This is a genomic window from Streptomyces atratus (assembly GCF_040655115.1).
Classification (GTDB): domain Bacteria; phylum Actinomycetota; class Actinomycetes; order Streptomycetales; family Streptomycetaceae; genus Streptomyces; species Streptomyces atratus_D.
The window spans coordinates 1-57,671 of the sequence record NZ_JBFAJH010000025.1 but is presented as its reverse complement, the minus strand read 5'-3'; the positions used below and the strand labels follow the sequence as shown (position 1 = coordinate 57,671).

Annotated in this window: 52 protein-coding genes (1 of these 52 running past the window's edge); 41 read left to right on the top strand and 11 right to left on the bottom strand. The window is 70.7% G+C overall.

Annotated elements, in window-relative coordinates:
* The 3 genes from secF to AB0I23_RS24600 form a co-directional block, all read left to right on the top strand.
* Positions 1-60: the end of a protein translocase subunit SecF gene (gene secF, locus AB0I23_RS24610; protein WP_359112274.1), read on the top strand. Its footprint begins 1,047 nt before the window's first position; 60 of the gene's 1,107 nt are visible here — the last part of the coding sequence; its start codon lies off the left edge, out of view; the stop codon is at positions 58-60.
* Positions 57-608 (top strand): adenine phosphoribosyltransferase, encoded by a 552-nt coding sequence (locus AB0I23_RS24605; protein WP_037695383.1) that lies wholly within the window; start codon positions 57-59, stop codon positions 606-608. The genes secF and AB0I23_RS24605 overlap by 4 nt, the downstream gene beginning before the upstream one ends.
* Before the next feature lie 291 nt (positions 609-899).
* Positions 900-3,440, top strand: coding sequence for a RelA/SpoT family protein (locus tag AB0I23_RS24600; protein ID WP_359112272.1), 2,541 nt, complete (start codon positions 900-902; stop codon positions 3,438-3,440).
* Between the two features lie 221 nt (positions 3,441-3,661).
* Here the strand turns inward: AB0I23_RS24600 and AB0I23_RS24595 are convergent, their stop codons facing one another.
* Positions 3,662-4,891: a DUF349 domain-containing protein gene (locus tag AB0I23_RS24595; RefSeq protein WP_359112271.1), complete on the bottom strand. Its 1,230-nt coding sequence runs from the start codon at positions 4,889-4,891 to the stop codon at positions 3,662-3,664.
* 200 nt (positions 4,892-5,091) lie between these two features.
* Entirely contained in the window at positions 5,092-5,883 is a 792-nt protein-coding gene (locus AB0I23_RS24590) for a peptidylprolyl isomerase (RefSeq protein ID WP_359112269.1), read from the bottom strand.
* A gap of 158 nt (positions 5,884-6,041) precedes the next feature.
* On the opposite strand from AB0I23_RS24590, the gene AB0I23_RS24585 reads away from it, so the two are divergent.
* From AB0I23_RS24585 to AB0I23_RS24570, 4 genes are all read left to right on the top strand, one after another.
* On the top strand, positions 6,042-6,728 hold the full coding sequence (locus AB0I23_RS24585) for an MBL fold metallo-hydrolase (RefSeq protein WP_359112267.1): 687 nt from the start codon (positions 6,042-6,044) through the stop codon (positions 6,726-6,728).
* A gap of 13 nt (positions 6,729-6,741) precedes the next feature.
* A complete protein-coding gene (gene hisS, locus AB0I23_RS24580) occupies positions 6,742-8,004 on the top strand; it encodes a histidine--tRNA ligase (protein ID WP_359112266.1) in 1,263 nt (420 codons plus the stop codon).
* Positions 8,005-8,402: 398 nt separating this feature from the next.
* The gene (locus tag AB0I23_RS24575) at positions 8,403-9,038 is read left to right on the top strand and encodes a vitamin K epoxide reductase family protein (protein WP_359112264.1); all 636 of its coding nucleotides are present in this window, start codon (positions 8,403-8,405) and stop codon (positions 9,036-9,038) included.
* 66 nt (positions 9,039-9,104) lie between these two features.
* Positions 9,105-10,478: a replication-associated recombination protein A gene (locus AB0I23_RS24570; RefSeq protein WP_359112262.1), complete on the top strand. Its 1,374-nt coding sequence runs from the start codon at positions 9,105-9,107 to the stop codon at positions 10,476-10,478.
* A gap of 9 nt (positions 10,479-10,487) precedes the next feature.
* On the opposite strand, the gene AB0I23_RS24565 is transcribed toward AB0I23_RS24570, so the two are convergent.
* Positions 10,488-11,189, bottom strand: coding sequence for a DUF2470 domain-containing protein (locus tag AB0I23_RS24565; RefSeq protein WP_359112260.1), 702 nt, complete (start codon positions 11,187-11,189; stop codon positions 10,488-10,490).
* A gap of 188 nt (positions 11,190-11,377) precedes the next feature.
* Between AB0I23_RS24565 and rpsD the strand changes: the two genes are divergently transcribed.
* Entirely contained in the window at positions 11,378-11,992 is a 615-nt protein-coding gene (rpsD, locus tag AB0I23_RS24560) for a 30S ribosomal protein S4 (protein ID WP_359112258.1), read from the top strand.
* Between the two features lie 17 nt (positions 11,993-12,009).
* Here rpsD and AB0I23_RS24555 read toward each other — a convergent pair whose 3' ends face one another.
* Complete coding sequence (locus AB0I23_RS24555; protein WP_359112256.1) at positions 12,010-14,217, bottom strand: ATP-binding protein; 2,208 nt, start codon at positions 14,215-14,217, stop codon at positions 12,010-12,012.
* 164 nt (positions 14,218-14,381) lie between these two features.
* On the opposite strand from AB0I23_RS24555, the gene AB0I23_RS24550 reads away from it, so the two are divergent.
* From AB0I23_RS24550 to nusB, 13 genes are all read left to right on the top strand, one after another.
* Positions 14,382-14,831 (top strand): DUF948 domain-containing protein, encoded by a 450-nt coding sequence (locus tag AB0I23_RS24550; protein ID WP_037695363.1) that lies wholly within the window; start codon positions 14,382-14,384, stop codon positions 14,829-14,831.
* A gap of 7 nt (positions 14,832-14,838) precedes the next feature.
* The gene (locus AB0I23_RS24545) at positions 14,839-15,192 is read left to right on the top strand and encodes a DUF6167 family protein (RefSeq protein ID WP_359112254.1); all 354 of its coding nucleotides are present in this window, start codon (positions 14,839-14,841) and stop codon (positions 15,190-15,192) included.
* Positions 15,192-17,861: an alanine--tRNA ligase gene (gene alaS / locus AB0I23_RS24540; protein ID WP_359112253.1), complete on the top strand. Its 2,670-nt coding sequence runs from the start codon at positions 15,192-15,194 to the stop codon at positions 17,859-17,861. Before AB0I23_RS24545 ends, alaS begins: the two co-directional genes overlap by 1 nt.
* A complete protein-coding gene (ruvX, locus tag AB0I23_RS24535; protein WP_064744960.1) occupies positions 17,858-18,343 on the top strand; it encodes a Holliday junction resolvase RuvX in 486 nt (161 codons plus the stop codon). The genes alaS and ruvX overlap by 4 nt, the downstream gene beginning before the upstream one ends.
* Positions 18,344-18,438: 95 nt before the next feature.
* On the top strand, positions 18,439-20,214 hold the full coding sequence (gene mltG, locus AB0I23_RS24530; protein WP_359112251.1) for an endolytic transglycosylase MltG: 1,776 nt from the start codon (positions 18,439-18,441) through the stop codon (positions 20,212-20,214).
* Positions 20,201-21,037: a shikimate dehydrogenase gene (locus AB0I23_RS24525; protein WP_359112249.1), complete on the top strand. Its 837-nt coding sequence runs from the start codon at positions 20,201-20,203 to the stop codon at positions 21,035-21,037. Before mltG ends, AB0I23_RS24525 begins: the two co-directional genes overlap by 14 nt.
* A gap of 147 nt (positions 21,038-21,184) precedes the next feature.
* Positions 21,185-22,369, top strand: a complete 1,185-nt coding sequence (aroC, locus tag AB0I23_RS24520) for a chorismate synthase (protein ID WP_359112248.1) — start codon at positions 21,185-21,187, stop codon at positions 22,367-22,369.
* Positions 22,366-24,012 (top strand): 3-dehydroquinate synthase, encoded by a 1,647-nt coding sequence (aroB, locus tag AB0I23_RS24515; RefSeq protein ID WP_359112247.1) that lies wholly within the window; start codon positions 22,366-22,368, stop codon positions 24,010-24,012. The genes aroC and aroB overlap by 4 nt, the downstream gene beginning before the upstream one ends.
* The gene (gene aroQ / locus AB0I23_RS24510) at positions 24,009-24,449 is read left to right on the top strand and encodes a type II 3-dehydroquinate dehydratase (RefSeq protein WP_037695342.1); all 441 of its coding nucleotides are present in this window, start codon (positions 24,009-24,011) and stop codon (positions 24,447-24,449) included. Before aroB ends, aroQ begins: the two co-directional genes overlap by 4 nt.
* Before the next feature lie 276 nt (positions 24,450-24,725).
* On the top strand, positions 24,726-25,553 hold the full coding sequence (locus tag AB0I23_RS24505) for a Pro-rich N-terminal domain-containing protein (RefSeq protein WP_359112245.1): 828 nt from the start codon (positions 24,726-24,728) through the stop codon (positions 25,551-25,553).
* 107 nt (positions 25,554-25,660) lie between these two features.
* Complete coding sequence (locus AB0I23_RS24500; RefSeq protein WP_359112243.1) at positions 25,661-26,770, top strand: aminopeptidase P family protein; 1,110 nt, start codon at positions 25,661-25,663, stop codon at positions 26,768-26,770.
* Positions 26,771-26,819: 49 nt separating this feature from the next.
* Positions 26,820-27,386, top strand: a complete 567-nt coding sequence (gene efp, locus AB0I23_RS24495) for an elongation factor P (protein ID WP_030918902.1) — start codon at positions 26,820-26,822, stop codon at positions 27,384-27,386.
* Between the two features lie 2 nt (positions 27,387-27,388).
* The gene (nusB, locus tag AB0I23_RS24490) at positions 27,389-27,820 is read left to right on the top strand and encodes a transcription antitermination factor NusB (RefSeq protein ID WP_359112241.1); all 432 of its coding nucleotides are present in this window, start codon (positions 27,389-27,391) and stop codon (positions 27,818-27,820) included.
* A gap of 842 nt (positions 27,821-28,662) precedes the next feature.
* Here the strand turns inward: nusB and bldD are convergent.
* Complete coding sequence (gene bldD / locus AB0I23_RS24485) at positions 28,663-29,163, bottom strand: transcriptional regulator BldD (protein WP_014044812.1); 501 nt, start codon at positions 29,161-29,163, stop codon at positions 28,663-28,665.
* Between the two features lie 196 nt (positions 29,164-29,359).
* Here bldD and pyrR point away from each other — a divergent pair, with 196 nt between their 5' ends.
* The 14 genes from pyrR to AB0I23_RS24415 all read left to right on the top strand — a co-directional run bounded on the left by pyrR (position 29,360) and on the right by AB0I23_RS24415 (position 46,059).
* Positions 29,360-29,944, top strand: a complete 585-nt coding sequence (gene pyrR / locus AB0I23_RS24480) for a bifunctional pyr operon transcriptional regulator/uracil phosphoribosyltransferase PyrR (protein WP_359112240.1) — start codon at positions 29,360-29,362, stop codon at positions 29,942-29,944.
* 81 nt (positions 29,945-30,025) lie between these two features.
* Positions 30,026-31,027, top strand: a complete 1,002-nt coding sequence (locus AB0I23_RS24475) for an aspartate carbamoyltransferase catalytic subunit (protein WP_359112238.1) — start codon at positions 30,026-30,028, stop codon at positions 31,025-31,027.
* Between the two features lie 2 nt (positions 31,028-31,029).
* Positions 31,030-32,343, top strand: coding sequence for a dihydroorotase (locus AB0I23_RS24470; protein WP_359112236.1), 1,314 nt, complete (start codon positions 31,030-31,032; stop codon positions 32,341-32,343).
* Complete coding sequence (locus tag AB0I23_RS24465) at positions 32,340-32,918, top strand: PH-like domain-containing protein (RefSeq protein WP_359112234.1); 579 nt, start codon at positions 32,340-32,342, stop codon at positions 32,916-32,918. Before AB0I23_RS24470 ends, AB0I23_RS24465 begins: the two co-directional genes overlap by 4 nt.
* Positions 32,915-34,057, top strand: a complete 1,143-nt coding sequence (carA, locus tag AB0I23_RS24460; RefSeq protein ID WP_359112232.1) for a glutamine-hydrolyzing carbamoyl-phosphate synthase small subunit — start codon at positions 32,915-32,917, stop codon at positions 34,055-34,057. Before AB0I23_RS24465 ends, carA begins: the two co-directional genes overlap by 4 nt.
* The gene (gene carB, locus AB0I23_RS24455; protein WP_359112230.1) at positions 34,050-37,358 is read left to right on the top strand and encodes a carbamoyl-phosphate synthase large subunit; all 3,309 of its coding nucleotides are present in this window, start codon (positions 34,050-34,052) and stop codon (positions 37,356-37,358) included. The genes carA and carB overlap by 8 nt, the downstream gene beginning before the upstream one ends.
* Before the next feature lie 94 nt (positions 37,359-37,452).
* Positions 37,453-38,562 carry a quinone-dependent dihydroorotate dehydrogenase gene (locus tag AB0I23_RS24450; protein WP_359112229.1) on the top strand — a complete coding sequence of 370 codons (1,110 nt, stop codon included), beginning with the start codon at positions 37,453-37,455 and terminating at the stop codon, positions 38,560-38,562.
* Positions 38,559-39,398 carry an orotidine-5'-phosphate decarboxylase gene (gene pyrF, locus AB0I23_RS24445; protein WP_359112227.1) on the top strand — a complete coding sequence of 280 codons (840 nt, stop codon included), beginning with the start codon at positions 38,559-38,561 and terminating at the stop codon, positions 39,396-39,398. Before AB0I23_RS24450 ends, pyrF begins: the two co-directional genes overlap by 4 nt.
* Before the next feature lie 244 nt (positions 39,399-39,642).
* The gene (locus AB0I23_RS24440) at positions 39,643-39,966 is read left to right on the top strand and encodes an integration host factor (RefSeq protein ID WP_014157387.1); all 324 of its coding nucleotides are present in this window, start codon (positions 39,643-39,645) and stop codon (positions 39,964-39,966) included.
* Between the two features lie 38 nt (positions 39,967-40,004).
* Entirely contained in the window at positions 40,005-40,622 is a 618-nt protein-coding gene (gene gmk, locus AB0I23_RS24435; RefSeq protein WP_359112226.1) for a guanylate kinase, read from the top strand.
* A gap of 83 nt (positions 40,623-40,705) precedes the next feature.
* Positions 40,706-40,978, top strand: a complete 273-nt coding sequence (gene rpoZ / locus AB0I23_RS24430; protein ID WP_037695306.1) for a DNA-directed RNA polymerase subunit omega — start codon at positions 40,706-40,708, stop codon at positions 40,976-40,978.
* 146 nt (positions 40,979-41,124) lie between these two features.
* Entirely contained in the window at positions 41,125-42,336 is a 1,212-nt protein-coding gene (gene coaBC, locus AB0I23_RS24425) for a bifunctional phosphopantothenoylcysteine decarboxylase/phosphopantothenate--cysteine ligase CoaBC (protein ID WP_359112224.1), read from the top strand.
* Positions 42,337-42,567: 231 nt separating this feature from the next.
* Positions 42,568-43,791: a methionine adenosyltransferase gene (gene metK, locus AB0I23_RS24420; RefSeq protein WP_359112222.1), complete on the top strand. Its 1,224-nt coding sequence runs from the start codon at positions 42,568-42,570 to the stop codon at positions 43,789-43,791.
* A gap of 123 nt (positions 43,792-43,914) precedes the next feature.
* A complete protein-coding gene (locus AB0I23_RS24415) occupies positions 43,915-46,059 on the top strand; it encodes a primosomal protein N' (protein ID WP_359112221.1) in 2,145 nt (714 codons plus the stop codon).
* A 92-nt stretch (positions 46,060-46,151) separates the two neighbouring features.
* Here the strand turns inward: AB0I23_RS24415 and AB0I23_RS24410 are convergent, their stop codons facing one another.
* Positions 46,152-46,700: a hypothetical protein gene (locus tag AB0I23_RS24410; RefSeq protein WP_359112219.1), complete on the bottom strand. Its 549-nt coding sequence runs from the start codon at positions 46,698-46,700 to the stop codon at positions 46,152-46,154.
* Positions 46,701-47,040: 340 nt separating this feature from the next.
* On the opposite strand from AB0I23_RS24410, the gene fmt reads away from it, so the two are divergent.
* Complete coding sequence (gene fmt / locus AB0I23_RS24405) at positions 47,041-47,973, top strand: methionyl-tRNA formyltransferase (RefSeq protein WP_359112217.1); 933 nt, start codon at positions 47,041-47,043, stop codon at positions 47,971-47,973.
* Positions 47,974-48,089: 116 nt separating this feature from the next.
* On the opposite strand, the gene AB0I23_RS24400 is transcribed toward fmt, so the two are convergent.
* Positions 48,090-48,515, bottom strand: coding sequence for a hypothetical protein (locus AB0I23_RS24400; protein WP_359112215.1), 426 nt, complete (start codon positions 48,513-48,515; stop codon positions 48,090-48,092).
* A 73-nt stretch (positions 48,516-48,588) separates the two neighbouring features.
* Between AB0I23_RS24400 and AB0I23_RS24395 the strand changes: the two genes are divergently transcribed.
* The 3 genes from AB0I23_RS24395 (at position 48,589) to AB0I23_RS24385 (ending at position 52,021) form a co-directional block, all read left to right on the top strand.
* A complete protein-coding gene (locus AB0I23_RS24395) occupies positions 48,589-50,022 on the top strand; it encodes an RsmB/NOP family class I SAM-dependent RNA methyltransferase (protein ID WP_359112213.1) in 1,434 nt (477 codons plus the stop codon).
* A 123-nt stretch (positions 50,023-50,145) separates the two neighbouring features.
* Positions 50,146-50,829, top strand: a complete 684-nt coding sequence (gene rpe, locus AB0I23_RS24390) for a ribulose-phosphate 3-epimerase (RefSeq protein WP_359112211.1) — start codon at positions 50,146-50,148, stop codon at positions 50,827-50,829.
* A 175-nt stretch (positions 50,830-51,004) separates the two neighbouring features.
* The gene (locus tag AB0I23_RS24385) at positions 51,005-52,021 is read left to right on the top strand and encodes a sugar-binding transcriptional regulator (RefSeq protein ID WP_037695464.1); all 1,017 of its coding nucleotides are present in this window, start codon (positions 51,005-51,007) and stop codon (positions 52,019-52,021) included.
* 118 nt (positions 52,022-52,139) lie between these two features.
* Here the strand turns inward: AB0I23_RS24385 and AB0I23_RS24380 are convergent, their stop codons facing one another.
* The gene (locus AB0I23_RS24380) at positions 52,140-53,195 is read right to left on the bottom strand and encodes a terpene synthase family protein (RefSeq protein WP_359112209.1); all 1,056 of its coding nucleotides are present in this window, start codon (positions 53,193-53,195) and stop codon (positions 52,140-52,142) included.
* Between the two features lie 306 nt (positions 53,196-53,501).
* Between AB0I23_RS24380 and AB0I23_RS24375 the strand changes: the two genes are divergently transcribed.
* Entirely contained in the window at positions 53,502-54,968 is a 1,467-nt protein-coding gene (locus tag AB0I23_RS24375; protein WP_359112208.1) for a GuaB1 family IMP dehydrogenase-related protein, read from the top strand.
* 37 nt (positions 54,969-55,005) lie between these two features.
* On the opposite strand, the gene AB0I23_RS24370 is transcribed toward AB0I23_RS24375, so the two are convergent.
* Positions 55,006-56,034, bottom strand: a complete 1,029-nt coding sequence (locus AB0I23_RS24370) for a GDSL-type esterase/lipase family protein (RefSeq protein WP_359112206.1) — start codon at positions 56,032-56,034, stop codon at positions 55,006-55,008.
* A gap of 155 nt (positions 56,035-56,189) precedes the next feature.
* Here AB0I23_RS24370 and AB0I23_RS24365 point away from each other — a divergent pair, with 155 nt between their 5' ends.
* Positions 56,190-56,645: an Lrp/AsnC family transcriptional regulator gene (locus tag AB0I23_RS24365; protein ID WP_266987999.1), complete on the top strand. Its 456-nt coding sequence runs from the start codon at positions 56,190-56,192 to the stop codon at positions 56,643-56,645.
* 15 nt (positions 56,646-56,660) lie between these two features.
* Here AB0I23_RS24365 and AB0I23_RS24360 read toward each other — a convergent pair whose 3' ends face one another.
* A complete protein-coding gene (locus tag AB0I23_RS24360) occupies positions 56,661-56,834 on the bottom strand; it encodes a hypothetical protein (protein WP_359112204.1) in 174 nt (57 codons plus the stop codon).
* Positions 56,835-56,915: 81 nt separating this feature from the next.
* Complete coding sequence (locus tag AB0I23_RS24355) at positions 56,916-57,431, bottom strand: Repetin (RefSeq protein WP_359112202.1); 516 nt, start codon at positions 57,429-57,431, stop codon at positions 56,916-56,918.
* Between the last annotated feature and the right edge of the window lie 240 nt (positions 57,432-57,671).

Sequence of the window (57,671 nt, the reverse complement as noted above, 5' to 3'; positions counted from 1 at the left end):
GTCGGCCAGCGCCAGCAGCCCCCCAGTGGCCACGGCCGGACCCCGGGGAAGCGTCGATGACCAGCACCACCGAGAGCACCAGGGAACTGCTGCTCAGCCGTATCCGTGACGTGGCGGACTATCCGAAGCCGGGCGTGATGTTCAAGGACATCACCCCGTTGCTCGCGGACCCGGTCGCGTTCATGGCCCTCACCGACGCCCTCGCGGAGCTGTGTGTACGGCACGGCGCCACGAAGGTCGTCGGTCTGGAGGCGCGCGGCTTCATCCTGGCCGCGCCGGTCGCTGTCCGGGCCGGGCTCGGTTTCGTACCCGTCCGCAAGGCGGGGAAGCTGCCCGGTGCCACGCTCAGCCAGGCGTATGAGCTGGAGTACGGCACCGCGGAGATCGAGATACACGCGGAGGACCTCACGGCCGAGGATCAGATCATGGTCATCGACGACGTCCTTGCCACCGGCGGCACCGCCGAGGCATCGCTGCAGCTGATCCGGCGGGCCGGTGCCCGGGTCGCAGGCGTCGCGGTCCTCATGGAGCTCGGCTTCCTCGACGGCCGTGCCCGTCTGGAGCCCGGCCTGGCCGGTGCTCCGCTGGAGGCGCTCATCCGCGTCTGAGACTGTCGCGCAGGAATCGGGTGCCCGGAACAATATCCGGGCACCCGATGGCGTGTCTGCGGTATTCGCACCCTCGTTCGGTGGAAGCGGGCCGGGTCCCGTCTCGTCCATCGCGCCGCTGCTCAGGCCCTGCCGCACGGACACCGGCACAACGGCACGCACAGGACGGGCACCGGGAACACCCCGGTGCCCGTCCCGCGTTGTGCGGGTCCCACAGTCCCCGGGGGAGGTCCGGCCGCAAGGTCGATACGATGGCCTTTCCGGGAGTCCGGATCCGCACGAGGAGCGCTCTTGCCAGACGAGGCCCAGCCAGTAGCCGCCCCGCAGCCCGACAAGCCCGCGGCGGTCCCAGCCACGCCCGGGAAGAAGCAGCCCGCGGAGAGGCCGAAGCCCCCGGCTCCCGAACCGGCGAGCAGTGCCTCGCAGACGCCCCCCAGGGCGAAGGGGGTCGCGGCGGAATCGCCTGCCCAGCCGGTCCCCGTCTCGCCGCCTCCCCCCAAGCCCGTGGCCCCGGCCGGCCCGATGGCCCGCTCCAGCGGCTCATCCAACCGGGTACGGGCCAGGCTCGCCCGGCTCGGCGTGCAGCGCTCCAGCCCGTACAACCCGGTCCTCGAACCGCTGCTGCGGGCTGTCCGCAGCAACGACCCCAAGATCGAGACGTCCACGCTGCGCCAGATCGAGCGCGCCTACCAGGTGGCCGAGCGCTGGCACCGCGGCCAGAAACGCAAGAGCGGCGACCCGTACATCACGCACCCGCTCGCCGTCACGACGATCCTCGCCGAGCTCGGCATGGACCCGGCGACGCTGATGGCCGGTCTGCTGCACGACACGGTCGAGGACACCGAGTACGGCCTGGACACCCTGCGCCGCGACTTCGGTGACCAGGTCGCCCTGCTGGTCGACGGCGTCACCAAGCTCGACAAGGTGAAGTTCGGCGAGGCGGCGCAGGCCGAGACCGTACGCAAGATGGTCGTCGCCATGGCCAAGGACCCCCGGGTCCTCGTCATCAAGCTCGCCGACCGGCTGCACAACATGCGCACCATGCGCTACCTCAAGCGGGAGAAGCAGGAGAAGAAGGCCCGCGAGACGCTTGAGATCTACGCCCCTCTGGCCCACCGCCTGGGCATGAACACCATCAAGTGGGAGTTGGAGGACCTCGCGTTCGCGATCCTCTACCCCAAGATGTACGACGAGATCGTCCGCCTCGTCGCCGAGCGGGCCCCCAAACGCGACGAGTACCTCGCCATAGTGACCGACGAGGTCCAGGCCGACCTGCGCGCCGCCCGGATCAAGGCCACCGTCACCGGACGGCCGAAGCACTACTACAGCGTCTACCAGAAGATGATCGTGCGAGGCCGGGACTTCGCCGAGATCTACGACCTGGTGGGCATTCGCGTCCTCGTCGACACCGTCCGTGACTGCTACGCGGCGCTCGGCACCGTGCACGCGCGATGGAATCCGGTCCCCGGCCGGTTTAAGGATTACATCGCGATGCCCAAGTTCAACATGTACCAGTCACTGCACACCACGGTGATCGGTCCCAGCGGCAAGCCCGTCGAGCTGCAGATCCGTACGTTCGACATGCACCGCCGCGCCGAGTACGGCATCGCCGCGCACTGGAAGTACAAGCAGGAAGCCGTCGCCGGCGCCTCCAAGGTCCGCACCGACGTACCCAAGCACACCGGCCGCGGCCAGGACACCGTCAACGACATGGCGTGGCTGCGCCAGCTCCTCGACTGGCAGAAGGAGACGGAGGACCCCAGCGAGTTCCTGGAGTCCCTGCGCTTCGATCTCTCCCGCAACGAGGTCTTCGTCTTCACGCCCAAGGGCGACGTCATAGCGCTCCCCGCAGGCGCGACCCCGGTCGACTTCGCGTACGCCGTGCATACGGAGGTCGGCCACCGGACCATAGGGGCACGGGTCAACGGGCGGCTCGTACCGCTCGAATCCACCCTCGACAACGGCGACCTCGTGGAGGTCTTCACCTCCAAGGCGGCCGGCGCCGGGCCGTCCCGGGACTGGCTGGGCTTCGTCAAGTCCCCGCGTGCCCGGAACAAGATCCGCGCCTGGTTCTCCAAGGAACGCCGCGACGAGGCGATCGAGCAGGGCAAGGACGCCATCGCGCGCGCCATGCGCAAGCAGAACCTGCCGATCCAGCGGATCCTCACCGGTGACTCGCTCGTCACCCTGGCCCACGAGATGCGCTATCCGGACATCTCGTCCCTGTACGCGGCGATCGGCGAGGGCCATGTCGCGGCCGCGGGTGTCGTGCAGAAGCTGGTCCAGGCGCTCGGCGGCGAGGACGCGGCCAACGAGGACCTGGCGGAGAGCGCGCCGCCCTCGCGCAGCCGCGGCAAGCGCCGCTCCAACGCCGACCCGGGTGTGGTCGTCAAGGGCGTGGAGGACGTCTGGGTCAAACTGGCCCGCTGCTGCACGCCCGTCCCCGGCGACCCGATCATCGGCTTCGTCACCCGTGGCAGCGGCGTCTCCGTGCACCGGGCCGACTGCGTCAACGTGGACTCGCTGTCGCAGCAGCCGGAGCGGATCCTGGAGGTCGAATGGGCACCGACCCAGTCCTCGGTCTTCCTGGTCGCCATCCAGGTCGAGGCCCTCGACCGGTCGCGGCTGCTCTCGGACGTCACCCGTGTCCTGTCCGACCAGCACGTGAACATCCTGTCGGCGGCCGTGCAGACCTCACGGGACCGGGTGGCCACCTCACGGTTCACCTTCGAGATGGGGGACCCGAAGCACCTCGGACACGTGCTGAAGGCCGTACGGGGCGTGGAAGGCGTCTACGACGTCTACCGTGTGACCTCGGCCCGCAGGCCCTGACCGCCCCGGCAGCCCGCGCCGGGGCTGCCGGGCGTCGCGCCCGACCGCACGCTCCCGGCGTCAGGCACGTCCTCGCGTCGGCGGCCGGCTCCCCGGCGACCTGCCTCGGCGGCGCTGCGGACACCGTCGTGCGCGGCCGAGGCCGGCCGGCGGTCCGCCGGGACACCGAAGGGCCCTCCGCCACCGGCGGAGGGCCCTTCGAGCTGTCCGACCGCAGCTGTTCAGCCGCCGAACTCCTCCAGGCCCTTCAGCGCCTGGTCCAGCAGGGCCTGGCGGCCCTCCAGCTCACGGGCCAGCTTGTCGGCGCGGGCGTTGTTGCCCGCGGCGCGCGCCGTGTCGATCTGCGTACGCAGCTTGTCGACGGCCGCCTGCAGCTGACCGGTCAGACCCGCGGCGCGCGCACGCGCCTCCGGGTTCGTCCGGCGCCACTCCGACTCCTCGGCCTCCTGGAGCGCCCGCTCCACCGCCTGCATCCGCCCCTCGACCTTCGGGCGTGCGTCGCGCGGCACATGGCCGATGACCTCCCAGCGCTCGTTGAGGGCACGGAACGCGGCCCTGGCCGCCTTCAGGTCCTTCACCGGCACCAGCTTCTCGGCCTCGACCGCGAGCTCCTCCTTCAGCTTGAGGTTCTCGCCCTGCTCCGCGTCCCGCTCGGCGAAGACCTCGCCGCGGGCGGCGAAGAAGACGTCCTGCGCACCGCGGAAACGGTTCCACAGATCGTCCTCGGCCTCGCGCTGGGCGCGGCCCGCCGCCTTCCACTCCGTCATCAGGTCGCGGTAACGCGCGGCCGTCGTCCCCCAGTCAGTGGAACCGGAGAGCGCCTCGGCCTCGACGACCAGCTTCTCCTTGGCCTTGCGGGCCTCCTCGCGCTGGGCGTCCAGCGAGGCGAAGTGCGCCTTGCGGCGCTTGGAGAACGCCGAGCGCGCGTGCGAGAAGCGGTGCCACAGCTCGTCGTCCGACTTGCGGTCGAGCCGCGGCAGGCCCTTCCACGTGTCGACGAGTGCCCGCAGCCGCTCGCCCGCGGAGCGCCACTGCTCGCTCTGCGCCAGCTCCTCGGCCTCGACGACCAGCGCCTCCTTGGCGTGCTTCGCCTCGTCGGTCTGCCTCGCCTTCTGCGCCTTGCGCTCCTCGCGACGGGAGTCGACCGTCGCGACCAGCGCGTCGAGCCGCTTCCGGAGCGCGTCGAGGTCGCCGACCGCGTGATGCTCGTCGACCTGTTGACGCAGATGCTCGATGGCCGTCGTCGCGTCCTTCGCCGACAGGTCGGTGGTCTTCACCCGCCGTTCGAGGAGGCCGATCTCGACCACGATGCCCTCGTACTTGCGCTCGAAATAGGCCAGAGCCTCCTCGGGAGAACCGGCCTGCCACGATCCGACGACCTGTTCGCCATCGGCTGTACGCACGTACACGGTGCCCGTCTCGTCGACACGGCCCCACGGGTCGCTGCTCACAGCGCCTCCTCCACCTGATGCCTGTGAGAGGGTTTGCCCCCCGGCATCGTCCACAGTTTCCTGGGGCGGGCCGCGCCCGCCCTGCACAACGCCAATCTAGGCGACCGGCCGCCCGGCTGTCCGCACTCAGCGCGGCCGAAATTCTTCGGCCGCGCACCGGGGGCCGGGCCGGTGCAGCCGGTCCGGCCCCCAGGGTCTGATCAGACCTTGTCGACGGCCGCCTTGGAGATGGTGACGGCCTCCTTGGGAGCGCCGTCGGCCGCACCGCCGGTGACACCCGCGGCCCCGACCTTCTGCACGGCCTTCAGTGAGGCGGCGTCCATCGTTCCGAACGGCGTATAGGTCGGTGGCAACTTGCTGTCCTTGTACACCAGGAAGAACTGGCTGCCGCCGGTGTGCGGCTGGCTGGTGTTGGCCATCGCCACCGTGCCCGCCGGGAACGTCACCGTGCCGTCCTTGCCCGCCTTGCCCAGCGCGGTCAGGTTCTCGTCCGGGATCGTGTAGCCGGGGCCGCCCGTGCCGTTGCCCTTCGGGTCGCCGCACTGCAGAACGAAGATGCCCTGCGTGGTCAGACGGTGACACTTCGTACCGTCGAAGTAGCCCTTGTCGGCGAGGGACTTGAACGAGTTCGTCGTGTGCGGGGTCTTCGCCGCGTCCATCGTGAACGCGATGTCGCCCTGGCTCGTCTTGAGCGAGAACGTGTACTTCGCCTTCTTGTCGATCTTCATCGCGGGCTCGGGCACGCTGCTCTCGCTCGCCGAGGGCGACGCGGACGGGCTCGCGCTCGCCGCCGCGTCGGTCTTCTTGTCCTTGGCGTCGTCGTCGCCGACGGAGACGTACGCGGCAGCCCCGACGACCGCCACCACGGCCAGTGCCGATGCGATGACGACAGTGAGCCGCCTCGTCCGCCGACGGGCCTCCTCCCGGCGCTGCTGCTGCCGCTCGAACTTCTCCCTGGCGAGCTGCCGCCGCCGCTGATCGCTGCTGACCACCGGGTGATCTCCTTGTACGTCGTCTGATCGGGCCTGGGTTGCCCCGTACCGTATATGGGTTAGCTGTGGAATGAGGAGCGCCGGTAGGCTCTGAACTGCCGCGACCTCCTCGGTCGCGGTCACCGCAGCCCTCCGTCGGACGACCATTAAGGACGATCGTGCTCATTGCCGGGTTCCCCGCCGGGGCCTGGGGGACCAATTGCTATCTGGTCGCCCCCGCCGCAGGCGAGGAGTGCGTGATCATCGACCCGGGCCACCAGGCCACGCAAGGAGTCGAGGAGACGCTGAAGAAGCATCGGCTGAAGCCTGTCGCCGTCGTGCTCACCCATGGCCACATCGACCATGTCGCCTCCGTCGTCCCGGTGTGCGGCGCGCATGACGTCCCTGCCTGGATCCACCCCGAGGACCGGTACATGATGAGCGACCCGGAGAAGGCCCTCGGCCGCTCCATCGGGATGCCGCTCATGGGTGAGCTGACGGTGGGGGAGCCGGACGACGTCAAGGAGCTGAGCGACGGCGCCCTCCTGAAGCTGGCCGGTCTGGAGTTCGGTGTCGCGCATGCGCCCGGCCATACCAAGGGGTCGGTGACGTTCGGGATGCCCGAGGCCGCGGACGTTCCGCAGGTGCTCTTCTCGGGCGACCTGCTCTTCGCCGGCTCCGTCGGACGCACCGACCTGCCCGGCGGCGACCACGCCGAGCTGCTCGAGTCGCTGGCCCGTGTGTGCCTGCCGCTCGACGACTCGACCGTGGTGCTGTCCGGCCACGGCCCCCAGACGACCATCGGCCGCGAGCGCGCCACGAACCCGTATCTCCACGGTATGGACGCGCCCCGACGAGGAATGTGACGAGAGACAGACTGTGAGCACGTTCAAAGCCCCCAAGGGCACGTACGACCTGACCCCGCCCGACTCCGCGAAGTTCCTCGCGGTGCGCGAGGCGATCTCCGCGCCCCTGAAGAACTCCGGCTACGGCTACATCGAGACACCCGGCTTCGAGGACGTCGCGCTCTTCTCGCGCGGTGTCGGTGAGTCCACCGACATCGTGTCCAAGGAGATGTACACCCTCACCACCAAGGGCGGCTCCGAGCTCGCGCTGCGCCCCGAGGGCACCGCGTCCGTGCTGCGCGCCGCACTGGAGGCCAACCTCCACAAGCTCGGCAACCTGCCGGTCAAGCTCTGGTACTCCGGCTCGTACTACCGCTACGAGCGCCCGCAGAAGGGCCGCTACAGGCACTTTTCGCAGGTCGGCGCCGAGGCGATCGGTGCGGAGGACCCGGCCCTGGACGCCGAACTGATCATCCTGGCCGACCAGGCCTACCGCTCCCTGGGCCTGCGGAACTTCCGGATCCTGCTGAACTCGCTGGGCGACAAGGAGTGCCGCCCCGTCTACCGGGACGCCCTTCAGGGCTTCCTGCGCGAGCTGGACCTGGACGACGAGACCTGCCGGCGCATCGAGCTCAACCCGCTGCGGGTCCTCGACGACAAGCGTCCCGAGGTGCAGAAGCAACTGGCCGGCGCCCCGGTGCTGCGCGATTATCTGTGCGACGCGTGCAAGACGTACCACGAGGAGGTCCGCGACCTGCTGACCGCCGCCGGTGTCGCGTACGAGGACGACGAGAAGCTCGTCCGCGGCCTCGACTACTACACCCGCACCACCTTCGAGTTCGTCCACGACGGACTCGGTTCGCAGTCCGCGGTGGGCGGCGGCGGCCGTTACGACGGTCTGTCCGAGATGATCGGCGGCCCGGCGCTCCCGTCGGTCGGCTGGGCCCTCGGCGTGGACCGTACGGTGCTCGCGCTGGAGGCGGAGGGCATCGAGCTCGAACTGCCCCCTTCCACCAGCGTCTTCGCGGTGCCGCTCGGCGAGGAGGCCCGCCGGGTGCTGTTCGCCAAGGTGACGGAGCTTCGCAAGCTGGGCGTGGCCGCCGACTTCGCGTTCGGCAGCCGCGGTCTCAAGGGGGCGATGAAGAGCGCCAACCGGTCCGGTGCCCGCTTGACCGTCGTCGCCGGCGAGCGCGATCTCGCCGACGGCGTGGTTCAGCTCAAGGACATGGAGTCGGGCGAGCAGCAGCCGGTCGCGCTCGACGCGCTGGTCGCCGAGATCCAGCAGAAGCTGGCCTGATCCACCGTTCCTGCTGTGCCCGCCCGGCCCGCCGGGCGGGCACAGGGCGTGGTGCGGGCCGGCCGGAGTCAGCCGTCGCGCCGGCTCCTCCAGCGGAAGGTCAGCAGGCACAGGACCGGTCCGCCGGCGGACCGGGCGACCGGGCCCGTGCGACCCCCGATCCACCGTGGTGCCGTTCCCGTACCGTCAACTCGGCGGGTTCCGATTCATCCTGCCGGACGACCACGACCCGGGACTGCAGGCGGCGGCCGTCCGCGCCCAGCGCCAGGGGGCGTCTCGTGGAGCCGAGAATTCCGGGCCGCCGTGTGCGCATGTTTATGTCCACCGAACGGCTGACCCGAGCGGCGGTGCGGCACAATGACCATGCCCAGCAGGCCACTGACTGATGGAACGGCGATATGACGACTGCAGCGGTTGACCATCCCTCCTCCGACGAGGACGAGGACAGCGGGAAGAGGACCATCGGCGGCAGTCGCGCGTTCGCACTGCTGCTGGTGATCGCAGGTGCTGCCGGACTCCTCGCCGCCTGGGTCATCACGATCGACAAGTTCAAGCTGCTCGAAGACCCCTCCTTCACCCCGGGCTGCAGCCTCAACCCCGTCGTCTCGTGCGGCAACATCATGAAGAGCGAGCAGGCGTCCGTCTTCGGGTTCCCGAACCCGATGCTCGGACTCGCCGCGTACTCGGTGGTCATCGGGATCGGCATGGCGCTGCTCGCCGGGGCCCGGTTCCGCAGCTGGTACTGGCTCGGACTCAATGCCGGCACCCTGTTCGGAGTCGGCTTCTGCACCTGGCTGCAGTACCAGTCGCTGTACAACATCAACTCGCTCTGCCTGTGGTGCTGCCTGGCATGGGTGGCCACCATCGTCATGTTCTGCTACGTCACCGCGCACAACATCAAGCACCGGATCCTTCCCGCGCCGAACTGGCTGCGCAACGGACTGACGGAGTTCCACTGGGTTCCGCCGGTCCTCTGGGTCGGCATCATCGGCATGCTGATCCTGACCCGCTGGTGGGACTTCTGGACCAGCTGACCCGGCAGGTCCCGGGCGGGGACCGGCCCGGCGGCGCTGTCAGTGCCGTGGCATAGGCTTCACATCGTGGAGCCCGACCTCTTTACCGCAGCCGCCGAAGACCGCCAGGAGAAGGACCCGTCCAGCAGTCCACTCGCTGTCCGGATGCGTCCCCGTACGCTCGACGAGGTCGTCGGCCAGCAGCATCTGCTGAAGCCGGGCTCGCCGCTGCGCCGCCTCGTCGGCGAAGGGAGCGGCGGGCCCGCCGGCCCGTCGTCGGTGATCCTCTGGGGCCCGCCCGGCATCGGCAAGACGACCTTGGCCTACGTGGTCAGCAAGGCCACCAACAAGCGTTTCGTCGAGCTCTCCGCGATCACCGCGGGCGTCAAGGAAGTGCGGGCCGTCATCGAGGGCGCCCGCCGGGCCACCGGTGGGTACGGCAAGGAGACCGTCCTTTTCCTCGACGAGATCCACCGCTTCTCCAAGGCCCAGCAGGACTCGTTGCTGCCGGCCGTGGAGAACCGCTGGGTGACGCTCATCGCCGCGACGACCGAGAACCCGTACTTCTCGATCATTTCGCCGCTGCTGTCGCGCTCGCTGCTTCTCACCCTCGAATCGCTCACCGACGAGGATCTGCGCGCTCTCATGCGCCGCGCCCTGACCGACGAGCGCGGACTCGGTGGTGCGGTCACCCTGCCCGAGGACGCGGAGGCGCATCTGCTGCGCATCGCCGGAGGAGACGCGCGGCGCGCGCTGACGGCGCTGGAGGCAGCGGCCGGTGCGGCGCTCGCCATGCAGGAGAAGGAGATCACTCTCCAGACCGTCGAGGCGACCGTCGACCGGGCAGCGGTGAAGTACGACCGGGACGGAGACCAGCACTACGACGTGGCGAGCGCCCTCATCAAGTCGATCCGCGGCTCCGACGTGGATGCCGCGCTGCACTATCTGGCGCGGATGATCGAGGCGGGGGAGGACCCCCGGTTCATCGCCCGGCGGCTGATGATCTCCGCCAGTGAGGACATCGGCCTCGCCGACCCGACGGCCCTGCCCACGGCGGTCGCTGCCGCCCAGGCCGTGGCCATGATCGGATTTCCGGAGGCGGCGCTCACCCTCAGCCATGCCACGATCGCGCTGGCGCTCGCCCCCAAGTCCAACGCGGCGACGCTCGCGATCTTCGCGGCCCAGGAGGACGTACGGAAGGGGCTGGCCGGTCCGGTCCCGGCCCATCTGCGCGACGGCCACTACAAGGGCGCCGCCGAACTGGGGCACGCACAGGGCTACGTCTATCCGCACGACGTCCCCGGCGGCATCGCCACTCAGCAGTACGCCCCTGATGCCGTCCGCGACAGGCACTACTACCGGCCCACGCGGTACGGCGCGGAGGCGCGGTACGCGGACGTGGTGGACCGGGTCCGCGAGCGGCTCGGCCGCAGCGGCTCCGACGGTGCGGCGGAAGCCTGAGGTCCCCGCTCAGTGGGCCGCCGCCTCGAACAGCGTGCGCATGGCCCGGCGCAGCGCGACCATGTCGCGCACCGGTTCGGCAAAGTCGAAGCGGGCGTCGAAGAACCGCCCGTCCGCCTCACAGACCCGCACCCGAAGCCCCAAGCGGTCGATTGCGACCGGGACGACGGAGGGCTCGTGTGCGGCGCGGCGTTCGTGCGTCCGCTCGCCCAGGAGCCCGCACAGCATGTTCAGCTGTTCGCCGTGCGCCGCGTGCAGATGCTGCAGCAGCTCCGCCTCGTGGGCGACGAGCGGGTCGGCGGCGGAGTCCCGGAACTCCTCCGGCTCGACGCCCTGCGCGCCCCACAGATCGTCGACGTACGCCCCGCCCGTCTCCAGCCGCAGCATCATCCGGCCCGGCCCGGCCATCCCGGGCGCGGGCGTGAGCCGACCGGAGACCCGGCCGCGGCCGCGGATGCGGTGCGGCACCGAGACCGGCGCGACGTCCGTGATCTCCAGCACAGCGGTCAGCTCGTCGTCCTGGGCGTGTGCCGCGGCCCGTACGGCCGGGGAATCGGCAGGGAATTCGAGGAACAGATCCCCCTCGGGGCCCACGCTCCGGTCCAGTGGAATCAGCTGGTCGAAGCCCGCAGTGCTCATCCCGGGGACGAGCAATACCGCCGAACAGGTACTCTGTACGAGAGTTCGTGTGCGCTCGGCTGCTGACGGCATCCGAGTTTTTTCAAGCCCGCTGGGACGCGGCTGACCACGATCTGATCGGTCCTCCGTCGTATCGATGCCCTTGATGGCGTCGACGCTGTCAGTGCTGTCCGTGACGTGTGTGGTGTTCCCAGGGCGAGACATACGATCTCCTTGAGTAAGGTGAGCCTAACCTAACCCACAATGGAGGTCTGGAGAACGTGCCTAACCAGTCGCGTCCCAAGGTCAAGAAGTCCCGTGCGCTCGGCATTGCCCTGACGCCGAAGGCCGTCAAGTACTTCGAGGCCCGCCCCTACCCGCCGGGCGAGCACGGCCGTGGCCGCAAGCAGAACTCGGACTACAAGGTCCGTCTGCTCGAGAAGCAGCGTCTGCGCGCGCAGTACGACATCAGCGAGCGCCAGATGGCGCGCGCGTACGACCGCGCCAAGAAGGCCGAGGGCAAGACGGGCGAGGCGCTCGTCATCGAGCTCGAGCGCCGTCTCGACGCGCTGGTCCTGCGTTCGGGCATCGCCCGCACGATCTACCAGGCCCGCCAGATGGTCGTTCACGGCCACATCGAGGTCGACGGCCGCAAGGTCGACAAGCCGTCGTTCCGCGTCCGTCCCGACAACATCGTGATGGTCCGCGAGCGCAGCCGCGACAAGCACCCCTTCCAGGTGGCCCGCGAGGGTGGTTACGCCCCCGACGGCGAGACCCCGCGCTACCTGCAGGTGAACTTGAAGGCCCTGGCCTTCCGCCTGGACCGGGACCCGAACCGCAAGGAGATCCCGGTGATCTGCGACGAGCAGCTCGTCGTCGAGTACTACGCCCGCTGATCCAGGCGTAGCCGCTCTCACCAGCGCTCAGGCCCGCCCCTCCCCGATGTCGGGGAGGCGGCGGGCTTCCGCGTTCTGCCGCCCGGTGCGGGCACGGGTCCCGGCCGCTGCCCCTCCTGGCCCGGCCGGTCCACGGCCCGGCCCGCCAGCGCCCTGGCCACCGCCGTGTCCGGATCCATTCGGCCGCCCGCCCGGCGCCCCGACTCGTACGGCGCGTCGCCGAGCTCCTGCCGTGCCAGCTTCTCGCACTGGGCCCGGGGGCTCCCGTAGTACGCCGAACCGAACAGCGGCGGCCCCACCGACGGCCAGATCCGCTCGGCGGCCCCCTGCAGCACCGCCGCCTCCGCCGCGTCCCCCTCGACCGCCGTGACCAGGGCAAGCAACTCCAGGGCGAGCACGGAACCCAGCAGGTCATGGAAGGCGTGACCGATCGACAGGGACTTTCTGAGCAGTTCCCGGGCGCGGTCCGGCCGGCCCCGTTGCAGCGCCGCGTAGGCCAGCACATGGAGCGCGTACGAGAGGGCCCATCGCTCACCGCGGTCCTCGCAGACCTCCCTGACCTCCTCGCAGATGGCCGCCGCGGCCTCCAGGTCCCCGCGGAACCCGACCGTCATCGCCAGCTCGACCTGCGCCATCAGCACGTTGCTGTTCAGCTCGCCGAGTTCCCGGTAGCGGCCCAGCGCGTCCTGCAGCAGCTCCTCCGCGCGGGCCATGTCGTCCGTGACGAGGGCCAGACAGCCCGTGCGGTGCACCGCGTACGCCAGAGCCGTCGCGTCACCGGTCCGGTGCGCCTCCTCCCGGCACTCCTGCAGCGCGGAGATCGCACCGACCCGATCACCCTGCAGCACCGCCACGTACCCGAGCACCCACAGCGCCTTGAGCCGCGAGGCGTCGTACGGGGTCTCCTCCTCCAGGACGTGGGCCAGCCAATGCCGCCCCTCCGAGAGGCGCCCGCAGCCGACCCAGAGGAACCAGAGCGTGCCCGCCAGGTACTGCGCGAGATGGACCTCGTCCGGAGTCTCCAGCGAGCACTCCATCGCCCGGCGCAGATTGGGCAGTTCGCTCTCGGCCCGGGCCGCCACCTCGCCCTGACGCGGGCTGAACCAGTCGAGCTCGCACCAGGTGGCCAGTCCCAGGAACCAGTCCCGGTGGCGACGCCGCAACCGGTCCGTGTCGCCGGTCGCGGCCAGCCACTCGGCGCCGTACTCGCGCACCGTGTCCAGTAACCGGTAGCGGGTGCCCGCCGCCGAGTCCTCACGCAGGACGACGGACTGCGCCAGCAGCGCCGTGAGCACGTCGAGCACCGAGTCGGCCGGCAGATCGGGGCCGCTGCAGATGTATTCGACGGCCTCCAGATCGAACTGCCCGGCGAAGACGGACAGCCGCGCCCACAGCAGCCGTTGCTCCGGAGCGCACAGTTCATGACTCCAGCCGATGGCCGTACGGAGCGTCCGGTGGCGCGCCGGCGCGGTGCGGCTGCCGCCGGTCAGCAGCCGGAAGCGGTCGTCCAGCCGTTGCAGCACCTGTTCCACGGACAGGGCGCGCAGCCGTCCGGCGGCCAGTTCCAGCGCGAGAGGGATCCCGTCCAGCCGACGGCACAGCTCGCGCGCCGATCCGCGAGTGTCCTCGGTCAGCCGGAAACCCGGCTGCACCGCGGCCACCCGGTCGGCGAACAACTCCAGCGCGTCCGCGTCGGCCATCGGCGCGAGCGGATAGCCGATCTCCCCGTCCAGATCCAGCGGCAGCCGCCCGGCGGCCAGCACCCGCAGCCGCGGCGCCCGGCGCAGCAACTCCTGTACCAGTTCGGCACAGGTGTCGACGAGATGCTCGAAGCCGTCGAACACCAGGAGGAGTTGGCGTTCGGCGAGATGTTCGAGGAGCGCCGTGCGGGGCGACCGGCCGGTGTGATCGGTGAGTCCCAGTGCGTCGACCACCGCATGTTCCAGCAGCACCGGTTCGCGGACGGCGGACAGCTCCACCAGCCAGACCCCGTCGCAGTACCGTTTCTCCAGGAGGGCGGCAACCCTGGTGGCACAACGCGTCTTGCCCACGCCGCCCACCCCGACCACGGTGACCAGCCTCGACTCCCGCAGCAGCCTGCCGAGATCGGCCAGCTCCGCCTCGCGTCCCACGAATCCGTTCAGTTCGGCCGGGAGATTGCCGCGCGCCGCGGTGCCTCGGCCCGGATCGTCGGGGTCGGGGGAGGGGCGCTGAGAGCGTCGCATGAAACACGCAGAGTACTGGCATGGAAGCTCTCCGTACAATCTCCTTTGTGCAACTACCGTCCCGCCCAGCAGTAATGCGGTAGGGGGCGTGGCCCCCGGCGCGATAGGGTCGGGAGACGACGATTCGACAAGCCAGAGAGCGGTGCACTGTGTCCGGTGGAGAGGTGGCCGGGATCCTGGTGGCCGTCTTCTGGGCGATCCTGGTCTCGTTCCTCGCCGTCGTCCTGGTGAGGCTGGCCCAGACGCTCAGGGCGACCACCAAACTCGTGGCGGACGTGACCGAGCAGGCGGTTCCGCTGCTCGCCGACGCGTCCGCGACCGTGCGTTCCGCGCAGACGCAGCTCGACAAGGTCGACGCGATCGCGACGGACGTCCAGGAGGTCACCTCCAACGCCTCGGCGCTCTCCACGACTGTCGCATCGACCTTCGGCGGACCGCTGGTCAAGGTCGCCGCCTTCGGTTACGGAGTACGGCAGGCCATCGGCCGCCGGACCGCTCCGGAAGCCGAGCCGGCCCGCCGGGCATCCCGACGCACGGTGATCGTCGGCCGCACGGTGCCGTCCGCGCGAGCCAAGAAGCAGGGCGGCAGAAGCTCTCGCGGATCGAAGGACTGACGCAGCGATGTTCCGCCGTACGTTCTGGTTCACCGTCGGCGCAGCCGCCGGCGTCTGGGCCACCACCAAGGTCAACCGGAAGCTCAGGCAGCTGACCCCCGAGAGCCTCGCGGCGCGCGCCGCAGACAAGGCGATCGAGAGCGGTCACAAGCTCAAGGACTTCGCCCTCGACGTCCGCGTCGGCATGGTCCGGCGCGAGGCCGAACTGGGCGAGGCGCTGGGCCTTGAGGCGCCGGTCGACCCCGAACTCCCCGTGCGGCGTCACTTCGCGGTCGAGGCGGCCGAGCCCGCCCCGGCCGTCGAGGCCACCGCCCACCGCAAACCCCCCTACAACTCGTACAACCGGAATGAGGACCACTGATGGAGTCGGCTGAAATTCGTCGCCGCTGGCTGAGCTTCTTCGAGGAGCGCGGACACACCGTCGTGCCTTCGGCGTCGCTCATCGCGGACGACCCGACTCTGCTGCTGGTCCCCGCGGGCATGGTCCCCTTCAAGCCGTACTTCCTCGGCGAGGTCAAGCCGCCCGCTCCGCGCGTCACCAGCGTGCAGAAGTGTGTGCGTACGCCGGACATCGAAGAGGTCGGCAAGACCACCCGGCACGGCACCTTCTTCCAGATGTGCGGCAACTTCTCCTTCGGCGACTACTTCAAGGAAGGCGCCATCAGCTACGCCTGGGAGGCTCTCACCAGCTCCGTGGCGGACGGCGGCTTCGGCCTCGACCCCGAGCGTCTGTGGATCACGGTGTACCTGGACGATGATGACGCCGAGGCCATCTGGCGCGACAAGATCGGCGTCCCGGCCGAGCGCATCCAGCGCCTGGGCAAGAAGGACAACTTCTGGTCCATGGGCGTCCCCGGCCCCTGCGGGCCCTGCTCCGAGATCAACTACGACCGCGGCCCCGAGTTCGGCGTCGAGGGCGGCCCGGCCGTCAACGACGAGCGCTACGTGGAGATCTGGAACCTGGTCTTCATGCAGTACGAGCGGGGCGCCGGAGACGGCAAGGAGGACTTCCCGATCCTCGGTGACCTGCCGTCGAAGAACATCGACACGGGCCTCGGCCTCGAGCGTCTCGCCATGATCCTGCAGGGCGTACAGAACATGTACGAGACCGACACCCTGCGCGTCGTCATGGACAGGGCCACGGAGCTCACCGGCGTGCGCTACGGCGCCGAGCACGGTACGGACGTCTCCCTCCGAGTCGTCGCCGACCACATGCGTACGTCGGTGATGCTCATCGGCGACGGCGTCACCCCGGGCAACGAGGGCCGCGGCTACGTGCTCCGCCGCATCATGCGCCGCGCCATCCGCAACATGAGGCTCATGGGCGCCACCGGTTCCGTGGTCAACGAACTGGTCGACGTCGTGATCAACACGATGGGCCGGCAGTACCCGGAGCTCATCACCGACCGCAAGCGCATCGAGACCGTCGCCCTTGCCGAGGAAGCCGCCTTCCTCAAGGCCCTCAAGGGCGGTACGAACATCCTCGAGACCGCCGTCACCGACACGAAGGCCGCCGGCGGCCACGTCCTGCCCGGCGACAAGGCGTTCCTGCTCCACGACACCTGGGGCTTCCCGATCGACCTCACCCTGGAGATGGCCGCCGAACAGGGGCTCTCGGTCGACGAGGAAGGCTTCCGCCGGCTGATGCAGGAGCAGCGGGACAAGGCCAAGGCCGACGCCCGTGCCAAGAAGACCGGCCACGCCGACCTTTCCGCCTACCGCGAGGTCGCGGACAAGTCCGGCGCCACCGAGTTCACCGGCTACACCTCCACCGAGGGGGAGTCGACCATCGTCGGCCTCCTCGTCGACGGCGTGCCCTCGCCCGCCGCCACGGAGGGCGACGACGTCGAGGTCGTCCTCGACCGCACCCCGTTCTACGCCGAGGGCGGTGGCCAGCTCGCCGACCAGGGCCGGATCCGGCTCGACACCGGCGCCGTCATCCAGGTGCGCGACGTCCAGCAGCCCGTCCCTGGCGTCTCCGTCCACAAGGGCACGGTCCAGGTCGGTGAGGTGACGGTCGGCGCCTCCGCGTACGCCGCCATCGACAACACCCGCCGCCGCGCCATCGCCCGCGCCCACAGCGCCACGCACCTCACGCACCAGGCGCTGCGTGACGCGCTGGGCCCGACGGCCGCCCAGGCGGGTTCGGAGAACTCCCCGGGCCGCTTCCGCTTCGACTTCGGTTCGCCCGCCGCCGTCCCCGGCACGGTCCTCACCGACGTCGAGCAGAAGATCAACGAGGTCCTCTCCCGGGAGCTCGACGTCCAGGCCGAGGTCATGTCCATCGACGAGGCCAAGAAGCAGGGCGCCATCGCCGAGTTCGGCGAGAAGTACGGCGAGCGGGTCCGCGTCGTCACCATCGGCGACTTCTCCAAGGAGCTGTGCGGCGGTACGCACGTCCACAACACCGCCCAGCTGGGTCTGGTGAAGCTGCTCGGCGAATCGTCCATCGGTTCCGGTGTGCGCCGTATCGAGGCCCTCGTGGGCGTCGACGCGTACAACTTCCTCGCCAAGGAGCACACGGTCGTCGCGCAGCTCCAGGAGCTGGTCAAGGGCCGCCCGGAGGAGCTTCCGGAGAAGGTCTCCGCCATGCTCGGCAAGTTGAAGGACGCCGAGAAGGAGATCGAGAAGTTCCGCGCGGAGAAGGTCCTGCAGGCCGCCGCCGGGCTCGTCGAGTCCGCCAAGGACGTACGCGGTGTCGCCCTGATCACCGGCCAGGTGCCGGACGGGACGTCCGCCGACGACCTGCGCAAGCTGGTCCTCGACGTCCGCGGGCGCATCCAGGGCGGCCGCGCTGCCGTCGTGGCCCTCTTCACCACGGCCCATGGCCGCCCGCTGACGGTCATCGCCACCAACGAAGCCGCCCGCGAGCGCGGCCTCAAGGCCGGCGACCTGGTCCGCACGGCCGCCAAGACCCTCGGCGGCGGAGGCGGCGGCAAGCCGGACGTCGCCCAGGGCGGTGGCCAGAGCCCGGCCGCCATCGGCGAGGCCATCGCCGCTGTCGAACGCCTCGTCACCGAGACGGCGTGACGGCGGGAGTGACGCAGATGCGCCGCGGACGTCGTCTCGCGATCGACGTCGGGGACGCCCGGATCGGGGTCGCCTCGTGCGACCCCGACGGGATCCTCGCCACGCCGGTGGAGACCGTGCCGGGACGTGACGTCCCGGCCGCCCACCGGCGGCTGGGGCAGATCGTCGAGGAGTACGAGCCCATCGAGATCATCATCGGCCTGCCGAGGTCTCTGGGCGGCGGCGAAGGGCCTGCGGCAGCCAAGGTCCGGCTCTTCGCCCAGGAGGTCGCCCGCTCGGTCGCACCCATTCCGGTGCGATTGGTGGACGAGAGGATGACCACAGTGACGGCGAGCCAGGGGCTGCGCGCCTCGGGCGTGAAGTCCAAGAAGGGCCGGTCTGTCATCGACCAGGCTGCCGCTGTGGTGATCCTCCAGAACGCTCTGGAGTCCGAACGAGCATCGGGTAAAGCTCCGGGCGAGGGCGTCGAAGTGGTTGTCTGATCGCGATACGGTAACGTTCCGCGCGATGCGGCGGTGTTCGAACAAACACCGCACAGCAAAGAGGCGGAACGTCGTCTCGCGGCTCTAGGGGATCGATGACTGAGTATGGCCGGGGCCCCGGCTCCGAACCGTGGCATCCCGAGGATCCTTTGTACGGGGACCAGGGATGGGGAGGCCAGCAGGCTGCCCACGGCCAGAGCCAGTACGGTGCCCCGCAGGCGCCCTATGCCCAGCAGCCGCCGCAGCAGCAGGCGTACCCGCAGCATCAGCAGTACGGCGCTCCGCAGGATCCGTACGCGCACGACCCGTACGCCCAGCAGCCGCAGCAGCACGACCCGTACGCCCAGCAGCCGCCGCAGCACGACCCGTACGCGCAGCAGCCGCAACAGCCGCAGCAGCACGACCCATACGCCCAGCAGGCCCCCCAGCCGCAGTACAACGGCGGCTGGGACACCGGCCAGCAGGCCGCGATGCCGTACGGCACCACTCCGAACGATCCGTACGGGAACGGGACGAACGGCTACGGCGAATCGCACGACAACTACGGCACGCCCGATGCGTACCCGCCGCCGCAGCCCCCGGGCCGACGTGAGGCCGGGCCCGCCCAGGCCCCACCGCAGAACCCCGACTGGGACCCGGACGTACCCCAGGAGGAGACGCACCCCTTCTTCACGGGTGCCGACGACGACCGCGACGGCCGGGACCCCCGCGACGACGACGAGTACGACGACGGCCCGCGCGACGGTCGCAGGGGCGGCCGAGGCGGCGGCGAACGCCGCGGCAAGGGCAAGAAGAAGAACCGCAGCGGCTGCGCCTGCCTCGTCGTCGCCGTGGTCATCGCCGGCGGTGTCGGCGGGGTGGGGTACGTGGGTTACACGTACTGGCAGGAACAGTTCGGCGCGGCACCGGACTACTCGGGCCGGGGCTCAGGCAGCGTCGAGGTGGAGATCCCGGAGGGCGCCCTCGGCAACGAGATCGGCAGCATCCTGAAGGCGAAGGGCGTCGTCAAGAGCGTCGACGCGTTCATCGCCGCGCAGGCCGAGAACCCCAAGGGGAACTCGATCCAGGCGGGGGTCTATCTCCTGAACAAGGAGATGTCCGCGGCCGAGGCCGTGAAGATGATGCTCGACCCGAAGAGCCAGAACCTGCTGACAGTCCCGGAGGGCCGGCGCAACGCCGCCGTCTACACGCTGATCGACAAGAAGCTCGGTCTCAAGGCAGGCACCACCAGCGATGTCGCCAAGAAACAAGCGGGCAGCCTCGGGCTCCCGCAATGGGCCAAGAACCACCCGGAACTCAAGGACCCACTGGAGGGCTTCCTCTACCCCGCGACCTATCCGGCTGCCAAGGGGATGAAGCCGGAGGCCGTCCTCAAGCAGATGGTCTCCCGCGCCGACGAGGAGTACGGCAAGGCTGACCTCGAAGGGGCAGCCAAGAAGTACAAGCTGGACGGCCCGTGGCAGGTAGTCACGGTCGCCAGTCTGGTCCAAGCGGAGGGCCTTACACATGATGACTTCCGCAAGATGGCTGAAGTCGTTTACAACCGCCTGAAGCCGGACAACACGGTCACCAATCGCAAGCTTGAGTTCGACTCGGCCTTCAATTACCTCAAGAACCAGAGCAAGATCAAGATCGGGTCGAGTGAGATCCGGAGCAATAACGACCCGTACAACACCTATTACCACCCGGGTCTGCCGCCCGGCCCCATCGGCAATCCGGGCGACGAAGCCCTGCGTGCGACGCTCAATCCCACCGGCGACGGGTGGATGTTCTTCATCTCGCTCGACGGCAAGAAGACCCAGTTCACCAAGACGGCCGCCGAACACGAGAAGCTCAACCAGAAGTTCAAGGAACAGCATGGTCTCAACTGACGGGCGCCGCCGGGCAGCCGTCCTCGGCTCGCCCATCGCCCATTCGCTCTCCCCGGTCCTGCACCGGGCCGCATACGCCGAGCTCGGTCTCACCGACTGGACCTACGACCGGTTCGAGGTCGACGAGCAGGCGCTGCCCGGCTTCATCGAGGGCCTGGACTCTTCCTGGGCCGGACTCTCGCTGACCATGCCGCTGAAGCGTGCGATCATCCCGCTGCTGGACTCCATCAGCGAGACGGCCTCCGCGGTCGAGGCCGTGAACACGGTCGTGTTCACCGAGGACGGCCGTCGCGTCGGCGACAACACCGACATCCCCGGCATGATCGCGGCTCTACGCGAGCGAGGCGTGGAAAAGGTGGAATCCGCCGCCGTCCTCGGCGCCGGAGCCACCGCCTCCTCGGCCGTTGCCGCCCTCGCGGTGATCTGCACGGGGCCGGTCACGGCGTACGTACGCAGCCGGGAACGCAGCGACGAGATGCGCGGCTGGGGCGAACGGCTCGGCGTCGACGTCCGGATCGCCGACTGGGCGGATGCGGGGCAGGCGCTGCGCGCACCCCTGGTGATCGCGACCACGCCCGCCGGAACGACGGACGCGCTGGCCGGTGCGGTACCGGACGCCCCCGGCACGCTGTTCGATGTGCTGTACGAGCCCTGGCCGACCGGACTCGCGGCGGGCTGGTCGTCTCGAAGCGGCGCAGTCGTCGGAGGTCTCGACCTTCTGGTGCACCAGGCGGTTCTTCAGGTCGAGCAGATGACGGGCCGCTCGCCCGCCCCGCTCGCAGCCATGCGGAAGGCCGGCGAAGAGGCGCTCGCCGCCCGCTGACCACACCGATCGCGCGTCCCGATCCGTCCGTCTGCTGGACCGGCGGCCGGTTCGGGGGCGCGGGCGTGGGAGGATCGAAGGCGGCGGGCCAGGGCCGCGCACCCGGTCGCGCCGTTGCAGTTCCAGGCGCGAGCATGAGGAGCACCGTTGAGCAGGTTGCGCTGGCTGACCGCGGGGGAGTCGCACGGCCCCGCACTCGTGGCGACGCTGGAGGGTCTTCCCGCCGGCGTCCCGATCACCACGGAGATGGTGGCGGACGCACTCGCCCGGCGGCGGCTCGGCTACGGCCGCGGCGCACGGATGAAGTTCGAGAGGGACGAGGTCACCTTCCTCGGCGGAGTACGCCACGGTCTGACCATGGGGTCCCCGGTCGCCGTGATGGTGGGCAACACCGAATGGCCCAAGTGGGAGCAGGTCATGTCGGCCGACCCGGTCGACCCCGACGAGCTCGCCACCCTGGCCCGTAACGCCCCGCTGACCCGCCCCCGGCCCGGCCACGCCGACCTCGCGGGCATGCAGAAGTACGGCTTCGACGAGGCCCGGCCGATCCTGGAGCGCGCCAGCGCCCGGGAGACCGCGGCCCGGGTGGCGCTCGGCGCCGTCGCGCGGTCGTACCTCAAGGAGACCGCGGGCATCGAGATCGTCAGCCACGTCGTCGAGCTGGCCGCGGCCAAGGCGCCGTACGGCGTCTACCCCACGCCTGCCGACGTCGAGAAGCTCGACGCCGACCCGGTGCGTTGCCTCGACGCCGCCGCGAGCAAGGAAATGGTCGCCGAGATCGACCAGGCCCACAAGGACGGAGACACCCTGGGCGGTGTCGTCGAGGTGCTCGCGTACGGAGTGCCGGTCGGCCTCGGCTCGCATGTGCACTGGGACCGCCGCCTCGACGCCCGCCTCGCCGCCGCCCTGATGGGCATTCAGGCGATCAAGGGTGTCGAGGTCGGCGACGGCTTCGACCTGGCCCGGGTTCCCGGCTCGAAGGCGCACGACGAGATCCTGGTCACCGAGGACGGCATCAAGCGCGCGTCCGGCCGCTCCGGCGGTACCGAGGGCGGTCTGACCACCGGCGAGCTGCTCCGGGTCCGTGCCGCGATGAAGCCCATCGCCACCGTGCCCCGCGCGCTCGCCACCGTCGACGTCGTCACCGGTGAGCCGGCCAAGGCACACCACCAGCGCTCCGATGTCTGCGCGGTGCCGGCCGCCGGCATCGTCGCCGAGGCGATGGTCGCGCTGGTCCTGGCCGACGCCGTGGCGGAGAAGTTCGGCGGGGACAGCGTCCCCGAGACCCACCGCAACGTGCAGTCGTACCTCGACCACCTCCAGATCCGATGAGCGGCCCGCTGATCGTCATCGTCGGTCCGATGGGCGTCGGCAAGTCCACGGTCGGAGAGCTGCTTGCCGACCGGCTCGGCACCACCTATCGGGACACCGACGCGGATGTCGTGGCCACGGCGGGCAAGCCGATCTCGGAGATCTTCTACGACGAGGGCGAGGAGCACTTCCGCGAGCTGGAGCGGCAGGCGGTACGCACCGCCGTCGCCGAGCACACCGGAGTCCTTGCGCTCGGCGGCGGCGCCGTGCTCGACGGGACGACCCGCGCCCTGCTCGCCGGCCACGCCGTCGTCTATCTCTCGATGGACGTGGAGGAGGCCGTCAAGCGGGTCGGGCTGAACACCGCGCGCCCGCTGCTCGCCGTCAACCCGCGTCGGCAGTGGCGCGAGCTGATGGACGCCCGCCGCCACTTCTACGACGAGGTGGCCCGGGCGACCGTCGCCACCGACGAGCGCACACCCGAAGAGGTCGCCCAGGCGGTCCTCGACGCACTGGAACTGCCGGAGCACGCGGGCGACCCCGCGGCGCCCGGCCGGGAGAACACACGCATGACGGACCAGGGACCCACACGCATCCAGATCGCCGGCAGTGCGGGCACCGACCCGTACGAGGTGCTGGTCGGCCGGCAGTTGCTCGGTGAGCTGCCCTCGCTGATCGGCGACCGTGCCCGGCGGGTCGCGGTCCTGCACCCGGAGGCGCTCGCCGAGACCGGAGAGGCGGTCCGTCAGGACCTCGCCGACCAGGGGTACGAGGCCATCGCCATCCAGCTGCCGAACGCCGAGGAGGCCAAGACCGTCGAGGTCGCGGCGTACTGCTGGAAGGCGCTCGGCCAGACCGGATTCACCCGCACCGACGTCATCGTCGGCGTCGGCGGCGGCGCCACCACCGACGTGGCCGGGTTCGTCGCGGCGACATGGCTGCGCGGGGTGCGCTGGATCGCCGTACCGACGACCGTGCTCGCCATGGTCGACGCGGCCGTCGGCGGCAAGACGGGCATCAACACCGCCGAGGGCAAGAATCTCGTCGGCGCCTTCCACCCGCCGGCCGGGGTGCTCTGCGACCTCGCCGCCCTCGACTCGCTGCCGGTGCACGACTACGTCAGCGGCATGGCCGAGATCATCAAGGCCGGTTTCATCGCCGACCCCGCGATCCTCGACTTGATCGAGTCGGACCCGGAGGGCGCCCGTACGCCCGCCGGACCGCACACCGCCGAACTGATCGAGCGCTCCATCCGGGTCAAGGCCGAGGTCGTCTCCAGCGACCTCAAGGAGTCCGGGCTGCGCGAGATCCTCAACTACGGGCACACCCTCGCCCACGCCATCGAGAAGAACGAGCGCTACAAGTGGCGCCACGGCGCGGCCGTCTCCGTCGGCATGGTCTTCGCCGCCGAGCTGGGCCGGCTGGCCGGGCGCCTGGACGACGCCACCGCCGACCGGCACCGCGCCGTCCTGGAGTCCGTCGGACTGCCGCTCACCTACCGTGGCGACCAGTGGCCCAAGCTGCTGGAGAACATGAAGATCGACAAGAAGTCCCGCGGCGACCTGCTGCGCTTCATCGTCCTCGACGGCCTGGGCAAGCCCACCGTCCTGGAAGGACCCGACCCGGCGGTGCTGCTCGCCGCGTACGGGGAGGTGTCGGCGTGACCCGCCGGGTCTTCGTGCTCAACGGGCCGAACCTCGGCCGGCTCGGCTCCCGTGAGCCCGATGTGTACGGCGCGACGTCGTACACCGGACTCGTCGAGACCTGCAGGACGCTCGGCAAGGAGCTCGGCTTCGACGTCGACGTCCGGGAGACCAACGACGAGGGCGAACTGATCCGCTGGCTGCACGAGGCCGCGGACGGGGCAATTCCGGTCGTTCTCAACCCGGGAGCCTTCACCCATTACTCGTACGGAATGCGGGACGCGGCCGCTCAGCGCACCGCCCCGCTCATCGAGGTGCACATTTCGAACCCGTACGCACGGGAGGAATTCCGCCACACCTCGGTCGTCGCGCCGGTCGCCACGGGGACCGTCGCCGGTTTCGGTATCGGCTCCTACCGGCTCGCCCTGCGCGCCCTCGCCGACGAACTGACGGACTGAGTCCGACCGGCACTTGGGGGGCGGCGTCACGGGGCCGGGGCACGCACCTCGCGGCGTTGTCGTCAATCACCAGGGCTCCGCCACGGCTCAATCCTCCGCCGTGCGATGCACGCACCCCCCAAGTGCCGGTCGGTCCGACACGGGGCCCCGCCGGCCGGATCACTGGCCGGCGGGGCACTCCGGACCGTCCCCGACCGTTCCCTCTGCGGCGGCCGGGGACGGTACGGTTGCCGTTCCACCAGCGCCAGTTGCCTGTACGAGACGGAGTGGCACCGGATGCAGCACGCAGTGGGGGCCCCGCTGCCGCCGCCCCAAGGACCCGGAAACGGACCTGCCGGCTGGACGCACCAGGCTCAGCACCCCGGCCACCCCGGTCCGCCGGGGCCGCCGCCCCCGATCCCTCCCGCGCCCCAGGGCCCCGGTTGGACGGGGCCCGCCCCGCACCACGCCCCGACGCCCGTCTCCCGGGAGACCACCGGGCACATTCAACTGCCGCCCGGCGGCCCCGTCCCGCTGCCCGCACCACCCGCCGAGCCCGGCACGGGCACGGCGACCCTCGCCGTCCTCCTGATCGGCCCCGCGGGCGCGGGCAAGACGACCGTGGCCAAATTGTGGGCCGGCCGCCGCCGCGTCCCCACTGCCCATGTCAGCCTCGACGACGTCCGCGAATGGGTCCGCTCCGGCTTCGCCGACCCGCAGAGCGGGTGGAACGACCACTCTGAGGCCCAGTACCGCCTGGCCCGCCGCACCTGCGGTTTCGCCGCCCGTAATTTCCTGGCCAACGGGATCTCCTGCATCCTCGACGACGCGGTCTTCCCGGACCGCCCCGTCGTGGGCCTGGGCGGCTGGAAGCGTCATGTGGGCCCGGGGCTTCTGCCCGTGGTGCTCCTGCCCGGTCTGGAGATCGTGCTGGAGCGCAACGCCGCCCGCAGCGGCAACCGGCGCCTGTCGGACGAGGAGGTCGCCCGGATCCACGGCCGGATGGCGGGGTGGTACGGCTCGGGGCTGCCGATCATCGACAACTCGACGTACGACGTGGAGACCACGGCCCGCGTCCTCGACGACGTACTCGCCCGCTCGATAGCCAGTCCGCCGGCCTGGTGACGGCCGGCCGACCCCCGGCCGCCACGGGACCGGGGGTCGGCCGGCGTCGGCCCCCGGTCGGATGCGCTGACCGGGCGGTCCGGCGCCCCCGCTCGTAGGCTCGTGGCATGTCAGAGGTGTACGCCGTCCGCCGCGGGCTGCTCCGCGACCGGTGCGCCGCCGTCGGATCCGCGGCCGCCCTGGTCTCCCGCCCCGCCAACGTCCGCTATCTCGCGGGCGGAGCGCCCCCGGGCGCCGTGCTGCTGCTCGGCCCCGACGAGGACGTTCTGCTCTGCCCCCGCGCGCCGACCGGCGAACCCGACAACGGTCGCACCGACGACCAGCTGCGGCTGGCCCTGTTGCCCTCCTCAGGCGGCGACGACCCGGCGGTCACCGCAGCCGGCCTGGTCACCGCCTCCGGTGCGGAATCGCTTGCCGTCGAGGAACACGATCTGACAGTCTCCCGCCACCGGGCCATGGGCTCGGTGGCCCCGCGGCTCCGGCTGACCGATCTCGGTGCCACGGTCGAGCAGCTGCGCCTCGTCAAGGACGAGGAGGAGATCGCCTGCCTGCGGATCGCCGCCGAGATCACCGACCAGGCGCTCGGCGAACTTCTCGAATCGATTCTGGTCGGCCGCACCGAACGGCATCTCGCCCTCGAACTGGAACGGCGGCTGGTGGACCACGGCGCCGACGGCCCCGCCTTCGCCACCTCGGTCGCCACCGGGCCCAACTCGGGTCAGGGCCGCCACCGGCCCTCGGACCGGCGCGTGGAGGAGGGAGATTTCCTCTCCGTCTGCCTCGGCGCGAACTATCGCGGCTACCGGTGCGAGATCGGCCGTACGTTTGTCATCGGGACCGCGCCGGCCGCCTGGCAGATCGACCTGTACGACCTGGTTTTCGCCGCTCAGCGGGCCGGACGTGAGGCTCTCGTGCCGGGCGCCGCGTACCGCGATGTGGACCGCGCGGCCCGGCACCTCCTGGACTCGGCCGGCCACGGAGAGTGCCTCGCACCCTGGACCGGGCACGGTGTGGGACTCGAAATCGACGAGGACCCGCAGCTGGCACCGGCAGCCATGGGTAAACTGGACGCTTGTGTGCCGGTCACCGTCGAACCGGGGGTCCACCTCCCGGGCCGGGGCGGGGTCCGGATCGATGACACGCTCGTCGTGCGCCCCGAGGCGGACGGCGGACCCGAGCTACTCACCATTACGACCAAGGAGCTGCTCGCGCTCTAGCGCGCATCCTTGGCCGTCCACCAGCTTCAGTCCAGGAGATTCCGCAACCGTGGCTTCCACGAACGACCTCAAGAACGGCCTGGTGCTCAAGCTCGACGGGGGCCAGCTCTGGTCCGTCGTCGAGTTCCAGCACGTCAAGCCCGGCAAGGGCCCGGCTTTCGTGCGCACCAAGCTCAAGAACGTGCTCTCCGGCAAGGTCGTCGACAAGACGTTCAACGCCGGCGTGAAGGTCGAGACGGCCACCATTGACCGCCGCGACATGCAGTTCTCGTACATGGACGGCGAGTACTTCGTCTTCATGGACATGGACACGTACGACCAGCTCATGGTCGACCGCAAGGCTGTCGGCGACGCCGCCAACTTCCTCATCGAGGGCTTCACCGCCTCCGTGGCCCAGCACGAGGGCGAGGTGCTCTACGTCGAGCTGCCGGCCGCCGTCGAGCTGACCATCCAGCACACCGACCCGGGCGTCCAGGGCGACCGCTCCACCGGTGGCACCAAGCCCGCCACGCTGGAGACCGGTTACGAGATCGGCGTCCCGCTCTTCATCACCACCGGTGAGAAGATCAAGGTCGACACCCGCACGGGCGACTACCTCGGCCGGGTGAACAGCTAACCGTGGCTGCCCGGAACACGGCCCGCAAGCGCGCCTTCCAGATCCTCTTCGAGGCCGACCAGCGCGGTGAGTCCGTGCAGACGGTCCTCGCGGACTGGGTCCGGCACTCGCGGTCCGACACCCGTCAGCCGCCGGTCACCGAGTACACGATGGAGCTCGTCGAGGGGTACGCGCAGTACGCGGACCGGATCGACGACCTCATCATCACCTACGCCGTGGACTGGGAGATCGACCGTATGCCGGTCGTCGACCGGAACATCCTGCGGCTCGGTGCGTACGAGCTGATCTGGGTGGACGGGACGCCGGACGCGGTGGTGATCGACGAGGCCGTCCAGCTTGCCAAGGAGTTCTCCACGGATGACTCCCCGTCCTTTGTGAACGGGCTGCTCGCCCGGTTCAAGGACCTCAAGCCGAACCTTCGCCGCGAGGCGTAGGCTGCGGCGACGTTCAGCCCGCGAAGGGCCCACGGTCGGCTGACCGTGGGCCCTTCGGCGTGTGCGGGGCCCCTGGGCGGGGCGGGGGGCGTGGTGGGGTGCCCCGGTCCGGGGCGGGGGTTCCGTCCTCAAGCGCCGGACGGGCTTGAGGTGTCCGCCTGGCCCCTGGTGGCACCGTCACCTGTCCCGGGGGTGGTGGTCCGGGGCCCCTCCGGGCTGTCTCCTCGAACGACGAACGTTCGGCGGGTACGCGGGGGAGCCCGGGTCTTTGTCCGTCGGCCTGCGGGGACTCCCCTGCGCGGCCCCGGACCGGTCGTCGCGCGTCCGCGGCCGGTGTGCGCTCCTGTCACGACCGCCGGGTCGGTGGCGCGAGCGATGCCTGGGTGGGGCCGTGCAGGGGAGTCCCCGCAGGGGCTGGCGTACGTGCCGGGTTCGCCCGCGTTGCCGGCTTCCGCGCCAGTTCTGAGGAGACGCCCCGGAGGGGCTCCGCCCACCACCCACCGCACGGTGCGGCGGCGCCCCCGGGGCACGGCGCCGAAAATTGGAGCCCGTCCGGCGATTGAGGACGGAACCCCCGCCCCGGACCCGGGTGCGAGAACCGCCCCGCGCGCCGGGGCGACCCCGTACCCCGGACCCGGGCACCGCACCACGCAATGCCCCCGCCCCGCCCAGGGGCCCCGCACCGCCCGCCGGGGCGGTCCCGCGCCCCGGACCGGGGCGCATCGCGCCGGACGGGCCCCCGCCCCGGACCGGGGCAGAAAAAACGCCGGGTTGCCGGGCCCGAAAAGGCGCCCGGCAACCCGGCGGTACGTTTCTGCTGGGCGGGGCTTCAGCCCCGCACGTCAGCCCTCCTCGTGGGCAACCGCGCGGCGCGCGTCCGCGTCCAGCACGCCCCAGCTGATCAGCTGTTCCGTGAGCACGGACGGCGACTGGTCGTAGATCACGGCCAGCGTGCGCAGGTCGTCCTGGCGGATCGAGAGCACCTTGCCGTTGTAGTCACCGCGCTGGCTCTGGATCGTCGCGGCGTAGCGCTGCAGCGGTCCGGCCTTCTCCGGCGGGACGTGGGCGAGACGCTCCAGGTCCAGGACGAGCTTCGGCGGCGGCTCCGCGGCCCCGCCCGGCGTCGTACCGGGCAGAAGCTCCTGCACCGGGACCCCGTAGAAGTCCGCCAGCTCGGCGAGGCGCTGTACGGTCACGGCACGGTCGCCACGCTCGTACGAGCCGACCACGACGGCCTTCCAGCGGCCCTGGGACTTCTCCTCCACGCCATGGAGGGAGAGGCCCTGCTGGGTGCGGATGGCACGGAGCTTGGCCCCGAGCTGTTTTGCGTATTCGCTGGACATAAGGCTCCCCGGACGAGGTCTGGTAACTCACTGTGAGGTTACGCAGCGTTACTTGGATGCGTCAAGCCGAATGGTCCGGACCGGCACCTCCCGGGGGTGCGACCAGGGCCTGGTGGAAGCCCTGGTAACGTTGATGACGCAATTTCGACGTCCTTTAAGGTCCGTCCCGTGAGGCGGAGAAGGAGGTCCGTTTCTTATGGACGCACAGCACGAAGCCACCGGCAATGCGGCACGCCCCGTTCTGGAGGCTCCCGACATCGCCCGAGTACTGACCCGCATCGCCCACGAAATCGTCGAACGCGCCAAGGGCGCCGACGACGTGGTGCTGCTCGGCATCCCGACCCGAGGTGTCTTCCTCGCCCGTCGGCTCGCCGACAAGCTCCAGGAGATCACCGGCCGGAAGATGCCGGTCGGCTCCCTCGACATCACCATGTACCGCGACGACCTGCGGCTGCGCCCGGCGCGCGCCCTGGCCCGCACCGAGATCCCCGGCGAGGGCATCGAGGGCTGCCTGGTCGTCCTGGTGGACGATGTTCTCTTCTCCGGCCGTACGATTCGCGCCGCGCTCGACGCGCTCGGCGACATCGGCCGGCCCCGCGCGGTGCAGCTCGCGGTCCTTGTCGACCGCGGCCACCGCGAGCTCCCGATCCGTGCCGACTACGTCGGCAAGAACCTCCCCACGTCGCTGCGGGAGACGGTCAAGGTCCAGCTCGCCGAGGAGGACGGCCGTGACGCCGTCCTGCTCGGCGTCCAGCAGACCGCCCCGGCAGGCGAGCAGTAGCTGCACACGTCCGTACGGCACACCCGTCGTACGACAGCTTCCGCACGCCCGCATGCCTGAACTCTCCAGGAGAACACCCAGATGAAGCGTCACCTCATCTCGGCCGCCGACCTCACCCGCGACGACGCCGTCCTGATCCTCGACACCGCCGAGGAGATGGCCCGGGTAGCGGACCGGCCGATCAAGAAACTCCCGACCCTGCGCGGCCGTACCGTCGTCAACCTCTTCTTCGAGGACTCGACGCGCACCCGCATCTCCTTCGAGGCCGCTGCCAAGCGCCTCTCCGCCGATGTCATCAACTTCTCCGCGAAGGGCTCGTCGGTCTCCAAGGGCGAATCGCTCAAGGACACCGCGCTGACCCTGGAGGCGATGGGCGCCGACGCCGTCGTCATCCGGCACGGTGCCTCCGGCGCCCCCTACCGCCTCGCGACGTCCGGCTGGATCGAGGGTGCCGTCGTCAACGCCGGTGACGGCACCCATGAGCACCCCACCCAGGCCCTGCTCGACGCGTTCACGATGCGTCGCCGGATGGTCGGCGCCGACGCAGGCCTGGGCCGGGACCTGGACGGACGGCGAATCACCATTGTCGGCGACATCCTGCACAGCCGGGTCGCCCGCTCCAATGTCCACCTGCTGCACACGCTCGGCGCCCATGTCACTCTGGTGGCCCCGCCGACCCTCGTACCGGTGGGTGTGGAGCAGTGGCCCTGCGAGGTCAGCTACAGCCTCGACGAGGTGCTGCCGAAGTCCGACGCGGTGATGATGCTGCGTGTGCAGCGTGAACGGATGAACGCCGCGTACTTCCCGACCGAGCGCGAGTACTCGCGCCGCTACGGCCTGGGCGGCGAGCGCATGGCCAGGATGCCGGAGCACGCCATCGTCATGCACCCCGGCCCGATGGTCCGCGGTATGGAGATCACCGCCGAGGTCGCCGACTCCGACCGCTGCACGGCCGTCGAGCAGGTCGCCAACGGTGTCTCCATCCGGATGGCCGTGCTCTATCTGCTGCTGGGTGGGTCCGAGCCCGCCACCACCCTTGATCGAAGTGCTGCGCGCCCCGCTGATTCCGAGGAGAACAAGTAATCATGAGCAAGATCCTTATCCGCGGCGCGAAGGTCCTCGGTGGCGAGCCCCAGGACGTCCTGATCGACGGCGAGACCATTGCAGCCACCGCCCGGCAGGGCGAAATCGACTGGAGTGGCGCAGGTATCGACGCCGGCGACGCGACCGTCGTCGAAGCCGAGGGGCAGATTCTGCTGCCGGGGCTGGTCGACCTGCACACCCATCTGCGTGAGCCCGGGCGCGAGGACTCCGAGACCGTTCTCACCGGCACCAAGGCGGCGGCGGTCGGTGGCTTCACCGCCGTGCACGCCATGGCCAACACCTTCCCGGTCGCCGACACCGCCGGTGTCGTCGAGCAGGTCTGGCGGCTCGGCAAGGAGTCCGGCTACTGCGACGTGCAGCCGATCGGCGCCGTCACCGTCGGTCTGGAGGGCAAGCAGCTCGCCGAGCTCGGCGCCATGCACGATTCGGCCGCTGGAGTGAAAGTCTTCTCCGACGACGGCAAGTGTGTCGACGACGCGGTGATCATGCGGCGCGCGCTGGAGTACGTGAAGGCGTTCGACGGTGTCGTCGCCCAGCACGCCCAGGAGCCCCGCCTGACCGAGGGCGCCCAGATGAACGAGGGCATCGTCTCGGCCGAGCTCGGTCTGGGTGGCTGGCCGGCCGTCGCCGAGGAGTCGATCATCGCCCGTGATGTTCTTCTCGCCGCCCACGTCGGCTCCCGGGTGCACATCTGCCACCTGTCGACCGCCGGCTCGGTGGAGATCGTCCGCTGGGCCAAGTCCAAGGGCTGGAACGTGACCGCCGAGGTCACCCCGCACCACCTGCTCCTCACCGACGAGCTCGTACGGTCGTACAACCCCGTCTACAAGGTGAACCCGCCGCTGCGCACCGAGGCCGACGTGCTGGCGCTGCGCGAGGCGCTCGCCGACGGCACGATCGACTGCGTCGCCACCGACCACGCCCCGCACCCGCACGAGGACAAGGACTGCGAGTGGGCGGCGGCCGCCATGGGCATGGTGGGTCTGGAGACCGCGCTCTCCGTCGTCCAGCAGACGATGGTCGGGACGGGGCTCCTCGACTGGGCGGGCGTCGCCGACCGGATGTCGTTCCGCCCGGCCGCCATCGGCCGGCTCGACGGACACGGTCGCCCCGTCTCGGCCGGTGAGCCTGCCAACCTCACGCTCGTCGATCCGGCATACCGTGGAGTCGTGGACCCCGCGGGCTTCGCCTCCCGCAGCCGCAACACCCCGTACGAGGGGCGCGAGCTGCCGGGTCGTGTCACCCATACGTTCCTGCGGGGCCGTGCCACGGTCGTCGACGGGAAGCTCGCGTGACATCACTGACCCCCCTGTACCAGCTGGCCGCCGAGCAGAAGTCGGCGGACGTGACCGATTGGTCCGCCCGTATCAGCTGGGTGATCGGACTGATCGTCTTCATCGCCTTCATCTACTGGCTGATGCGCCAGGGGTGGAAGTGGCGGGGGAGCCTGCAGTCCGATCTGCCGGACCTGCCCGCCACGCCGGAGGGGTACGCCGAGGGCGAGCCGCTGCTGACGATGACCGGCCGCTATCACGCCTCGACGACCGCCGGGCAGTGGCTCGACCGGATCGTCGCCCACGGCCTCGGCACCCGCAGCCGGGTGGAGCTCACGCTGACCGAACAGGGACTCGACGTCGTACGCCCCGGAGCAGCCGACTTCTTCGTCCCGGCCGCGCAGCTGCGTGACGCCCGACTCGACAAGGGCATCGCGGGCAAGGTCCTTCCCGAGGGCGGCCTGCTGATCATCACCTGGGCGCTCGGCGACAAGCTGATCGACTCCGGCTTCCGCTCCGACCGCTCGGCCGAACACCCGGCCTGGGTCGACGCCGTTCACCACCTCACCAGCACTACGGAAGGCACCGCACGATGACCATCTCCACCCGGGGAGCCGCCAAAGCTCCCGCCGTACTCGTCCTGGAGGACGGCCGCGCCTTCCGCGGCCGCGCCTACGGGGCCGTGGGGGAGACCTTCGGCGAGGCGGTGTTCTCCACCGGCATGACCGGCTACCAGGAGACCCTGACCGACCCCTCGTACCACCGCCAGGTCGTCGTGATGACCGCCCCGCACGTCGGCAACACCGGGGTGAACGACGAGGACCCCGAGTCCCAGCGGATCTGGGTCTCCGGTTACGTGGTGCGCGACCCCGCGCGGGTGCCGTCCAACTGGCGCTCGCAGCGTTCGCTCGACGAGGAGCTCGAGCGCCAGGGCGTCGTCGGCATCAGCGGCATCGACACCCGCGCCCTCACCCGCCACCTGCGCGAGCGCGGCGCCATGCGCGTCGGCATCTTCTCCGGCGACGCGGTCGCCGACGAGGCCACGCTGCTGGCCCGGGTGCTGGAAGCCCCCGAGATGGTGGGCGCCGACCTCTCCGCCGAGGTCGCGACCAAGGAGACGTACGTCGTCCCCGCGATCGGCACCAAGAAGTTCACCGTCGCCGCGATCGACCTCGGCATCAAGGGCATGACCCCGCACCGGATGGCCGAGCGCGGCATCGAGGTGCACGTCCTGCCCGCCACCGCCACCCTCGACGAGGTGTACGCGGTCCGGCCCGACGGGGTCTTCTTCTCCAACGGCCCCGGCGACCCGGCCACCGCCGACCACCCGGTCTCCGTCATGCAGGGCGTCCTGGAGCGGAGGACGCCGCTCTTCGGCATCTGCTTCGGCAACCAGATCCTGGGCCGCGCCCTCGGCTTCGGTACGTACAAGCTGAAGTACGGCCACCGCGGCATCAACCAGCCGGTGCAGGACCGCACGACCGGCAAGGTCGAGGTCACCGCGCACAACCACGGCTTCGCTGTCGACGCCCCGCTGGACAGGGTGTCGGACACGAAGTTCGGCCGCGCCGAGGTCTCCCATGTCTGCCTGAACGACCAGGTCGTCGAGGGGCTGCAGCTCCTCGACCAGCCGGCCTTCAGCGTCCAGTACCACCCCGAAGCAGCCGCGGGCCCGCACGACGCCGCGTACCTCTTCGACCGCTTCGTATCCCTGATGGAGGGCCAGCGTGCCTAAGCGCTCCGATATCCAGTCCGTCCTGGTCATCGGCTCCGGCCCGATCGTCATCGGTCAGGCCGCCGAGTTCGACTACTCCGGCACCCAGGCCTGCCGCGTTCTCAAGGCCGAGGGCCTGCGCGTCATCCTGGTGAACTCCAACCCGGCGACGATCATGACCGACCCGGAGATCGCCGACGCCACGTACGTCGAGCCGATCACCCCCGAGTTCGTCGAGAAGATCATCGCCAAGGAGCGCCCCGACGCGCTGCTCCCGACACTGGGCGGCCAGACCGCGCTCAACACCGCGATCTCCATGCACGAGAACGGTGTCCTGGAGAAGTACGGCGTCGAGCTCATCGGCGCCAATGTCGAAGCCATCAACAAGGGCGAGGACCGCGACCTCTTCAAGGGCGTCGTCGAGGCCGTCAACGCGAAGATCGGCCACGGCGAGTCCGCCCGCTCGGTCATCTGCCACACGATGGACGACGTGATCCAGGGCGTCGGCACGCTCGGCGGCTACCCCGTCGTCGTCCGCCCCTCCTTCACGATGGGCGGCGCGGGTTCCGGCTTCGCGCACGACGAGGAGGAACTGCGCCGGATCGCCGGTCAGGGCCTCACGCTCTCCCCGACCACCGAGGTGCTCCTGGAGGAGTCCATCCTCGGCTGGAAGGAGTACGAGCTGGAGCTGATGCGCGACAAGCACGACAACGTCGTGGTCGTGTGCTCCATCGAGAACTTCGACCCGATGGGCGTCCACACGGGTGACTCGATCACCGTCGCCCCGGCGATGACGCTCACCGACCGCGAGTACCAGCGGCTGCGCGACATCGGCATCGCGATCATCCGAGAGGTCGGCGTCGACACCGGCGGCTGCAACATCCAGTTCGCCGTCGACCCGACCGACGGCCGGGTCATCGTGATCGAGATGAACCCGCGCGTCTCCCGCTCCTCGGCGCTGGCGTCGAAGGCCACCGGCTTCCCGATCGCCAAGATCGCCGCCAAGCTGGCCGTCGGCTACACGCTCGACGAGATCCCGAACGACATCACCGAGAAGACCCCGGCCTCCTTCGAGCCGACGCTCGACTATGTCGTCGTCAAGGCCCCGCGGTTCGCCTTCGAGAAGTTCCCGTCCGCCGACTCGACCCTCACCACCACCATGAAGTCGGTGGGCGAGGCCATGGCGATCGGCCGCAACTTCACCGAGGCGCTCCAGAAGGCGCTTCGCTCCCTGGAGAAGAAGGGCTCACAGTTCGCCTTCACCGGTGAGCCCGGCGACAAGGCCGAGCTGCTGGCCGAGGCGGTCCGCCCGACCGACGGCCGGATCAACACGGTCATGCAGGCGATCCGGGCCGGCGCCACCCAGGAAGAAGTCTTCGACGCCACGAGGATCGACCCCTGGTTCGTCGACCAGCTCTTCCTGATCAAGGAGATCGCCGACGAACTGGCCGCCGCCGCCAAGCTCGACCCCGAACTGCTCGCCGACGCCAAGCGACACGGATTTTCCGATGTCCAGATCGCCGAGATCCGCGGTCTGCGCGAGGACGTCGTCCGTGAGGTACGGCACGCGCTCGGCATCCGCCCGGTCTACAAGACGGTCGACACCTGCGCCGCCGAATTCGCCGCGAACACGCCGTACTTCTACTCCAGTTACGACGAGGAGAGCGAGGTCGCGACCCGCACCAAGCCCGCGGTGATCATCCTCGGCTCCGGCCCCAACCGCATCGGTCAGGGCATCGAGTTCGACTACTCCTGTGTCCACGCCTCCTTCGCGCTGAGCGACGCGGGCTACGAGACCGTGATGGTCAACTGCAACCCGGAGACCGTCTCCACCGACTACGACACCTCCGACCGCCTGTACTTCGAGCCGCTGACGCTCGAGGACGTGCTGGAGATCGTGCACGCCGAGTCCCTCGCGGGCCCGATCGCCGGTGTCATCGTCCAGCTCGGCGGACAGACCCCGCTGGGTCTGTCGCAGGCGCTCAAGGACAACGGGGTGCCGGTCGTCGGAACCTCCCCGGAGGCGATCCACGCCGCCGAGGACCGCGGCGCGTTCGGCCGAGTCCTGGCCGAGGCCGGGCTCCCGGCCCCGAAGCACGGCACCGCCACCACGTTCGCCGAGGCCAAGTCCATCGCGGACGAGATCGGCTACCCCGTCCTCGTACGCCCGTCGTACGTGCTCGGCGGCCGCGGCATGGAGATCGTGTACGACGAGACGCGGCTCTCCTCGTACATTGCCGAGTCCACCGAGATCAGCCCCACCCGGCCGGTCCTGGTCGACCGCTTCCTCGACGACGCCATCGAGATCGACGTCGACGCGCTCTACGACGGTACGGAGCTCTACCTCGGCGGTGTCATGGAGCACATCGAGGAGGCCGGCATCCACTCCGGCGACTCGGCCTGTGCGCTGCCCCCGATCACCCTCGGCGGCTACGACATCAAGCGGCTGCGCGCCTCCACCGAGGGCATCGCCAAGGGCGTCGGCGTCCGCGGGCTGATCAACATCCAGTTCGCGCTCTCCGGCGACATCCTGTACGTCCTGGAGGCCAACCCGCGAGCCTCCCGCACCGTCCCCTTCACCTCGAAGGCGACCGCGGTGCCGCTCGCCAAGGCCGCCGCCCGCATCTCGCTGGGCGCGACCGTCGCCGAGCTCCGCGAGGAGGGCCTGCTGCCGAGGAACGGCGACGGCGGCACCCTGCCGCTCGACGCGCCGATCTCCGTCAAGGAGGCCGTCATGCCGTGGTCGCGGTTCCGCGACATCCACGGCCGCGGCGTCGACACGGTCCTCGGCCCGGAGATGCGCTCCACCGGTGAGGTCATGGGCATCGACTCGGTCTTCGGTACGGCGTACGCCAAGTCGCAGGCCGGCGCGTACGGCCCGCTGCCCACCAAGGGCCGTGCCTTCATCTCCGTCGCCAACCGCGACAAGCGCTCGATGATCTTCCCGGCGCGCGAGCTGGTCGCCCACGGCTTCGAGCTGATGGCCACCTCCGGCACCGCCGAGGTCCTCAAGCGCAACGGCATCAACGCCACCGTCGTGCGCAAGCAGTCCGAGGGCGAGGGCCCGAACGGCGAGAGGACCATCGTCCAGCTCATCCACGACGGCGAGGTCGACCTGATCGTCAACACGCCGTACGGGACGGGCGGCCGCCTCGACGGCTACGAGATCCGTACCGCGGCTGTGGCCCGTGCGGTGCCGTGCCTGACCACGGTCCAGGCGCTCGCCGCCGCCGTCCAGGGCATCGACGCGCTCACCCACGGAGACGTCGGCGTACGTTCCCTCCAGGAACACGCGGAACATCTGACCGCGGCCCGCGACTAGCGCCCCTCCCGGCAAGCTAAACATTGCCGGTCACGGCACTGGCCCAGCAGGGGGACACCGGAAACGGTGTCCCCCTCTCTGTGAGGACACTTCCATGTACACGTTCTTCTTCCGACTGGTCTTCACGCGGATGGACCCGGAGCAGGCCCACTACCTGGCCTTCCGGTGGATCCGCCTCGCGGCCCGCATCCCCGTCCTGCGTACCTTCGTCGCCGCGGCGCTCGCCCCCCGCTACAAGGAGCTGCGCACCGAGGCCCTCGGTCTGCGCATGCACGGCCCGTTCGGCCTCGCCGCGGGGTTCGACAAGAACGCCGTCGCCATCGACGGCATGTCGATGCTCGGCTTCGACCACATCGAGGTCGGTACGGTCACCGGCGAGCCGCAGCCCGGCAACCCCAGGAAGCGCCTCTTCCGCCTTGTGGCGGACCGCGCGCTGATCAACCGCATGGGGTTCAACAACGAGGGCTCCGCGGCCGTGGCCGAGCGCCTGGCCGCCCGTAACCCCGTCTTCCGGACGACCGTCGGCGTCAACATCGGCAAGACCAAGGTCGTGCCGGAATCCGAGGCCGTCGGCGACTACGTGAAGTCCACCGAGCGGCTCGCCCGCCACGCCGACTACCTCGTCGTCAACGTCTCCTCGCCCAACACGCCCGGCCTGCGCAACCTCCAGGCCACCGAGGCGCTGCGCCCGCTGCTCACCGCCGTGCGCGAGGCGGCCGACCGGACCGTCACCGACCGCCGGGTCCCGCTCCTCGTCAAGATCGCCCCCGACCTCGCCGACGAGGACGTCGACGCGGTCGCCGACCTCGCGGTCGAGCTCGGCCTGGACGGCATCATCGCCACCAACACCACCATCGCCCGCGACGGTCTCGGGCTGAAGTCCTCGCCGTCGCTCGTCAAGGAGACCGGCGGGCTGTCCGGCGCGCCCCTCAAGGCGCGATCCCTGGAGGTCCTGCGGCGCCTCTACACGCGGGTCGGCGACGAGATCACCCTGGTGGGCGTCGGCGGCATCGAGACCGCCGAGGACGCCTGGCAGCGCATCCTCGTCGGCGCCACCCTCGTCCAGGGCTACAGCGCCTTCATCTACGAGGGCCCGTTCTACGCCCGCGCGATCCACAAGGGCCTGGCCGCACGCCTCGCCGCCTCCCCGTACTCCACCCTCGCCGAGGCCGTCGGCGCCGAGACCCGGAAGGCCACGAAGTGACTCTTGAACCCTTCGGCGCACGACTGCGCCGCGCCATGGACACCCGCGGGCCGCTCTGCGTCGGCATCGACCCGCACGCCTCGCTGCTCACCTCCTGGGGTCTGAACGACGACATCGCGGGCCTGGAGCGCTTCACCCGCACCGTCGTCGAGGCGCTCGCGGACCGGGTGGCCGTCCTCAAGCCGCAGTCCGCGTTCTTCGAACGGTTCGGGTCGCGCGGCATCGCCGTCCTGGAGAAGGCCGTAGAGGAGGCGCGGGCGGCCGGCGCGCTGGTCCTGATGGACGCCAAGCGCGGCGACATCGGCTCCACCATGGGCGCCTACGCGGCGACCTACCTGGACACGGACTCGCCGCTGTTCTCCGACGCGCTCACCGTCTCGCCGTACCTCGGCTTCGGCTCGCTGCGTCCGGCGCTCGACGCGGCCGTCCTCTCCGGTGCGGGCGTTTTCGTCCTCGGACTCACCTCCAACCCCGAGGGCGCCGAGGTGCAGCGCGCCACCGCCGCGGACGGCCGGTCGCTGGCCCAGGTGATGCTCGACCACGTGGCCGCCGAGAACGAGGGCGCCGAGCCGCTCGGCTCGGTCGGCGTCGTGATCGGCGCCACCCTCGGCGACGCGGGCGTGGATCTGGCGGTCAACGGACCGCTGCTGGCCCCCGGGATCGGCGCCCAGGGTGCCACCCCCGCCGATCTGCCGGGTGTCTTCGGCGCCGCGGTGGGCAACGTGCTGCCGAGCGTGAGCCGGGGCGTGCTGCGCCACGGACCGGACGCGTCGGGGCTGCGCGAAGCCGCCGAACGGCTCATGGATGAGGTCCGTGCAGCCGTTCAGGAAAGCTGACCATGCCATGTAACAGCGTGTTGACGGAATCATGACCTGAAAACGCGGCTGTTATGTCTGAAATGTCCTGGTCGGCTCAGGCTGACCAGGACTTTTCGTCTGTTCTCGCTGACTCCGGCGGCCTTGGCCGCTAGTCTCCGTCGAGAGCCAACGTGCACAGGTTGTTCGTTGCTCACCAGGTGTGGGGCGACTAGGTTCCTCACCGGTCCGTATCCGACAGATCGACATCCGAGGTGACGTAGGCGTGGCTCTTCCGCCCCTTACCCCTGAACAGCGCGCAGCCGCGCTCGAAAAGGCCGCCGCGGCTCGCCGGGAGCGGGCCGAGGTCAAGAATCGACTCAAGCACTCCGGCGCCTCGCTCCACGAGGTCATCAAGCAGGGCCAGGAGAACGACGTCATCGGCAAGATGAAGGTCTCCGCCCTTCTGGAGTCCCTGCCCGGCGTGGGCAAGGTCCGCGCCAAGCAGATCATGGAGCGGCTCGGGATCTCCGAGAGCCGCCGTGTGCGGGGTCTCGGCTCCAACCAGATCGCTTCCTTGGAGCGAGAGTTCGGCGGCTCCGCCGCCTGACGTGCTCAGGCACCCCTGAGAACGGGGATAATCGCTCCATGGCTGCAACATCCCGGGGGACGACCCCCGTACCCCCGGACGTACGTCCGCGGCTGACCGTGCTCTCCGGCCCGTCCGGTGTCGGCAAGAGCACGGTCGTCGCTCATATGCGCAAGGCGCACCCCGAGGTCTGGCTTTCGGTGTCGGCGACGACCCGCAAGCCGCGCCCCGGAGAGCGCAACGGCGTCCACTACTTCTTTGTGGACAACGACGAGTTCGACAAGCTGATCGCCAACGGCGAGCTGCTGGAGTGGGCCGAATTCGCCGGCAACCGGTACGGCACGCCGCGCCGCGCTGTACTCGAACGGCTCGACGCGGGCGAGCCGGTCCTCCTGGAGATCGATCTCCAGGGTGCCCGGCTGGTCCGCCAGTCGATGTCCGACGCGCAGTTGGTCTTCCTCGCCCCGCCGAGCTGGGACGAGCTGGTGCGCCGGCTCACCGGCCGCGGGACCGAGGCGCCCGAGGTGATCGGACGTCGGCTCACCGCCGCCAAGGTCGAACTCGCCGCCGAATCGGAGTTCGATACGACGCTGGTCAACACCTCCGTCGAGGATGTATCACGTGAGCTGCTAGCCTTGATGCTGCAGGCTTCCGCCCGCCGTGACGGCCGCGCCTGACGCAGCCGACCCGGAGCACCACCCGGGCCGAACCCGCACTATCAAAGATTTCTTTGATCTTTACCCCCTTCGGAAGGCAGAGAGTGTCCTCTTCCATCACCACGCCCGAGGGCATCATCAACCCGCCGATTGATGAGCTCCTTGAGGCCACCGACTCGAAGTACAGCCTTGTGATCTACGCCGCCAAGCGCGCGCGTCAGATCAACGCGTACTACTCGCAGCTCGGCGAGGGCCTCCTTGAGTACGTCGGTCCGCTCGTCGACACCCACGTGCACGAGAAGCCGCTTTCGATCTCGCTCCGCGAGATCAACGCGGGCCTGCTGACCTCCGAGGCCATCGAGGGCCCCGCTCAGTAAGCAGGGACAAAACACCGTCACCACAGGCCCGGCGGCCACCACCGCCGGGCCTGTGGTGTGTCCGGGGGCGTGGGGGCGCCTCAGGCGCCGTGAGGCAGCATGGGGGTGTACGTATCCGAGTACGTACCCGAGTGCGGGGAGACGCAGTGGAGAAGCCGAAGGTCGTTCTGGGGATCAGCGGGGGCATCGCCGCCTACAAGGCGTGCGAGCTGCTGCGACGGTTGACGGAGTCCGGTCATGACGTCCGGGTTGTCCCGACCGGGTCCGCGCTCCAGTTCGTGGGTGCCGCCACCTGGTCGGCGCTCTCCGGCCACCCGGTGTCGACCGAGGTGTGGAACGACGTCCACGAGGTTCCGCACGTCCGTATCGGGCAGGGCGCCGACCTCGTCGTGGTCGCCCCCGCCACCGCCGACATGCTCGCCAAGGCCGCCCACGGTCTCGCCGACGACCTGCTCACCAACACGCTTCTCACCGCTCGCTGTCCGGTGGTCTTCGCGCCCGCCATGCACACCGAGATGTGGGAGCACCCCGCCACCCAGGAGAACGTCGCCACGCTGCGCCGCCGCGGCGCCGTCGTCATCGAGCCCGCCGTCGGGCGGCTCACCGGCGTCGACACCGGCAAGGGCCGGCTGCCCGATCCCGGCGAGATCTTCGAGGTCTGCCGGCGGGTGCTGGCCCGCGGCCCCGTCGCGCCGGACCTGGTGGGCCGCCATGTGGTGATCAGCGCGGGCGGTACGCGGGAACCGCTCGACCCGGTCCGCTACCTCGGCAACCGCTCCTCCGGGAAGCAGGGGTACGCGCTGGCCCGTACCGCGGTCGCCCGCGGCGCCCGGGTCACGCTCATCGAGGCCAACACCGGACTGCCCGATCCGTCGGGCGCCGACGTCGTACGGGTCGGCACCGCGGTGCAGCTGCGCGAAGCGGTACTGAAGGCCGCGTCCGACGCCGATGTCGTGGTGATGGCGGCCGCGGTCGCCGATTTCCGCCCGGCCGAGTACGCCGAGGGGAAGATCAAGAAGAAGGACGGCCAGGAGCCCGCGCCGATCGTGCTCGTCCGCAATCCGGACATCCTCGCCGAGGTCTCCGCCGAGCGGGCCATGCCGGAGCAGATCGTCGTCGGATTCGCCGCCGAGACCGACAACGTGCTCGCCAACGGCCGCGAGAAGCTCCTGCGCAAGGGCTGTGACCTGCTCGTCGTCAACGAGGTGGGGGAGCACAGGACCTTCGGCTCCGAGGAGAACGAGGCGGTGGTCCTCGCGGCCGACGGCGGAGAGACCCCGGTGCCGTACGGTCCCAAGGAGGGGCTCGCCGACACGGTCTGGGATCTCGTGTCGACACGGTTCTCGACCCCTGCGTGATTAAGCTCTCGGACCGGTGTAAAACCTTCCATGTCCGGGCGTGCGCGGCTTCTCCGGGGGTGATTTTAGTGCTGCGGACATCAGTGCCGCAGGTCACAGAACTCCCAAAGGGCGAGATACTTGGCCCGGCAGCCGACAGCGACCGATAAACTGACCCCGGACCGTGCCGGGCGCAGCTCCCGGCCGTCCGCCAATGATCAGCCAGCAGCCGCTGCAACCCCAGGGAGCGATGTGTCCCGCCGTCTCTTCACCTCGGAATCCGTTACCGAGGGTCACCCCGACAAGATCGCTGACCAGATCAGCGACACCATTCTCGACGCCCTCCTGCACGAGGACCCGACTTCGCGCGTCGCCGTCGAGACCTTGATCACCACCGGTCTGGTGCACGTCGCGGGTGAGGTCACGACCAAGGCCTACGCCGACATTCCGACTCTCGTGCGCAACAAGATCCTGGAGATCGGCTACGACTCCTCGAAGAAGGGCTTCGACGGCGCCTCCTGTGGCGTCTCGGTGTCCATCGGCGCGCAGTCGCCCGACATCGCCCAGGGCGTCGACACCGCCTACGAGAAGCGGGTCGAGGGTGCCTCCCGCAGGGATGAGGAGGACGAGCTCGACAAGCAGGGCGCGGGCGACCAGGGCCTGATGTTCGGCTACGCCTGCGACGAGACGCCCGAACTCATGCCGCTCCCGATCTACATCGCGCACCGGCTCTCCCGTCGGCTGTCCGAGGTCCGCAAGAACGGGACCATCCCGTACCTGCGCCCCGACGGCAAGACCCAGGTCACCATCGAGTACGACGGCGACAAGGCTGTCCGCCTCGACACCGTCGTCGTCTCCTCGCAGCACGCCAGCGACATCGACCTGGACTCGCTGCTCGCCCCCGACATCCGCGAGTTCGTCGTCGAGCACGTCCTCTCGCAGCTGATCGAGGACGGCATCAAGCTGGACACCGACGGCTACCGGCTGCTGGTCAACCCGACCGGCCGCTTCGAGATCGGCGGCCCGATGGGCGACGCCGGACTGACCGGCCGCAAGATCATCATCGACACGTACGGCGGCATGGCCCGTCACGGCGGTGGCGCCTTCTCGGGCAAGGACCCGTCGAAGGTGGACCGGTCGGCGGCGTACGCGATGCGCTGGGTCGCCAAGAACGTCGTCGCGGCCGGCCTCGCGGCCCGTTGCGAGGTGCAGGTCGCGTACGCGATCGGCAAGGCCGAGCCGGTGGGCCTGTTCGTCGAGACGTTCGGCACCGCCGCGGTCGAGACCGAGAAGATCGAGCACGCCATCGGCGAGGTCTTCGACCTCCGCCCGGCGGCGATCATCCGTGACCTCAACCTGTTGCGTCCGATCTACGCCCAGACCGCGGCGTACGGTCACTTCGGCCGCGAGCTCCCCGACTTCACCTGGGAGCGCACCGACCGCGTGGAAGCACTGCGCAAGGCGGCCGGGCTGTAGGCCTGCCGCACTCGCTCCGTACGCCGGGGCCCGGATGCCGCACGCGGTGTCCGGGCCCCGATGCGTGCGGCCGGGGCGTTCCGTCCGGGGCCGCTGTCAGTGGCATCTGGTAGGAAGTTGACTGTGAGCAGCGACAACAAGCAGTCCGCGGAGTCCGACGGCGGGGCGCCGGAGCAGCTTGCGCTCATTCGGGAGACCGTGCGGCAGGCGAAGGTGCCGCGGGCCAAACCGCGAACCTGGCGGGGCGCCGCGCTCGCCAAGGAACTGCCCGTCGCCCGGGTCCTGGTCAACAAGGGCGTGCTCCATCTCGACCAGTACTTCGACTACGCCGTGCCGGAGGAGCTCGACGCCGAGGCACAGCCCGGGGTGCGGGTGCGGGTGCGGTTCGGTGCGGGGGGGCGCAATGTCCGCGGTGGGCGCCGCGAGGGCGGCGGCCTCATCGACGGGTTCCTCATCGAGCGCCGTGCCGAGTCGGACTACCCGGGGGCGCTGGCCGCGCTGGCCTACGTCGTGTCGCCCGAGCCGGTGCTCGGGCCCGAACTGCTCGCCCTGTCCCGTGCGGTGGCCGACCGGTACGCGGGCAGCCTCGCCGATGTGCTGCAGCTCGCCGTGCCGCCCAGGAACGGACGGGCCGAGTCCAGGCCCTCACCCGAGCCCCTGCCACCGCCCCCGGCGCCGTCGGCCGGGAGCTGGGAGCGGTACGAGCAGGGAGCCGCGTTCCTGCGGTCACTCGCCGAGGGCGGTGCCCCCCGGGCCGTATGGACCGCGCTGCCCGGGCCGCACTGGCCCCAGGAGATCGCCAGGGCCGTGGCCGCCACCCTCGCCTCGGGCCGGGGCGCGCTCGTCGTCGTACCGGACGGGCGCACGGCCGGGCGGGTGGACTCCGCGCTCACCGAACTGCTCGGGGCGGGCCGCCACGCCCTGCTGACCGCCGACTCCGGGCCCGAGAAGCGGTACCGGGAGTGGCTCGCCGTGCGGCGCGGATCGGTGCGTGCGGTGGTCGGGACACGGGCCGCGATGTTCGCCCCGGTCGCGGACCTGGGCCTGGTCGCCGTCTGGGACGACGGGGACTCGAGCCACAGCGACGACAACGCCCCCTTCCCCCATGTCCGGGAGGTCCTGGAGCTGCGGGCCGCGCACGGCCGGTGCGCGTTCCTGCTCGGCGGGACGAGCTGCACCGTGGAGGCCGCCCAGCTGGTGGAGACCGGCTGGGCGTTGCCGCTGCGTGCGGACCGGGAGCAGCTGCGGATCGCGGCGCCGCTGGTGCGCACCGTCGGTGACGGCGAGCTGGCCCGGGACGGGGCGGCCAGGGCGGCGCGGCTACCCAGTCTCGCCTGGCAGACCGTACGGGACGGGCTGCGCCGCGGACCGGTGCTGGTCCAGGTGCCGCGCCGCGGATATGCGCCGCGGCTGGCCTGCGAGCGCTGTCGTGAACCTGCCCGGTGCCGCCACTGCGCCGGGCCGTTGGAGGCGCCGGACCAGCGGGATCTCAATTGTGCGTGGTGCGGGCGGGCGGAGACCGCCTGGCACTGCGTGGCCTGCGGCTCCCAGCGGCTGCGGGCCCAGATCGTCGGCGCCCGCCGGACGGCCGAGGAGCTCGGCAGGGCCTTCCCCGCCGTGCCGGTGCGGACGTCCGGCCGCGACCACGTCCTGGACTCCGTGCCGGACGCGCCCGCGCTGGTGGTGAGCACCCCGGGTGCCGAACCCGTCGCCGAGGGCGGATACGCGGCCGCGCTGCTGCTGGACGGTTGGGCGATGGTCGGCCGCCCCGATCTGCGGGCCGGTGAGGAGGCGCTGCGCCGCTGGACGGCCGCGGCCTCGCTGGTACGGGGACAGCCGGAGGGCGGCACGGTGGTGATCGTCGCCGAACCGACACTGCGGCCGGTTCAGGCTCTGGTGCGCTGGGACCCGGTCGGCCATGCCCGTCGCGAGCTGGCGGAACGCGCCGAGCTGGGTTTCCCGCCGGTGTCCCGGATGGCGTCGGTGACCGGCCTGCCGGAGGCGCTCGCGGCGTTCCTTGCCGCCGCCGAACTGCCGCCGGAGGCGGAGGTGCTCGGCCCGGTCCCGGTTCCGGGTACCGAACCCGGCAGGCCCAGAAGACCGTGGGACGCGCCGCTGGGGGAGAGCTGGGAGCGGGCGCTGCTCAGGGTTCCGCCGGGCAGCGGTACCGCGCTGGCCGCCGCGCTGAAGACGGCGCAGGCCGCGCGGACGGCCCGGGGCAGCGGTGATCCGGTCCGGATCAGGATCGATCCCCCGGACATCGGCTGACCCGGCCCGCCGTCGACCCCGGTGCCCGGTGGACGGCGCATATACGACTGCCCCGCCGTGCGCCAGGCACGGTGGGGCAGAGGGGGACTCGGTCAGCCGTTGCGCGGGCCGGGGAAGACGCCGGGGCGCAGCTCCTCGCGCAGGGGCGGCCGGCCCGCGGAGAGCTGCGGGGGCATGGAGCGGGCGGCGGGTACGGCGGGCAGCGCCGGAGCCGTGCCGGACCCGGGCGTCACGGGCAGCGGACGCGGCACGGCGGTCTCGGTTGCCACCTCGGTGGTTCCCGGCTGCGGGGTGTTCCGGCGGGCGCCGTAGCGCCGGTGGACCGCCTGCTTGGTGACCCCGAGCGCGGAGCCCACCGCATCCCAGGAGAAGCCCAGCGAGCGGTCGAAGTCCACTGCCGCCGTCACCAGGGTCTCGACGCTGTCGCGGAGTTCCTGGGCCAGCCTGACGGTGGGGGCCGGGGCCCTGCCGTAGACGACGAAGCCCGTGGACGGGCCGGAGCGGCGCGGACGGTAGACGTTGCCCAGTTGGGCCGTGAGCGTGCGCAGTGCGTCCACCTGCCGCCGGACCCGCTCGATGTCCCGCACCAACAGATGCAGGCTGGCCCGCGCTTGGGCGTCGTGGGTTGCGTGGTCGGCCATGAAGAAGCCTCTCGAACCGGCGTTGAAAGGGGCCGGGCCGCACCGTGGCGGCCCGCTTCGGTCAATCTCTCTTGACCAACGCGTGACCCGGCGATGTGGTCACGCTCCAGAGGCGTATGCGTAGATGCGCGGGGCGCACGGCCGTGAGTACGCCCCCGGCGGGGCGGTGTTCCCGCACCGGCGTAGTACGCTCTGGCTCTGCCCCTGGGCAGCGGTCAGGGCTTGGCCGTCACGAGGCTCTGGTGAGCCACGTGAGAAGCCGCCCCGTTCGTGGGGCGGAGGAGTCACAGACTGGTGCGCTGCTCAACTCAACCCCCGTACCAGCTTGAGAGGCCATGGGATGAAGCTCGTCTTCGCAGGCACCCCCGAGGTTGCCGTACCCGCCTTGGACGCCTTGATCGCCTCCGGCCGCCACGAGGTGGCCGCTGTCGTCACCCGCCCCGACGCACCTTCGGGGCGGGGGCGCCGCTTGGTCGCCAGCCCCGTCGCCGAGCGCGCCGAGGAGGCCGGGATCGAGGTGCTCAAGCCCGCCAGCCCGCGCGACGAGGACTTCCTCACGCGGCTGCGGGAGATCGCCCCGGACTGCTGTCCGGTCGTCGCGTACGGGGCGCTGCTGCCCAAGATCGCCCTCGACGTACCCGCCCGCGGCTGGGTCAACCTGCACTTCTCGCTGCTGCCCGCCTGGCGCGGCGCCGCCCCCGTCCAGCACGCGGTGCTGGCCGGCGACGAGGTCACCGGCGCCTCGACCTTCCTGATCGAGGAAGGGCTCGACTCGGGCCCGGTGTACGGCGTCCTCACCGAGGAGGTGCGGCCCACGGACACCAGCGGTGATCTGCTGACCCGGCTCGCCTTCGCCGGTGCCGGCCTGCTCGCCGCGACCATGGACGGCATCGAGGACGGCACGCTGCACGCCGTGCCGCAGCCCGTGGACGGCGTCACTCTCGCACCGAAGATCACCGTCGAGGACGCCCAGGTGCAATGGTCCGCACCGGCGCTGAGGGTCGACCGGGTGGTGCGTGGCTGCACCCCCGCCCCCGGGGCATGGACGGTCTTCCGCGGGGAACGCCTCAAGCTGATCCAGGCCGCGCCGGTCCTGGACCGCGCGGATCTGGCGCCCGGTGAGCTGTCCGCGTCCAAGAACCATGTGTACGTCGGCACCGGATCGCATGCCGTCGAGCTCCTCTGGGTCCAGCCGCAGGGCAAGAAGCCGATGCGGGCCGCGGACTGGGCGCGCGGGGTGCGGATCGTTCCGGGGGAGCTGGTGGGGATCTAGGGCCGGCGAGGCGCGGTGCCGGGGCGCGCGGGCCCGGCACGATCCGAACGAGGGGCCGCCCTAGGAGTACGTGGGGGTACGACAGAGACCGGGGCGTCCGGTGGCCGCGCTGTCCTTCATTGCAGGACGGGTCCCGCCTGCTGCCCGGCAGCCGGGTTCTCCCGGCGGTGCTGAGCGGTCGCGTTGCCGGGGACGAGGCCACCGTTCACGGCCCGTGTCCAGAGCCTGTGGTGCCACTCATTGGCGTCGGGAGCGGACTCGGCGGTCAGCACCGGGTTCGGTCCGGTCTCGACGAGGTGCAGCAGCGACCAGGCGACGCCGTAGCAGTCGTCGGGCTCGAAGCAGGCCAGCAGCGCCTTCGCCTCCTGTGCCGCAACCGGTCGGGAGATGGCCACCAGCTGCCTGTCCCGCCTGTCGATCTCCTCCTCGCTCGCGTCCCAGTCGGGCAGTGGGCCATCGGTGACGAACGCATGCACCTCGGGTCCCGTCCACCCATGATCGGTTGCCGCCGCTGCCCCGGACAAGGCGTCCCGGCAGCTCACCCAGCCACTGTCCCGGTACGGAGGGATTACGCTGGGAGGATTCGCCCCTCACCATCAGCGGAGCACCTTTCACGTGAACGACCAGCAGCGTCGCCGTCCCGCCAAGCCGCATCGCCGGCCCCAGAAGGACCCGGTCCGGTTCCTCGCCTTCGAGGCGCTCAGGGCCGTCGACGAACGCGACGCGTACGCCAACCTCGTCCTGCCCCCGCTGCTGAAGAAGGCACGAGCCAAGGGCGACTTCGACGCCAGGGACGCGGCGCTGGCGACGGAACTGGTCTACGGGACGCTGCGCCGCCAGGGCACCTACGACGCGATCGTCGCGGCCTGCATCGACCGGCCGCTGCGCGAGGTCGACCCGCCGGTTCTCGACGTGCTCGACATGGGCGTGCATCAGCTGCTCGGCACCCGTATCCCCACCCACGCCGCTGTCTCCGCCAGCGTGGAGCTGGCCCGGGTGGTGCTCGGCGAGGGACGCGCCAAGTTCGTCAACGCCGTGCTGCGAAAGGTCGCCGCGGACGACCTCGACGGCTGGGTGGCGCGCGTCGCCCCGTCGTACGACGAGGACGCCGAGGACCACCTCGCGGTCGTGCACTCGCATCCGCGCTGGATCGTCTCCGCGCTCTGGGACGCGCTGGGCGGCGGCCGCGCCGGGATCGAGGATCTCCTCGAAGCCGACAACGAGCGGCCCGAGGTCACCCTCGTCGCCCGTCCCGGCCGCTCCACCACCGAGGAGCTGCTCACGGCCCTCGGCGACGAGAACGGCCTCCCCGGCCGCTGGTCGCCCTATGCCGTACGGATGGCGGAGGGCGGCGAGCCCGGCGCCCTGGGCGCCGTGCAGGAGGGCCGCGCAGGGGTCCAGGACGAGGGCAGCCAGCTGGTGGCCGCCGCCCTCGCCAACGCGCCGGTGGAGGGCGGCGACAGCCGCTGGCTCGACGGGTGCGCGGGACCGGGCGGCAAGGCCGCCCTGCTCGCCGCCCTCGCCGCCGAACGCGGAGCCGCGCTGCTGGCCGCCGAGAAGCAGCCGCACCGGGCCCGTCTCGTGGAGCGGGCGCTGGCCGGCAACCCCGGCCCCTACCAGGTGATCACCGCCGACGGCACCCGCCCGCCGTGGCAGCCCGGCGTCTTCGACCGGGTCCTGATGGACGTGCCGTGCTCCGGCCTCGGCGCGCTGCGCCGCCGTCCGGAGTCCCGCTGGCGCCGCCGCGCGGAGGACCTGGAGAACTTCGCGCCGCTGCAACGCGGTCTGCTGCGGGAGGCGTTGAAGGCGGTGCGGGTCGGCGGCGTCGTCGGTTACGCGACCTGCTCGCCGCATCTCGCGGAGACCCGGGTGGTGGTCGAGGACGTACTCAAGGGACGGGGCGGTGAGCCGGTCGAGGCGGAGTGGGTGGACGCGCGTCCGCTGATGCCGGGTGTGCCCGCGCTGGGCGACGGACCCGACGTCCAGCTGTGGCCGCATCTGCACGGCACGGACGCGATGTACCTCGCGCTGCTGCGTCGCACGGCCTGACGGCGCCCTTCCGGGCCCTCGGTGCGGGCCGAATCGCCGGGATTGCGCGAACTGTAATGATCCCGTGAGGCTTTGGGGCGCACCGGGGCAGGGAAGTGCCGTGGAACGTGGCAGGCTTGGCACATGGCCCAGATCAACCCGAGCATCCTGTCCGCCGACTTCGCCCGTCTCGCCGAGGAGGCGACGGCCGTCGAAGGCGCCGACTGGCTCCACGTCGACGTGATGGACAACCACTTCGTGCCCAACCTGACCCTCGGCGTGCCGATCGTGGAATCGCTCAGCCGGGCCACGGACACGCCGCTGGACTGCCATCTGATGATCGAGGACCCGGACCGCTGGGCGCCGCAGTACGTCGAGGCGGGTGCCGGTTCGGTCACCTTCCACGTGGAGGCCGCGGCAGCGCCCGTACGGCTGGCGCGGGAGATCCGGGCCAAGGGCGCCCGCGCCTCGATGGCGCTCAAGCCGGCGACGCCCATCGAGCCGTACGAGGACCTGCTCCCCGAGCTCGACATGCTGCTGATCATGACGGTGGAGCCGGGCTTCGGCGGCCAGGCCTTCCTGGACATCATGCTGCCGAAGATCCGCCGCACCCGTGAGCTGATCTCCAAGCACGGTCTGGAGCTGTGGCTGCAGGTCGACGGTGGTGTCTCCGATTCCACCATCGAGCGGTGTGCCGAGGCCGGTGCGGACGTCTTCGTCGCCGGCTCGGCGGTGTACGGGGCCAATGACCCGGCCGAGGCGGTACGCGCCCTGCGTACCAAGGCGGACGGGACCATCGCTTCGGCGGCCTGGGCGTGCAACCACTGAAGCCGACGGGGATGTCGGCAGTGATGGCGGCACCGCCTCCGGCCCCCGATTGCCGGTCGGCTCGGCCACGTGCAGATGAACGCGGTCCGACGGACCGATCAAGGATCGCCGTATCTGACAGGATGAACGGCGTATCGAGCGTGTGAACAGCAGTGAGGAGATCGCGGTGTCTGCAATGTCGGCGGGACGGTCCGCCCTGCGGATGGGGCCCGCGGAGCTGGTGCAGGCGGCGGCCATGGCCCGCCGCTTCTACCTCGAGGGGAAGTCGAAGATCCAGATCGCCGAGGAGTTCGGCGTCAGCCGCTTCAAGGTGGCCCGGGTCCTGGAGACAGCCCTTGAGCGTGACCTCGTACGGATCGAGATCCGGGTCCCCGCAGAACTGGACGCGGAGCGCTCCGACGCGCTGCGGGCCCGCTACGGGCTGCGGCACGCGGTCGTCGTCGAGTCTCCGGCGGAGGAGGAGGACGACGCCCCGGACCCGGAGAACCTGGGCGAGGTCGCGGCCGACCTCCTTGGCGAACTGGTGAACGAGGGCGATGTGCTGGGCCTGGCCTGGGGCCGGTCCACCATTCACATGGCCGCGGCCCTCGACCGGCTGCCGCCGTGCACGGTCGTGCAGCTGACCGGGGTGTACGACGCGGGAACGGCAGAGCGCGGTTCGGTCGAGGCGGTCCGCCGGGCCGCCCAGGTGTCCGGCGGCGAGGCCCACCCGATCTATGCGCCGATGCTGCTGCCCGACCCGGCCACGGCCGCGGCGCTGCGCCATCAGACCGGCATCGCCCGTGCCTTCGAGTACTTCGACAAGGTGACGGTCGCCGCGGTCTCCATCGGCTCCTGGGAGCCGGGTATCTCCACCGTCCACGACATGCTCACGGACGAGGAGCGGGCGCACTACGCGTCGCTGGGCGTCGCGGCCGAGATGTCCGCCCACCTCTTCGACACGGAGGGGCGTCGGGTCGGCCGCGACCTGGGAGAGCGGTGCATCACGGTCGAGGCGGACCGGCTGCGCCGGATCCCCGAGGTGGTGGCGATCGCGGGCGGCCAGCGCAAGGCGGCGGCGATCGGGGCGGTCCTGCGGTCCGGGCTGGTCACCAGCCTGGTGACGGATACGGCCGCTGCCGACTATCTGCTGACGGAGTCGGCGGCGCCGCAGCGGCCCGCCCTGGAGCGCGCCGACCCGGACGGCGATTAGGGGGTCTCCGGCACGCACCTCTGCGGCGTTGTCGTGAGGACGAACGGGCAGAAGGAAAGCCGGGTGCGCGTGCCGCACCCGGCTTTCCCCGTACTGTCCTTCTTCTTCTGCGTGATCCTCAGCCGACGCGTCCCTCGGCGCCGCAGGCGGCGGGTTCCGGTCCGATGCCCAGGACTGTCGCCTCCAGGTACTGCTCCGGCTGCTTGTACTGGCTGACGTCGGCCGGGTTGTAGCGGGGTGTCTGACGTGACCAGTCCAGATTCCCGCGCATCCAGCTCCGCATCCCGTCCAGGTACGGGAGGAGCATCCCGGACAGCTGGGGGTAGGCCGTGAGCAAGTCGGCCTCGGCCGCGAGGAAGCGGTCGGTCTCGGTGGCGATCGCCGCGCAGACGTGTTCGAGCGCCTTCTGCTTTCCGTAACCGCGGTGGTGCCGGACCAGATGGACGAGGTTGTGGATCTCGCCGAGCACCTGTTCCTTCTCGTACGAGTACACGTCGTTGGCCCAGCACACGACGTTGCTCGAGGCTTCCGCGGCGACGATGAACCGGGGATCGTTGTGGATCGACTCGGGCGCCTCGATGCCGGCCACGATCTCTATCAGGTCCATGCAGACATATGTCGCGCCGGTGTGCCGCCGCTTGGCGATGTAGGTCTCCTCGGACGGCACGACACCGTTCGCCCGGTTCCCCGTCTCCCAGGTGGTGGCCGTGGTGAGGTAGGTGACCAGGTGCCAGGCGAAGCGGCGGAGCCAGTGTGCCGCCGCGTTCGGCGTCGTACGTTCCCACAGGTCGGCCAGGGCGACCACGGCGGCCGGGAGGTCCTCGTCCGGCAGCGGGTCGGCAGCGTTGCCCTCGACCACGCTGCGCATCAGGGCGACCACGTCCCGCACCCGCTCCGGGCTGCGGCCGAGATGCCCGTCGTCGAGCTGGTCGTCGACGAGGAACAGCCATGCGAGCCAGTCGGCGACGAGGTCGAGACTGTGCTCATCCGCGGTCGGGTACACCATGCCGACGAAGGAGCCGAAGTCGGCTTGCTCGAAGCGCTCCCTGGCTGAATCGCGGTGCACCAGACCGGTGTTGCGCGTCCAGTTGCCGAGGTGATCACGGGTGTGCGCGACGTGCGGATTCGTCCGCTGGGGGAACGGGCAGTAGATGTCCGGCAGTTCGTTCTCCACGGGCGGGTCTGGATCCTCTCCGGTCGTACACGTGGCGGAAGTTGGGGACTTTCCGCCTGTTCCTCGGGGCGTGGTCGTGACCCGCGGGACCTGCGCGTTTGAAGCTACCCGACCCCTTGTCACCAGGTCCAGGGAAGATGATCGCGAATGGTTCGCATGTCCTGCGGGTAGAATCCCCGGGCAAGGCAGGTTTCACTTGCCCGGGGCTCCCGTACTCGCTCCTTGGGGGAACGTACGAACGCGGGGGTCATTTGCTGTGCCTTCGTGGCAGCGACCTGCGCCGTTTCGCGTGAAAATATGAGTGTTATGCGTTTTCTTGAGCCCGGCACCGGTCGTTATGCACAGTCCCCCGCGGTCCCGTACGACCTCACGTACGACGATGTCTTCATGGTTCCGGGCCGCTCAGCGGTCGGTTCCCGCCAGGGGGTCGACCTCTCCTCGCCGGACGGATCCGGCACCACCATCCCGCTCGTCGTCGCCAACATGACGGCGATCGCCGGGCGCCGGATGGCCGAAACGATCGCCCGTCGCGGCGGTCTGGTCGTCATCCCGCAGGACATCCCGATCGACGTCGTCACCGACGTCATCTCCTGGGTGAAGACGCGCCACCTCGTGCTCGACACGCCGATCGTGCTGGCCCCGGGGCAGACGGTCGCCGACGCCCTGTCCCTGCTGCCGAAGCGCGCGCACGGCGCGGGCGTCGTCGTCGACGAGGAACAGCGGCCCGTCGGCGTCGTCACCGACCACGACCTGACCGGTGTCGACCGCTTCACCCAGCTCTCCGAGGTCATGTCCAAGGACCTCGTGCTGCTCGACGCGGAGATCGACCCGCGCGACGCGTTCCACACGCTCGACGGCGCGCACCGCAAGCTCGCCCCCGCGGTCGACGCGGACGGCCGGCTCGTCGGCATCCTCACCCGCAAGGCGGCGCTCCGCGCCACGCTCTACACCCCGGCCACCGACGCCGACGGCAGGCTGCGGATCGCCGCCGCCGTCGGGATCAACGGCGATGTCGCGGGCAAGGCCAAGCAGCTCCTCGACGCGGGCGTCGACACCCTCGTCGTCGACACCGCGCACGGCCACCAGGAGTCCATGATCAGCGCGGTCCGCGCGGTCCGGGCGCTCGACCCGCAGGTGCCGATCGTCGCGGGCAACGTCGTCGCCGCCGAGGGCGTGCGCGACCTCATCGAGGCCGGCGCGGACATCATCAAGGTCGGGGTCGGCCCCGGCGCCATGTGCACCACGCGGATGATGACCGGTGTCGGGCGGCCGCAGTTCTCCGCGGTGCTGGAGTGCGCCGCCGAGGCGAAGAAGCACGGCAAGCACGTCTGGGCGGACGGCGGCGTCCGCCACCCCCGCGATGTTGCCATGGCGCTCGCCGCGGGCGCGTCCAATGTGATGATCGGCTCCTGGTTCGCCGGTACGTACGAGTCGCCCGGGGACCTCCAGCAGTCCGCCGACGGCCGGTACTACAAGGAGTCCTTCGGTATGGCGTCCGCGCGCGCCGTGAAGAACCGTACGTCGGACGAGTCCGCGTACGACCGGGCCCGCAAGGCGCTCTTCGAAGAGGGCATCTCCACCTCGCGGATGTTCCTGGACCCGGTCCGTCCCGGCGTCGAGGACCTGATCGACTCGATCATCGCGGGCGTCCGCTCCTCCTGCACGTACGCCGGTGCGGCGTCCTTGGAGGAGTTCGCCGAGAAGGCGGTCGTCGGTGTGCAGAGCGCCGCCGGTTACGCCGAGGGCAAGCCGCTGCACGCCAGCTGGAGCTAGGGTCTTCCGCTTGGATCGGGCCGACCCGCAGGGTCGTTCACGAGGACTGCGCCCGGGCCGCCGTTGCGGCCCGGGCGCAGTCCTTCGTTGCCAGGGGTAGGTACGGGGTGAGGGCATCTGCGACCGCCGCCGCCAGCAGGGCGTGGCCGCTGTCGTCCGGGTGGAGGCCGTCCACCAGGTGTTCAGGGCCCAGGACATCCCGTCCCGGCAGCACCGACAGCCGGGCGTCCCCCGCCCGGACGAGGCTCGCGACGGCCCCCTCCAGCGCCGTCCGCAGCTCGGACAGCGTCGCTCCGAGGGCGTTCGGGGTGTCCTCCGCGTCCGGGCGCACGAGCGGGGAGACCAGCAGGATCGGCGTTTCCGGGTGGCCCGCGCGCACCAGGGCGACGAAGGCGCGCACCGTCTCGTACAGCAGAGGCGCCGAGAACGGTACCGACGACCAGCAGTTCGTACCGAAGGCCAGGGTCAGCAGATCGGCCGGGAGCCCGGCGATCTGTTCGGCGACGCACAACTCCCCGCGCGCCGAACCCGCGTACCCCAGGTTGACCGGGTCGAGGGCCAGCGCGCGGCCCGCCACCGCGGGCCAGGCGTGGGCGGGGCGCGTCGACCACCAGCCCTCGGTGATCGAGTCCCCGTGGACCACCCACCGCGGCCGCACCGGGGCGGGCAGCAGCGCCCCGCCCACCGCTCGCAGCCCCAGGATCGCCGGACCCGGCGTCTCCGGGGGATAAACGGTGAACACGCCTTCCCCCGGCGGGAGTCCGATCACGGTGACGGCCTCCTCGGCGGGCCCGGCGAGGACCTCCGCCACACACTGCCCGCCCTGCCACAGTGCGAAGAGCCCGGCCCGGCCGTCCGCCGCGCCCCGGGCCGCGGCGCGGTAGCGGATCTCCACCGCACGCGCTCCCGGTGCCAGGAACTCCAGCCGGACCCCGGTCGGCAGCAGTGCCCGCTCCGCGGTGTCCCACGGCAGCCGCGCCAGATCGGCCGGGTCGGCCCGGACCGGACGCACGCCGTCCCGCCAGGCGACACCTCGCAGGAAAGGGTCGGGGTCGAGCCAGGTCATCGGAGCTCCATTCGCCGGGTACGCACCCCACCCCTACCCCGTTGCACCGTGCCGACGTCCGTACGGCCCCGCCCACCACCACGTGTTCTACTTCGGTTGCGGCAGCGTGCTGCCGACGCCCCGACCGGCCATCGCAGAGAAGTGATCCACCTGAAGTGCGACTGAACGATCTCGACGAACGCATCGTCCACGCCCTTGCCGAGGACGCCCGCCGCTCCTACGCCGACATCGGCGCGATCATCGGCCTGTCCGCGCCCGCGGTGAAACGCCGGGTCGACCGGTTGCGGGCGGAGGGGGCCATCACGGGATTCACCGTGCGGGTGGACCCGGCGGCGCTCGGCTGGGAGACCGAGGGTTTCATCGAGATCTACTGCAGCCGCAACACCTCACCGGAGGCGATCAAGAGCGGTCTGGCGCGCTACCCCGAGATCGCGTCGGCCTCCACGGTCACCGGGGAGGCCGACGCGATCGTCCAGGTATTCGCCGCCGACATGCGCCACTTCGAGCAGGTGCTGGAGCGGATCGCGGGCGAGCCCTATGTGGAGCGAACCAAGTCCGTGCTGGTGCTGTCGCCGCTGCTGCGGCGGTACTCCTCGGGGACGCCGGGCTGATCCTGCGGGCGGGCTTCAGCTCTTCCGCTCGTACTCCAGGCGCCAGGGCAGCACCGTGAAGTCGCCGGTGCCCGTCTCGACCTTCTCGAACGGGGCCGAGGACATGCACGGGGACAGGTGATCCTCCGCCTCCTGGTTCACCCAGCTGTACCCCAGCCGGTCGTGGCTGCCCAGGTCATGGACCGACATGCCGACCCGCTTGCCCTTGGACCGGCCGGCAATTGGGGAGCGGCGTCACGGGGCTGGGGCACGTACCTCGCGGCGTTGTGGTCAATCGCCATGTTCCCCGAGCTCTCGGCTTCGCTCGAGCAGGGGAGGCCCCATTCGCCATGGCTCGATCCTCCGCCTTGCGATGCACGCACGCCGGCCCCGCTCCTTCACCCACGCCCCCAATTGCCGGTCGGTCATGATGCCGATGTCGGTCGCCGTGACGACGCCGGTGACCACGGCCACCTTGCCGCCGGTCACCAGGCAGTCCACCGAGCCCTCGGCCCAGCCGGACGTGCCGTTCGGGAAGACATGGTGGAAGCGGAAGGTGCTGTACGCCTTCCCCGGGTCCATGGTGTCCTTCGCGGCGAGGTGGGCGTCGAAGGTGAAGGTGATGTCGTCCCCGGCCGGGCGGTACAGCTTCGCCGTGCCGGTCAGGGCGGCCGCTTCCCGTTGCCCCCTCGCGGATCCGGGGGCCCAGTCGCCGAGCGCCGCCGCCGAGCCGGCCGCGCCCGCGGTGATCAGCAGCGCAGTGGCGATCGCGGCGAGCCGGGTGCGGGTGTGCGCGACGCGAGTCATGACGGGCCTTCCGCAGGGCGGAGCGGGAGTGGGCTCGGACGGCTCCCGCCCTTCCGGCGGGACCGCCGCCGCACATCGCGCCGGGGGCCCCGTCCGCTCTCCGCCGCGCGGCGGGAACCCTCTCCGACCCGAGACCGATATCACCCCTCTGACGCGTAAATAGCAGCAGGTCAGGGCGGGTGGGGGCAGGGCTGGGTGCCCGGTGGCCGTTGAGGGCTGCCGGGTGTCTTGGTCTGCCGG

What these genes read in the sequence shown, in the direction of transcription:
- AB0I23_RS24545 (WP_359112254.1), top strand. Translation starts at nt 14,839, where the DNA reads ATGTTCCGCCGTACGTTCTGGTTCACCGTCGGCGCAGCCGCCGGCGTC.
- carA (WP_359112232.1), top strand. Translation starts at nt 32,915, where the DNA reads ATGACCATCTCCACCCGGGGAGCCGCCAAAGCTCCCGCCGTACTCGTC.
- AB0I23_RS24500 (WP_359112243.1), top strand. Translation starts at nt 25,661, where the DNA reads ATGTCAGAGGTGTACGCCGTCCGCCGCGGGCTGCTCCGCGACCGGTGC.
- AB0I23_RS24475 (WP_359112238.1), top strand. Translation starts at nt 30,026, where the DNA reads ATGAAGCGTCACCTCATCTCGGCCGCCGACCTCACCCGCGACGACGCC.
- bldD (WP_014044812.1), bottom strand. Translation starts at nt 29,163, where the DNA reads ATGTCCAGCGAATACGCAAAACAGCTCGGGGCCAAGCTCCGTGCCATC.
- AB0I23_RS24360 (WP_359112204.1), bottom strand. Translation starts at nt 56,834, where the DNA reads ATGTCGGTCCATGACCTGGGCAGCCACGACCGGCTGGGGTACAGCTGG.
- aroB (WP_359112247.1), top strand. Translation starts at nt 22,366, where the DNA reads ATGAGCGGCCCGCTGATCGTCATCGTCGGTCCGATGGGCGTCGGCAAG.
- AB0I23_RS24525 (WP_359112249.1), top strand. Translation starts at nt 20,201, where the DNA reads ATGGTCTCAACTGACGGGCGCCGCCGGGCAGCCGTCCTCGGCTCGCCC.
- AB0I23_RS24555 (WP_359112256.1), bottom strand. Translation starts at nt 14,217, where the DNA reads ATGCGACGCTCTCAGCGCCCCTCCCCCGACCCCGACGATCCGGGCCGA.
- AB0I23_RS24575 (WP_359112264.1), top strand. Translation starts at nt 8,403, where the DNA reads ATGACGACTGCAGCGGTTGACCATCCCTCCTCCGACGAGGACGAGGAC.
- alaS (WP_359112253.1), top strand. Translation starts at nt 15,192, where the DNA reads ATGGAGTCGGCTGAAATTCGTCGCCGCTGGCTGAGCTTCTTCGAGGAG.
- AB0I23_RS24370 (WP_359112206.1), bottom strand. Translation starts at nt 56,034, where the DNA reads ATGACCTGGCTCGACCCCGACCCTTTCCTGCGAGGTGTCGCCTGGCGG.
- rpe (WP_359112211.1), top strand. Translation starts at nt 50,146, where the DNA reads ATGGCCCAGATCAACCCGAGCATCCTGTCCGCCGACTTCGCCCGTCTC.
- AB0I23_RS24470 (WP_359112236.1), top strand. Translation starts at nt 31,030, where the DNA reads ATGAGCAAGATCCTTATCCGCGGCGCGAAGGTCCTCGGTGGCGAGCCC.
- fmt (WP_359112217.1), top strand. Translation starts at nt 47,041, where the DNA reads ATGAAGCTCGTCTTCGCAGGCACCCCCGAGGTTGCCGTACCCGCCTTG.
- AB0I23_RS24355 (WP_359112202.1), bottom strand. Translation starts at nt 57,431, where the DNA reads ATGACTCGCGTCGCGCACACCCGCACCCGGCTCGCCGCGATCGCCACT.
- AB0I23_RS24385 (WP_037695464.1), top strand. Translation starts at nt 51,005, where the DNA reads ATGTCGGCGGGACGGTCCGCCCTGCGGATGGGGCCCGCGGAGCTGGTG.
- AB0I23_RS24505 (WP_359112245.1), top strand. Translation starts at nt 24,726, where the DNA reads ATGCAGCACGCAGTGGGGGCCCCGCTGCCGCCGCCCCAAGGACCCGGA.
- AB0I23_RS24605 (WP_037695383.1), top strand. Translation starts at nt 57, where the DNA reads ATGACCAGCACCACCGAGAGCACCAGGGAACTGCTGCTCAGCCGTATC.
- AB0I23_RS24565 (WP_359112260.1), bottom strand. Translation starts at nt 11,189, where the DNA reads ATGCCGTCAGCAGCCGAGCGCACACGAACTCTCGTACAGAGTACCTGT.
- mltG (WP_359112251.1), top strand. Translation starts at nt 18,439, where the DNA reads ATGACTGAGTATGGCCGGGGCCCCGGCTCCGAACCGTGGCATCCCGAG.
- pyrR (WP_359112240.1), top strand. Translation starts at nt 29,360, where the DNA reads ATGGACGCACAGCACGAAGCCACCGGCAATGCGGCACGCCCCGTTCTG.
- AB0I23_RS24410 (WP_359112219.1), bottom strand. Translation starts at nt 46,700, where the DNA reads ATGGCCGACCACGCAACCCACGACGCCCAAGCGCGGGCCAGCCTGCAT.
- gmk (WP_359112226.1), top strand. Translation starts at nt 40,005, where the DNA reads ATGGCTGCAACATCCCGGGGGACGACCCCCGTACCCCCGGACGTACGT.
- AB0I23_RS24375 (WP_359112208.1), top strand. Translation starts at nt 53,502, where the DNA reads ATGCGTTTTCTTGAGCCCGGCACCGGTCGTTATGCACAGTCCCCCGCG.
- AB0I23_RS24450 (WP_359112229.1), top strand. Translation starts at nt 37,453, where the DNA reads ATGTACACGTTCTTCTTCCGACTGGTCTTCACGCGGATGGACCCGGAG.